The organism is Dermacoccus sp. CCH2-D9, assembly GCF_001556795.1.
Classification (GTDB): domain Bacteria; phylum Actinomycetota; class Actinomycetes; order Actinomycetales; family Dermatophilaceae; genus Dermacoccus; species Dermacoccus nishinomiyaensis.
This window is the reverse complement of record NZ_LSJT01000140.1, coordinates 1-41,071: the sequence shown is the minus strand read 5'-3', so window position 1 is coordinate 41,071 and position 41,071 is coordinate 1. Positions and strand designations below refer to the sequence as shown.

The 41,071-nt window shown below is 70.5% G+C and carries 35 protein-coding genes; 27 read left to right on the top strand and 8 right to left on the bottom strand.

Going from position 1 to position 41,071, the window contains the following annotated elements:
- Positions 1 to 348 precede the first annotated feature (348 nt).
- From mtrA to secA, 7 genes are all read left to right on the top strand, one after another.
- Positions 349 to 1,035, top strand: a complete 687-nt coding sequence (mtrA, locus tag AX669_RS11515) for an MtrAB system response regulator MtrA (protein WP_115297234.1) — start codon at positions 349 to 351, stop codon at positions 1,033 to 1,035.
- Positions 995 to 2,809, top strand: a complete 1,815-nt coding sequence (mtrB, locus tag AX669_RS11510) for an MtrAB system histidine kinase MtrB (protein ID WP_338032952.1) — start codon at positions 995 to 997, stop codon at positions 2,807 to 2,809. Before mtrA ends, mtrB begins: the two co-directional genes overlap by 41 nt.
- Entirely contained in the window at positions 2,806 to 4,629 is a 1,824-nt protein-coding gene (locus AX669_RS11505) for an LpqB family beta-propeller domain-containing protein (RefSeq protein WP_081873695.1), read from the top strand. The genes mtrB and AX669_RS11505 overlap by 4 nt, the downstream gene beginning before the upstream one ends.
- 219 nt (positions 4,630 to 4,848) lie before the next feature.
- A complete protein-coding gene (locus tag AX669_RS11500) occupies positions 4,849 to 5,634 on the top strand; it encodes a ComF family protein (protein ID WP_051806019.1) in 786 nt (261 codons plus the stop codon).
- Between the two features lie 223 nt (positions 5,635 to 5,857).
- Positions 5,858 to 6,499: a ribosome hibernation-promoting factor, HPF/YfiA family gene (hpf, locus tag AX669_RS11495; protein ID WP_062258541.1), complete on the top strand. Its 642-nt coding sequence runs from the start codon at positions 5,858 to 5,860 to the stop codon at positions 6,497 to 6,499.
- A gap of 127 nt (positions 6,500 to 6,626) precedes the next feature.
- Complete coding sequence (locus AX669_RS11490) at positions 6,627 to 7,241, top strand: response regulator transcription factor (protein ID WP_051806017.1); 615 nt, start codon at positions 6,627 to 6,629, stop codon at positions 7,239 to 7,241.
- A gap of 97 nt (positions 7,242 to 7,338) precedes the next feature.
- Positions 7,339 to 10,062 carry a preprotein translocase subunit SecA gene (secA, locus tag AX669_RS11485; protein ID WP_062258538.1) on the top strand — a complete coding sequence of 908 codons (2,724 nt, stop codon included), beginning with the start codon at positions 7,339 to 7,341 and terminating at the stop codon, positions 10,060 to 10,062.
- 13 nt (positions 10,063 to 10,075) lie between these two features.
- Here secA and AX669_RS11480 read toward each other — a convergent pair whose 3' ends face one another.
- Both AX669_RS11480 and AX669_RS11475 read right to left on the bottom strand, forming a co-directional pair.
- A complete protein-coding gene (locus AX669_RS11480) occupies positions 10,076 to 10,627 on the bottom strand; it encodes an Rv3235 family protein (protein WP_038568921.1) in 552 nt (183 codons plus the stop codon).
- The gene (locus AX669_RS11475; RefSeq protein ID WP_167539849.1) at positions 10,624 to 11,736 is read right to left on the bottom strand and encodes a LysM peptidoglycan-binding domain-containing protein; all 1,113 of its coding nucleotides are present in this window, start codon (positions 11,734 to 11,736) and stop codon (positions 10,624 to 10,626) included. Before AX669_RS11475 ends, AX669_RS11480 begins: the two co-directional genes overlap by 4 nt.
- Positions 11,737 to 11,936: 200 nt before the next feature.
- Here AX669_RS11475 and AX669_RS11465 point away from each other — a divergent pair, with 200 nt between their 5' ends.
- Positions 11,937 to 12,500 carry a hypothetical protein gene (locus AX669_RS11465; protein WP_131941312.1) on the top strand — a complete coding sequence of 188 codons (564 nt, stop codon included), beginning with the start codon at positions 11,937 to 11,939 and terminating at the stop codon, positions 12,498 to 12,500.
- Between the two features lie 81 nt (positions 12,501 to 12,581).
- Here the strand turns inward: AX669_RS11465 and AX669_RS11460 are convergent, their stop codons facing one another.
- Positions 12,582 to 12,797, bottom strand: coding sequence for a helix-turn-helix domain-containing protein (locus tag AX669_RS11460; protein WP_006945776.1), 216 nt, complete (start codon positions 12,795 to 12,797; stop codon positions 12,582 to 12,584).
- A gap of 118 nt (positions 12,798 to 12,915) precedes the next feature.
- Here AX669_RS11460 and AX669_RS11455 point away from each other — a divergent pair, with 118 nt between their 5' ends.
- From AX669_RS11455 to AX669_RS11445, 3 genes are read left to right on the top strand one after another with little or no spacing between them, the layout of a single operon-like run.
- Entirely contained in the window at positions 12,916 to 13,596 is a 681-nt protein-coding gene (locus AX669_RS11455; protein WP_131941310.1) for an SAF domain-containing protein, read from the top strand.
- Complete coding sequence (locus tag AX669_RS11450) at positions 13,593 to 14,879, top strand: ParA family protein (protein WP_062258536.1); 1,287 nt, start codon at positions 13,593 to 13,595, stop codon at positions 14,877 to 14,879. Before AX669_RS11455 ends, AX669_RS11450 begins: the two co-directional genes overlap by 4 nt.
- A 37-nt stretch (positions 14,880 to 14,916) precedes the next feature.
- Positions 14,917 to 15,324, top strand: coding sequence for a hypothetical protein (locus AX669_RS11445; RefSeq protein ID WP_006945782.1), 408 nt, complete (start codon positions 14,917 to 14,919; stop codon positions 15,322 to 15,324).
- A 27-nt stretch (positions 15,325 to 15,351) separates the two neighbouring features.
- Here the strand turns inward: AX669_RS11445 and AX669_RS11440 are convergent, their stop codons facing one another.
- Positions 15,352 to 15,933 (bottom strand): hypothetical protein, encoded by a 582-nt coding sequence (locus AX669_RS11440; protein WP_062258533.1) that lies wholly within the window; start codon positions 15,931 to 15,933, stop codon positions 15,352 to 15,354.
- Positions 15,934 to 16,142: 209 nt separating this feature from the next.
- Here AX669_RS11440 and AX669_RS11435 point away from each other — a divergent pair, with 209 nt between their 5' ends.
- Together AX669_RS11435 and AX669_RS13110 are read left to right on the top strand one after the other, a co-directional pair.
- On the top strand, positions 16,143 to 21,053 hold the full coding sequence (locus AX669_RS11435; RefSeq protein ID WP_062258531.1) for an NAD-glutamate dehydrogenase: 4,911 nt from the start codon (positions 16,143 to 16,145) through the stop codon (positions 21,051 to 21,053).
- 5 nt (positions 21,054 to 21,058) lie between these two features.
- Positions 21,059 to 22,738 (top strand): sensor histidine kinase, encoded by a 1,680-nt coding sequence (locus tag AX669_RS13110; protein ID WP_156445005.1) that lies wholly within the window; start codon positions 21,059 to 21,061, stop codon positions 22,736 to 22,738.
- 264 nt (positions 22,739 to 23,002) lie between these two features.
- Here the strand turns inward: AX669_RS13110 and AX669_RS11430 are convergent, their stop codons facing one another.
- Positions 23,003 to 23,251, bottom strand: coding sequence for a WhiB family transcriptional regulator (locus AX669_RS11430; RefSeq protein WP_006943843.1), 249 nt, complete (start codon positions 23,249 to 23,251; stop codon positions 23,003 to 23,005).
- 225 nt (positions 23,252 to 23,476) lie between these two features.
- Between AX669_RS11430 and AX669_RS11420 the strand changes: the two genes are divergently transcribed.
- Positions 23,477 to 23,908 (top strand): hypothetical protein, encoded by a 432-nt coding sequence (locus tag AX669_RS11420; RefSeq protein ID WP_156445004.1) that lies wholly within the window; start codon positions 23,477 to 23,479, stop codon positions 23,906 to 23,908.
- Here the strand turns inward: AX669_RS11420 and AX669_RS11415 are convergent.
- On the bottom strand, positions 23,872 to 24,732 hold the full coding sequence (locus tag AX669_RS11415; RefSeq protein ID WP_062258526.1) for a hypothetical protein: 861 nt from the start codon (positions 24,730 to 24,732) through the stop codon (positions 23,872 to 23,874). The two genes, AX669_RS11420 and AX669_RS11415, sit on opposite strands and share 37 nt — an antisense overlap.
- 12 nt (positions 24,733 to 24,744) lie before the next feature.
- A complete protein-coding gene (locus AX669_RS11410) occupies positions 24,745 to 28,272 on the bottom strand; it encodes an FtsK/SpoIIIE domain-containing protein (RefSeq protein WP_062258524.1) in 3,528 nt (1,175 codons plus the stop codon).
- A gap of 183 nt (positions 28,273 to 28,455) precedes the next feature.
- On the opposite strand from AX669_RS11410, the gene AX669_RS11405 reads away from it, so the two are divergent.
- The 13 genes from AX669_RS11405 (at position 28,456) to AX669_RS11345 (ending at position 39,939) form a co-directional block, all read left to right on the top strand.
- Complete coding sequence (locus AX669_RS11405; protein ID WP_006943851.1) at positions 28,456 to 29,685, top strand: CpaF family protein; 1,230 nt, start codon at positions 28,456 to 28,458, stop codon at positions 29,683 to 29,685.
- Positions 29,682 to 30,554, top strand: a complete 873-nt coding sequence (locus AX669_RS11400) for a type II secretion system F family protein (RefSeq protein WP_006943852.1) — start codon at positions 29,682 to 29,684, stop codon at positions 30,552 to 30,554. Before AX669_RS11405 ends, AX669_RS11400 begins: the two co-directional genes overlap by 4 nt.
- Entirely contained in the window at positions 30,551 to 31,438 is an 888-nt protein-coding gene (locus AX669_RS11395) for a type II secretion system F family protein (RefSeq protein ID WP_006943844.1), read from the top strand. The genes AX669_RS11400 and AX669_RS11395 overlap by 4 nt, the downstream gene beginning before the upstream one ends.
- 60 nt (positions 31,439 to 31,498) lie before the next feature.
- A complete protein-coding gene (locus AX669_RS11390; protein WP_006943854.1) occupies positions 31,499 to 31,720 on the top strand; it encodes a hypothetical protein in 222 nt (73 codons plus the stop codon).
- Positions 31,721 to 31,737: 17 nt separating this feature from the next.
- Positions 31,738 to 32,130: a TadE/TadG family type IV pilus assembly protein gene (locus AX669_RS11385; RefSeq protein ID WP_006943860.1), complete on the top strand. Its 393-nt coding sequence runs from the start codon at positions 31,738 to 31,740 to the stop codon at positions 32,128 to 32,130.
- The gene (locus AX669_RS11380) at positions 32,127 to 32,669 is read left to right on the top strand and encodes a pilus assembly protein (protein ID WP_136788093.1); all 543 of its coding nucleotides are present in this window, start codon (positions 32,127 to 32,129) and stop codon (positions 32,667 to 32,669) included. Before AX669_RS11385 ends, AX669_RS11380 begins: the two co-directional genes overlap by 4 nt.
- A gap of 95 nt (positions 32,670 to 32,764) precedes the next feature.
- Positions 32,765 to 33,208, top strand: a complete 444-nt coding sequence (locus AX669_RS11375; protein ID WP_156445003.1) for a hypothetical protein — start codon at positions 32,765 to 32,767, stop codon at positions 33,206 to 33,208.
- A 53-nt stretch (positions 33,209 to 33,261) separates the two neighbouring features.
- On the top strand, positions 33,262 to 34,374 hold the full coding sequence (prfB, locus tag AX669_RS11370) for a peptide chain release factor 2 (RefSeq protein ID WP_006943864.1): 1,113 nt from the start codon (positions 33,262 to 33,264) through the stop codon (positions 34,372 to 34,374).
- A 56-nt stretch (positions 34,375 to 34,430) separates the two neighbouring features.
- Positions 34,431 to 35,282, top strand: coding sequence for a cell division ATP-binding protein FtsE (ftsE, locus tag AX669_RS11365; RefSeq protein ID WP_062258519.1), 852 nt, complete (start codon positions 34,431 to 34,433; stop codon positions 35,280 to 35,282).
- Complete coding sequence (ftsX, locus tag AX669_RS11360) at positions 35,279 to 36,190, top strand: permease-like cell division protein FtsX (RefSeq protein ID WP_062258517.1); 912 nt, start codon at positions 35,279 to 35,281, stop codon at positions 36,188 to 36,190. Before ftsE ends, ftsX begins: the two co-directional genes overlap by 4 nt.
- A gap of 2 nt (positions 36,191 to 36,192) precedes the next feature.
- Positions 36,193 to 37,425 carry a M23 family metallopeptidase gene (locus AX669_RS11355; RefSeq protein ID WP_006943861.1) on the top strand — a complete coding sequence of 411 codons (1,233 nt, stop codon included), beginning with the start codon at positions 36,193 to 36,195 and terminating at the stop codon, positions 37,423 to 37,425.
- A 94-nt stretch (positions 37,426 to 37,519) separates the two neighbouring features.
- Positions 37,520 to 37,996: an SsrA-binding protein SmpB gene (smpB, locus tag AX669_RS11350; protein WP_006943848.1), complete on the top strand. Its 477-nt coding sequence runs from the start codon at positions 37,520 to 37,522 to the stop codon at positions 37,994 to 37,996.
- Between the two features lie 68 nt (positions 37,997 to 38,064).
- Positions 38,065 to 39,939 carry a DUF2207 domain-containing protein gene (locus tag AX669_RS11345; RefSeq protein WP_082740938.1) on the top strand — a complete coding sequence of 625 codons (1,875 nt, stop codon included), beginning with the start codon at positions 38,065 to 38,067 and terminating at the stop codon, positions 39,937 to 39,939.
- A 129-nt stretch (positions 39,940 to 40,068) separates the two neighbouring features.
- On the opposite strand, the gene AX669_RS11340 is transcribed toward AX669_RS11345, so the two are convergent.
- Positions 40,069 to 41,071, bottom strand: a 1,003-nt coding sequence (locus AX669_RS11340; RefSeq protein WP_304438410.1) for a biotin/lipoyl-containing protein, incomplete at its 5' end; no start/stop codon positions are given.

The window sequence follows — 41,071 nt, the reverse complement described above, 5'->3', positions numbered from 1 at the left end:
CTCTCTGGCGCGTCTTGTGGCCGGGCCCTGGCGGGCCCGTCTCACTGCGACACGCGGGCCGTCCACGTTGCGACGTGGTACGGCCCGCGTGGCTGTCGCCGTTTCAACCGTGGGCGCGGGGTGTGCACACCTGCCATTTACGGTCACATTCGCGAATCTCGCCCACCTGTGCGAATCACGTCCACATTCGGTCAGACAGAACGCACGCGCAGGCAGAGTGGGGACGAACGTCCCGGGGACGGCAGGACGCGCGAAGAGGTCCGGGGTGGGCCCGCAGGCATGTGTGACAATGAGCCGAGGACGGCGCCCCACCGGGCGCACGCGCCGCACGAAGGAAGGGGCCCCCACGTGATGAACCGTGTGCTGATAGTCGACGACGACCCGGCACTCGCCGAGATGCTCGGCATCGTTCTGCGCGGCGAGGGCTACCACGTCACCCACTGCGGCGACGGCACGTCAGCACTCGCCACGTTCCGCGACGCGAAACCCGACCTCGTCCTGCTCGACGTCATGCTGCCCGGCAAGAACGGCGTCGAAGTGTGCCGCGCCATCCGCGCCGAATCCGACGTCCCCATCGTCATGCTGACCGCCCGCACCGACACCCTCGACGTCGTCGCCGGCCTCGAAGCCGGCGCCGACGACTACGTCAACAAGCCCTTCAAACCCGCCGAACTCGTCGCCCGCGTCCGCGCCCGCCTGCGCCGCGGCGACGCCGAACCCGAAACCGTCACCATCGGCGACCTGACGATCGACCTCGCCGCCCACTCCGTCACCCGCGACGGCACCCCGATCTCCCTCACTCCCCTCGAGTTCGACCTCCTGCTCGCCCTCGCCCGCAAGCCATGGCAGGTGTTCAGTCGCGAAGTGTTGCTGGAACAGGTCTGGGGTTACCGCCACGCCGCCGACACGCGCCTCGTCAACGTGCACGTCCAGCGCCTGCGCGCCAAGGTCGAGAAGGACCCGGAGAGGCCCGAGATCGTCGTGACCGTGCGAGGTGTGGGATACAAGGCCGGTGCCAGCACACCCGCCACCTGAGGCACCCCGCAGCGTCCTACGACGCGCCTACGACGCGTCCCGCCGCGCAATCAGGCGCCTCGTCACGTTCTGCGTGCGCAGCTGGCGACGCAGCCTGCACGTGCGCGTCATCAGCCTGACGATGCTCATGGGCCTCACCGTCGTCATCGCCGTCGGATCCCTCATGTACCAGGGCATCGCCGACGGGCTCGTGCGCAGCAAGACCGCGTCCGCGCAACAGATCGCGCTGAGCGAGACCGCTGACGTCCAGAGCGCGTTCGACGCGACCGACAAGACCGACATGACGACGCTCTACAACCTCTCGCGTGACTCCGTGCAACGCATCGCGAGCCCGCTCGACGACTCCGCGCGCCTCGTCATCCTCATGCGCGCCAGCGACAACACGCGCCCCGGCATCCCCCTTGTCGCGACGGCCCGTGCGCGCGGCTTCACCCCACCCGCCGACGTGCGCGGCGCCCTCGCCCGCGACCCCGCGCATCAGCAGACGAAGATCATCTCCCTCGACGCGACCGGCCGCCACATCCCCGCCGTCATGGTCGGCTCACGCGTCAGCATCCCCAACGCCGGCGCGTACGACCTGTACCTCATCTTCCCGATGGACAAGGAAGCCGACTCGCTCAGCATCGTGCGCACCTCGTTCGCCGCCGGCGGCCTCGCGCTCATCCTGCTCCTCGGCGCCTGCGCCTACCTCGCGACGCGCCTCGTCGTGACCCCCGTCCGCTCCGCCGCGCACGTCTCCGAGCGCCTCGCCGCCGGCAACCTCGACGAACGCATGCCGGTGCGCGGAGAGGACGACATCGCGCGCCTCGCGACGAGCTTCAACGCCATGGCCTCGAGCCTGCAACGTCAGATCGGCCAGCTCGAGGACCTGTCGCACCTGCAGCAACGCTTCACCTCCGACGTCTCGCACGAACTGCGCACACCGCTGACGACGATCCGCATGGCCGCCGACATGATCCACGACTCACGCGGCGACTTCGCGGCGCACGTCGCGCGTTCTTCCGAACTGCTGTCGAAGGAGCTCGACCGCTTCGAGTCGCTGCTCGCGGACCTGCTGGAGATCAGCCGATTCGACGCCGGCGGCGCCGTGCTGAGCCGCACACCGACGTCGATGCGCCAGCTGTGCGCCGAGGTGAACGACATGCACGCGCAGCTCGCCGACAAGCTCGGCTGCCGCCTCGTGCTCGACGCGCCGAACGACGTCACGATCGACGTCACGATCGACGTCGACCGCCGCCGCGTCGAGCGCATCCTGCGCAACCTCGTCGCCAACGCCATCGAGCACGGCCAGGGCCAGCCCGTCGTCGTGACGTTGCGCGCCAACTCGACTGCCGTCAGCGTCAGCGTCCGCGACTACGGCATCGGACTCAAGGAGGGCGAGGCGGACAAGGTCTTCGACCGGTTCTGGCGCGCCGACCCCGCCCGCGCCCGCACGACGGGCGGCACGGGCCTCGGATTGTCGATCTCTCTCGAGGACGCCCGCCTGCACGACGGTTTTCTCGAGGCGTGGGGCGCACCCGGCGAGGGCTCCTGCTTCCGGTTGACGCTGCCGCGCGTGCAGGGCGTCGCCATCGCCGCGAGTCCGGGCCCGCTGCAGCCCGGCCTCACCGCGAGGACGAAACAGATCTCGAGCGGCACGATGCGCACCTCCGACGGCGGGGCACGCCTGGCGTCGGGCTACCCGGTCGCGATCGATGCGAAGAAGCGCTCGAACTCACTGCCCCAGGTCATCGACGGTGAGGGCGCCGTCGACGCCGGCGAGGCCCCACGATGAGCCCACGACGCAGGCTGCCGCGCGCCTTGGTGGCCGTGGCCGCCGCGGCGAGCGTGTTCGCGACCGCCGGGTGCGTCGGGTTGCCCTCGACGTCGAGCGTCGCGCCGGGCAAGGCCGTCGACGCGAAGGACGACAGCGAACCGCTCGCCGTCGAGCCGCTGACGGCGTCGGCCTACGACGATCCGCGCCAGATCGCGACTGGTTTCCTACGCGCCCAGATGTCCGCGCACGACGACTACCAGGCTGCCCGCACCTTCCTCACCGGCGACGCGAGCCGTCGCTGGAAACCGGGCAGCGCCGTCACGGTCTTCGCGGGCGACAGCGACATCACGGCCACCCGCCCCGACACGACGACGGTGCGTCTCAGCGTCCCCGTCGTCGCGACGATCGACGCCGATGGCCACCTCGTGCGCCAACCGTCGACGACCCGCCGCGACCTGCGCTTCACGGTGGGTTCCACGGCCGGGGGATGGCGCCTCAGCCAGGTGCCCGACGGGCTGGGCGTGTGGATCAGCAGCACGGACGTCGCGCGCCTGTTCAGCCGCGTCAACGTGTACTACCCGGCCGCCTACGGACGCTCGCTCGTACCCGACCCGCGCCTGCTGCCGCGCCAGGGTCTCGCGACGGCGCTCGCGCGCGCGGCGCTCTCCGCCCCACCGCAGTGGCTGCGCCCCGCCATCGCGACGAGCCTGCCGACGGGGACGGCGCTCGCCGTCGACGCCGTGCCCGTGCGCGACGGCGAGGCGGACGTCGCGCTCTCCAGCCGCGCGAGCGCTGCCGACAACCCCGCGCGCGCCGCGCTGTGGGCGTCGGTGACGGCGACCGTCATGCAGGCGCCGGAGGTGCGCTCGGTCTCAGTGCGCGTCGGCGGGGCGCGCCTGGAGACCGACAACCTGCCTGCGCAGGTGAGCGACCCGAGCCAGGTCGGCTACTCGATCACCGCCGACAGCCTCGACGAGGTCATCTCCCGCAGTGGCGCCTACCTCGCCTGGACGCACGCCCAGGCGAACGACTCCGTCTCGGGCACCGACGCCCGCGCGGCGCAGGGACGCCCCGTGCTGCCCGCGGTGCCGGCCGACTGGTCGTTGCTCGCCGCCGGCCAGGGCGGGCGGCAGATCGCGGCGATCTCGAAGGACCGCACGTCGGTACGACGTTGGCTCAACGGCACCGACGTCACCGTCCCCGATCTCGGAAACCAGCTCGTGCGTCCCGCGTTCGACAGCTCCGGATGGTTGTGGGTGGCAGGCCGCACGTCGTCGGCATCACCGTCGTCGCAGGCGTCCAGGTCGAAGAGGACAGGCGACACCTCGAGCGCCGCGCTGTGGGCGCTCGACACGACGTCGACCTCGCCGACGCGAACACCGACAGCCCTCGACGTCCCGTGGCTCGGCGCGTCCTCCGTCACGTCGCTCAGCGTGTCGCCCGAGGGCTCCCGCGTCGCTCTCACCATCCGTGACCGCGACGACGCCCGCGCCGTCGTCGCAGCCGTCGAACGCGACGAGCGCGGTCGACCTGTCTCCCTCGGCCCGGCGCACGACATCGCGCCGGGCGTGCACGACGTCAAGGACGTCGTGTGGGCGGACGGAACGTCACTTGCCGTCCTCGGCACGAGCGACGGTCTCCTGCAACCGACCCTCGTGCCGCTCGACGACGCCCCGGTGCCCCTCGGCGGCGTCACGGGCGCGAGCAGCCTCGTGTCTACTCTCGACGGGCGAAGCGGCCTGTTCGTGCGAACCGACGCGAACACCGTCTTCACGCGCCAGGGCTCCTCGTGGAGCAGTTTCCTCACCCGGGGCGACCTCATCGCCCCGCGATCCTGACACCCGTCTCCGCTTGGGACGCCGTCGTTCGGCGCGCGCCGAACGTGCTCGTCGCTCTGGATGAGGTGGTCGAAAGCGCGCCGGACAGCGTGGGCCGAGACTCCGTCGTCCACAACCGGTGACGGCTGTGGCCCGGGGGAGCGCTGCGGCGCACCCTCGTCCACAGGGGCGAGCGCGTGTCGGTGGTGACGTCGTCGCGCGGGCGGCATCATCGCGGGTGTGCCCCGCCAGTCTCGCGACGTCGGCGCCCGGCTCACGCCGCCGGTCGCGTGGGTGAGGGGCGCGCTGCGTGACGTCGTCGATCTGGCGTGGCCGTCGAACTGTCTCGGCTGCGGCGCATGGGGCCCGAGCTGGTGCGCGACGTGCGACGCCGGTCTGTGCCGTGAAGCGTTCACGGTGCGAGCCCATCACGCCCCCGAACTCGACGTCGCCGTCGCTGCGGCGTTCGACGGGCCGTTGCGCGAGGCCATCACGGCGTTCAAGGATCGTGGACGCAGCGACGGCCTCGACGTCCTCGTGCGCCTCGCGCGCCGCTCGCTCGCTCGCGCACTCACCGACGCCACACTCGAAGATGCCGCGCTGGGCGCGCGGCCATCGGCCGGCGCCGGGCCACTCGTCCTCGTGCCCATTCCGTCCCGGGCCGCGGCCTACCGTGAGCGGGGACGCTTTCCGTTGGGCGAACTGTGCGACGCCGTGTGTCGGGGCACCAGCCTCGTCAGCGGACGGAGCCTGCTGCGGCACCGCGATCGGGGCGTCGCGGATCAGGCGCGGCTGACTCTCGCCGAGCGACGCCGCAACGTCGAAGGGGCCTTCAGGATCGAGCCGCGGACGGCGGAGCGTCTCGTTCGCGCCGGCGCGCGCGTCGTCCTGTTCGACGACGTCGTGACGAGCGGCGCGACGCTCGCCGCGGCGCACGCGACGCTGGAACGAGCGGGCGTGCGGGTCGTCGCCGTCGCGGCGCTCGCGGCGACGCCGCACGAGCCGAACGCCCGCTCGGCAGGCTGACCGCGGGACGATCACACCCCGCCGGCGCCCGCAGCGGGGGCGGCCGGAATCGACCGTTCCCGAACCCTTCCCCGGGCGTCGATGGGGGGTTAGGTTGGAGGACATCGAACAAGCATCCCCGCAGGAGGTGGTGGCGCGCACGAAGCGGCTCCCGACGCCTGCAGCCGGGCTGACGGGGCCGATTTCTCACCGAAGTTTCTCTCGATCCGAGGAGTCGATTTCCATGGAGATCACCGTGACCGGCCGACACGTCGAGGTTCCTGCCCGCCTCGCGCGACACGTCGAGGACAAGCTGGCCAAGGTTCCGCAGCTCGACCCGCGCGTCATGCGCTGCGACGTCGTCATCACGCACGAGCCGAACCCGCGCCGCGCCAAGGAGGCCTACCGCGTCGAGGTGACGTGCCGCTCGAAGCGGTCCGTCGTGCGCGCGGAGGCGTCGGCGGACGAGGAGTACGCGGCCCTCGACCTCGTCATGGGAAAGCTCGGTGAGCGATTGCGCCGCCAGCACGACCGTCGTCGTATCCAGCGCGGCCAGCACCGCACGATGTCCGTCGCGGAGGCGACGGCGGATCTGCCGGTGCTCGAGATCATGCCCGACACGCGCGACGACGCGCCGGAGGCCGCCCAGCTCGGTGAGGATCCGGACTGCCCGGTGCAGCTGCGCGAGAAGGTGCACGCGAGCGCGCCCATGGACGTCGACGAGGCCCTGCGCGAGATGGAACTCGTCGGCCACGACTTCTACCTCTACCAGGACAAGAGCAGCGGTCGTCCGAGCCTCGTCTACCGCCGCCGTGGGTGGAGCTATGGAGTGATCCACCTCGACCTCGTCGACGAAGCACCGGACACGCTGGAGGAGACAGCCTGAGCAGCGCGCCCGATGACGCCGGGCTGCGGGTGCGTCACGGACCGCCCGCCGCCCGGCGAACGCGCCCTGACGCCTCCATGGGGTCGGGTTCGTGCACGCGAGCGCTCTCGTCCAACAGGCTCGAACGATGAACGTCGCCGGCGCGCCGCGCGACCTTCTCAGGGGTCGCCGACCTGATGCCGGCGTCATCACCGGCGGCCAGGTGCCGTGGCGGTGGTGTGCGCCGCGCAGCGCCGCGGAGCTGCTCGCGCAGCTCGAACACGCCACCCCCGAGCACCTGCTCGTCGTCACCGATGACGACGACATCCTCGCCACCGCCATCCGCTGCGGTGTTCACGGTGTGCTCGCCGAGGTGCCCACGCCACTCGACGAAGCGGCGCTCGCCCGGATGTTGCGTGCCGACGAGCCGTACGTGGCACCCGAGCGAGCGGCTCAGGTGTGGGCGGTGGCATGCGCCCTCGCCCGGGCGCCCCACCCGACGTATGCCCTGTCCGCGCGCGAACGCGAGGTGCTCGACCTTGTGGCTCGTGGCCGCTCGAACCGCAGCATCGCCGCGACGCTCTTCCTGTCGGAGAACACCGTGCGCAACCACCTTGCCCGGATCTATCGCACGCTCGGGGTGTCCTCGCGCGCCGAGGCGCGCGCGCTGCTGCGTCAGGCGCCGGGGGAACAGGCAACCGCAGACGCACCCGACCCAGCGGACTCTGACGGGGCGGCGCCGCCGCTCACCCATTACTCTTAGGGGAACTGTGCCCGCGCGTCGGGCGCCACCTCGCGTGAGGGCCCGTGAGAACGGCCCGTCGCCCGAGGTGATCGATCAACGATTTACGGAGTCTCGCGTGCCCAAAATTGTCGAACGTGTTCTGCGCGCCGGCGAAGGACGAACGCTCAAGAAGCTCGAGGCGATCGCCGCTCAGGTGAACATCGTCGAAGAGGATTTCGAAAAGCTCACCGACGCCGAACTGCGGGAGGAGACCGACCGGTTCCGCAAGCGACTCGCGGACGGGCAGAGCCTTGATCAGATCCTGCCCGAGGCGTTCGCCGCCGTGCGCGAGGCGAGCAAGCGCACGATCGGCAAGCGTCACTTCGACGTGCAGATCATGGGTGGTGCCGCGCTGCACATGGGCAACGTCGCCGAGATGCGCACCGGTGAGGGCAAGACGCTCGTCGCGACACTGCCGAGCTACCTCAACGCGATCGAAGGCAAGGGCGTCCACGTCGTCACCGTCAACGACTACCTCGCCGAGTACCAGTCCGAGCTCATGGGCCGCGTGCACCGCGCGCTCGGGCTCGAGACGGGCTGCATCCTGTCGTCGATGACGCCGGCGCAGCGCCGAGACGAGTACAACAAGGACATCACGTACGGCACGAACAACGAGTTCGGCTTCGACTACCTGCGCGACAACATGGCCTGGTCGACGGACGAGCTCGTGCAGCGCGGCCACAACTTCGCCATCGTCGACGAGGTCGACTCGATCCTCATCGACGAGGCCCGCACGCCGCTCATCATCTCCGGCCCTGCCGACGCGGCGACGAAGTGGTACGTCGAGTTCGCCTCGATCGTCGAGCACCTGACGCGCGCGGAGAAGGGCAAGGACGGCAAGATCACGAAGCCGGGCGACTACGAGATCGACGAGAAGAAGAAGACCGTCGGCCTGCTCGAGCCGGGCATCGAGAAGGTCGAGGACCTGCTCGGCATCGAAAACCTCTACGAGGCGCAGAACTCGCCGCTCATCGGCTACCTCAACAACGCCATCAAGGCGAAGGAACTGTTCAAGCGCGACAAGGACTACGTCGCGATGAACGGCGAGATCCTCATCGTCGACGAGCACACCGGCCGCATGCTCGCCGGACGTCGCTACAACGAGGGTGTGCACCAGGCGATCGAGGCCAAGGAAGGCGTCGAGATCCAGAACGAGAACCAGACGCTCGCGACGGTGACGCTGCAGAACTACTTCCGCATGTACGACAAGCTGTCGGGCATGACGGGTACGGCCCAGACCGAGGCCGCCGAGCTGTACCAGATCTACAAGTTGGGCGTCGTCACGATCCCGACGAACAACCCGCCGCAGCGCGTCGACCAGCCCGACCGCATCTACCGCACCGAGGACGCGAAGTTCCGTGCCGTCACCGACGACATCGCCGAGCGTCACCGCAAGGGCCAGCCAGTCCTCGTCGGTACGACGAGCGTCGAGAAGTCGGAGCGCCTGTCGGAGCTGCTGCGCAAGAAGGGCGTCGCGCACGAGGTGCTCAATGCGAAGCACCACGAGCGTGAGGCCGCCATCGTCGCGCAGGCCGGGCGCAAGGGCGGCGTCACCGTGGCGACCAACATGGCCGGTCGAGGCACCGACATCATGCTCGGTGGCAACCCCGAGTTCATGGCCGTCGCCGCGCTCAAGCAGCGGGGCCTCGACCCGGAGGAGACGCCCGAGGAGTACGAGGCGAGCTGGGACGAGGCCCTCGCGAAGGCGGAGGCCGCGGTCAAGGCCGAGCACGACGAGGTGAAGGAACTCGGCGGCCTGTACGTCCTCGGCACCGAGCGTCACGAGTCGCGCCGCATCGACAACCAGCTCCGCGGACGCTCCGGTCGCCAGGGCGACCCCGGTGAGTCGCGTTTCTACCTGTCGCTGCAGGACGACCTCATGCGCCTGTTCAACGCGGCGCTCGTCGACCGGTTCATGTCGGGCTCCGGCATGGACGACGACCAGCCGATCGAGAACAAGATCGTCTCCCGCTCGATCCAGTCCGCCCAGGGCCAGGTCGAGGGCCAGAACTTCGAGATCCGCAAGAACGTCCTCAAGTACGACGACGTGCTCAACCGTCAGCGTGAGACGATCTACGCCGAACGCAAGCGTGTGCTCGAGGGTGACATCGACGGCCAGATGCGCCACTTCATCAACGACACGATCGACACGTACGTCGCGACGGCGACCGCGGACGGTTTCTCCGAGCACTGGGATCTCGAGCGACTCTGGGGCGCCCTCGAGGAGCTCTACCCGATCACGATCGGTCTCGAGGAGCTCGAGGCGGAGCTCGGCGGGCGCGCCGGCATCACGCCGGAGATCCTCGGCGAGGAACTGCGCTCCGATGCGCAGCACGCGTTCGACGACCGCGTCGCCTTCCTCGGTTCGAGCGTTGCGCGCGAGGTCGAACGACGCGTGGTGCTCACCGTCCTCGACCGCCAGTGGCGCGAGCACCTGTACGAGATGGACTACCTCAAGGAGGGCATCCACCTGCGGCAGATGGCTCAGCGCGACCCGCTCGTCGAGTACCAGCGCGAGGGCTTCCAGATGTTCGAGGCGATGACGGAGTCGATCAAGGAGGAGTCCACGCAGCTGTTCTTCCACGTCGACGTCGACCCCGCCGAGGTCGAGGCATCCACGCCCGCACCCAAGCAGGAGCAGCTGCACTTCACGGCGCCCAACGAGGAGGGCCTCGCTGAGGATCACGTCGTCGCCAAGGACGGGCACGTCATGGACGACGAGGAGCAGATGTCGCGCGAACAGCGTCGCTCCGCAGCGCGCAGCCGCAAGAGCAAGGGCGGCAAGAAGCGCAAGCGCTGAGGCGCGGACACGCTCAGATCAGCTCGAGGACGGTGACCTGCCAGCGCCCGTCGACCCCGTTGAGGCGCAGGGCGATCGGCGTCGCACGGCCGTTGACGCGGGCGACGACGGCCGCTTCGACGACGCCGTCGCACGGCTGGCACACCTGAACGCGCCGCACGCCCGTCGGTCCGGGCGCGGCACCGCGACGCAGTGTCGTGCGGTGGCGTCGCTGGATGCGGGCCAGCACGTCCGGGCTCGTGTGCGGCGTGAGCTGCGTCGGTGAGCGACGCCCCGCCAGAGCCTCGACGAGCGCCAGGGCGAAGCGCTGCGTCCACACCCGTGCGTCCGGCAACGCGGACGTCGCCGTGTGCTGCGGGCCGAAGATCTCGTCGTGCTCGCCGCGGTGCGGCAGGCGCTCGCGGCTGACGTCGACCGCGAGGCGCGCGCTGATGGCCGGCACGTCGGCGACGCGCAGCGAGCCGTCGAGCAACCCGCCGATCTCGTGCAGATCGAGTTCACGCGGCATTTCGTGGGCCGCGCGCGGGGGTGCGACGCTCGCTCGTTCGAGGGTGAGGGTGGTCATCGGTGGGCTCCGAACGCTGAGGTGGTCGAGACGAAGGACGCAGGAAGGGTGAGCTGCTGGCCGACCTCGATCGTGTCCGGATCGAGCCGCAGCAGCGGGTTGGCCTCGAGCCAGCCCGGCAGGGACGCCGCGACGTCTTCCGCCGGTGCGCCCGGGGCGAGGTAGGACGCCGCGATGCTCCACAGCGTGTCGCCGCGCACGACGACGTGCGTCCTGTGTTCCGCGGCCGTGCCTGAACCGCGCGGCGTGCCCAGCACGATGGCGGACAGCTCGTTCGAGGTACTGAACGGATCCGGCGTCCAGCCGGGACGCGGCACCGCTGGCTGGGGCGTGTCGGACGTGGCCGAGTCGGATGTGCGTGCCTCGGACGGGGCCGACACGGACGCTGGGGAACCGAACGCGGGGGAGTCGAGGTCAGGGGCGTCGAGGTCGGGGTTTTCGAAGTCCGGGGCGTCGACGTCGGGGGCCTCGCGGTCGGGCCAGTGCGAGCTGGTTGTGCCAGACGCAGGTGCCGCGCCCGAGGGAGTGGCGGCCGCTGGCGAGACCGCCCCGGAAGGGGCCGCTGCGTCGGTGACAGAGGCCGAGGCGGGCGGCATCACCTCGGCCGAGACGGAGAACGACGGGCGCGGCGCGGGTTCGGCGGCCCCGGCCGACTGCGCGCCGACGGTGATGAGTGCCGCGACGGCGAGGAACAGACTCGCCGTGCGGGTTCTCGACCCCGTCGCGTCCGCCGTTACCGGTGCAGAGCGCGCCACGACAGAGCGCGAATCGCAGACCTGAACTCGGACGAGCGCCGATCGGCCACACTCGAGGTCGCCCGCCACGAGCAGCCGTGCCTCGCACCGCAGGTCGAGGGCAGAGCGAAGACTGAGCCACGCCAGGCGGGCCAGCGCGAGCGTGAGGACGGCGCCCGCGGCGACGCCGATGACGTCCTCGCTCGTCGCGCCGGGCCCGGGCAGCGCCCGTCGGGTCGTGACGGCGACGGCCACGGCTGCTGTCGCGAGCAGCGGTGCGCTGAGGCCCGCCAGGATGCCGGCGCTCCTCAGCTGCTGCGGCGTGACAGGTGTGTTCGAGGGGTTCGACGTGCTCGCCCTGGTCGTCGTGATCATCGCGTTCCGCCTTCGTCGTCGCGTCATGCGCCTCGGCGCGACTCGTGTCGCCGCCGATCAACATCCATGACGAACGATGACGTTCAGTGACGTGTGATGTCGATGAATGCAATGTAACGACACATCGTGTCGAGTGGGGGCGTGGAAGATGAAAAACTTTTTTCGCCCGTCCGAGCTCCTCGCTGCTCTAGCGTCGAGCCATGCGAATGGAGCGATTGCTGGCCGACCTCGAGGCTGCCCAGGAGGCACAGGAACGTGCCGAGGCGCGGGCAGAGGTCGCTGAGAGCGTGCGCGTCGAGCACGCCGGCGTCACGCTGGTCGACCGGCTGCGTGCCGGGATCGGCAGTGTCGTCGCACTGAGCGTCGGCACCGAGACTCTGCGCGGGCACCTCCTCGACGTGGGGGAGGGCTGGCTCGCTCTCGATCGTGACGGCGTGCATGCGGTGCACGGTGTCGACGACCTCGTGCGTGCCGGGCTCCGTCTCGTGCCCGTCAGTGCGATCGCCTGCGTCAGCGGGCTGGGGCGCCCCCACGTCGCGGCCGACGGTTCGTCGATCGGACGCGGATGGAGCAGCGTGCTGCGTGCCATGGCGCGTTCACGTGCCCCTCTCGCCTGGCATCGCCTCGGCGGGCACACGATCGTCGGGACGATCGACGCGGTGAGCGCCGATCACGTCGTCCTCACCCCGGCGCGCGGCGCGGCGAGTCTCGTGCTCCCGCTCGCCCATCTCGCGTGGATCGACGTCAACGCCAGCGGACGCTGAGCCGCTGCCGCGGACTGAGTTCACACCTCACGCCGGCCCCCCGAGCAGGTGATCAGGCGCGCGTGGACGAACGTCGAGCCCTCAGAAGTCCTCGCCCATTCCGCCGGCGGCGACGGCGGATCGCGTTGCGGCGTAGGCGCGTTCGATGTAGCGCTCCACCTCGGCTGCCTCGACGCGCCACTGGTTGTTGATCTTGATCGCCGGCAGCTCACCCGACTTGACGAGTCCGTAGACCTGCCGCGCCGAGACGTTGAGGGTCTCCGCCACGTCGGCGATCTGGACGAAGCGCTGCGCCATGGGGTGCCTTTCGACGGGTGCGGAGATTCTTACCAAAACCTGACGATCATTCTAGGCGTCGGGCCCGCTCGCCCGCGTGACGATGGATCTCGGCTGTGGACGAACGAGGAGGAACATCGTGGGTGAGCGTGGGGTACGCAGGTTGAAGGACGTCTCGCCGGGGGCGCAGGCGGCGCGGCGGTTCGTGCCGACCGGCATGAAGGACGTGCGCTGGGTCGTAGGCATCGTGCTGCTCGCCCTCGGCGTGCTCGGCACGTTGCGTGTCATCGGCTCGTTCGACGATTCGGTGCAGGTGTGGAGTGCGAAGAGCGCCCTCGTGCCTGGTCAGCGCCTCACCTCGTCCGACCTCGTGCCGACGAGGGTTCGTCTCGACGATCGCGGCGGGCAGTACCTGTCGAGCGCGACCCAGCCGGGCGGCGTCGTCCAGCGCGCCGTCGGGGCCGGGGAGCTCGTGCCGAAGAACGCCGTCGGGGACGCCTCCGGTGTGACGGTTCGCGCCCTGTCGGTCAACGTCGAGCGCGGGCAGGCCGACGTCATCCGCTCCGGCGGGGACGTCGAGGTCTGGGTTTCGGACAAGAAGGAGGGCGCCGGCTCGACCGGCTTCGACAAGCCGCACCAGAGCGTCGAGCGGGCCCTGGTGTCGCACGTCGGTTCGCGCAGCGGCGGTGTCGTCGCCGTCGCCGACGGCTCGCCCGTCGAGATCCTCGTCCCGCGCGAGTCGTTGCCGGCAATGATCGATGCCGTCAACTCGGGCGCGCGCATCACGCTGGTGCCGCTCGACTCGGCGGCCCGCTCGTGACGACGATGACGGTGTGCACCGTCGCGACCGCGATCTCGGCGCGTCTCGAGGCGCGGTTCGCCGAGGAGCTCGCCTCCGTCGAGGACGCGACCCTCGTGCGGCGCTGCGCCGATGTCACCGAACTACTCAGCGCCGCCGAGTCGGGCGCCGTCACCGTCGCCGCGATCAGCCCTGATTTCCCGGGCATGAACGGCAGCGTCGTCGCGGAACTGACCGTGCGGGGTGCGTCGGTGCTCGGTGTCGTCTCAGCCACATCCGCTCTGGACGCTCGCCAGTGCGAGGCGTGGTCCCTGCGACGGACCCACGTCGTCGGATCGGGCGAGCTGGAGCAGGCCTTCGAGACCCTCGCGCACACCGGCCCCGCCGAGCACGAGCTCTCGGCCGCCGCAGAACAGGCCGAGACGAGCCTGGCCACCGACGGGCCCGATGACGGCGCAGCGGCCGCGTCATCGCCGACGAGCACCACCGTCGTCGTGTGGGGCCCGCCCGGCGCTCCGGGGCGCACGACGTGCGCCACCCATCTCGCGCAGGCCCTGAGCGAGAGCGGGCCGACGCTGCTCGTCGACGCCGACACAGTCGCGCCGTCCTGCTCGGCGCATCTCGGGCTGCTCGACGAGGCACCCGGCGTGCTCGCGGCCGCGCGTCTCGTCGATGCGGGCACCCTCAACCTGCACCAGTTACGTTCCATCGCCGCGCACGTCACGCCCGGCTTCGACGTGCTCACCGGCATAGGGCATTCCGGGCGCTGGCACGAGCTGACCCGATTTCACCTCGGCCGCGTCCTCGATCTCGCCGCCCAGCACTACCGCTGGGTCGTCATCGACGTGGCGGCCGAGGTCGAGGCCGACGAGAGCCTGCTGTTCGACACCGTCGCTCCCTCCCGGGTCGGGGTCTCGAGTGAGGCGTTCGCGCGCGCCGACCACGTCGTCGCGCTCGCCGGCTGCGACCCTGTCTCGCTGCAACGGTTCGTGCAACACGCGCCGGCGATCATCGACCTGCACGACGACGTCCGCGTCGTCGTGTCGAAGGCCCGCGAACGAGCGGTCGGCGGGAGCGCCTCGTCGGTCGTCGCGGACGCGTTGGAACGCTTCCTCGGTGTGCGACCCGTGGCGGTGCTGCCCGACGTGCGCGATGCGCTGGACGCCGCGGTGCTGCGCGGAACCCTGCTCGAGGGCGCTGATGGCGCACCGTACCTCGCCGCCGTGCGCGATCTCGCGAGCGAGCTGGGCGCCGACGTGGCACCGCATGCGACGCGTCGTCGTCGCGCATGGCGGCGCCGCTAGGCTCGAGGCGTCGCCCCACCGCTCGAAAGGCTTTCCGATGACTCGCCTGTACTGCCCCGTGACCGCTGACGGTGTCGCGGCGCTCGCCACCTCGGCTCTGACGGTGGAGGCGGCGTTCGCCGTCACCGACGACGTGCGCGCGCTCGCCCCGCACGGCGACGAGGAACTGCACGAGCACATCGCGACGCAACTCGCAGCCGCAGGCTGTGCCGGGCGCCGCGTCGTCGTCGTGGTCGTCGACGTGCCGGACGCTCGAGTGAGGCCCGCGGCCTCCACCGGTGGCGGCGCACTCCCCGGCCGCGTCGTCGTGGACGGCGACGTGACGCTGCGCGATGTCGCGTGCTTCCTCGTCGGCGACGAGGGTGAGCAGGTGAGCGACGACGCCGACCTCGAACTCAGTTGGTACGACGCGAGCGAGATCGACGCGGTACGCGCACTGCTCTGAGCGGCCCCCGGCGGAGCGTGCCCGCGCTCAGCGCAGGGCCCGCGTGTCACCGCAGCGATCGAGGCAGCGCACGAGCGCTCGTTCGGTGCGGGCCGCCGCGTCGGCGGCCGCCTCACGAGAGCAGCCGGGCCGTGCGAGCGCGGCAGCCACCCGCGCGTAGCCGTGGGCGTAGGTGGAGACGACGCGCGCGAGGCGCCCCACCGCGTCCGCGCAGGGCAGCGCTGCCGTGGACGCGAGCTGTGGGTGCGTGCTCACGAGGTCGCGGATCGAGCGTTCGACGTCGAGCAGATCGTCACGGCTCGTGGTCAAGGAGCGGCCGCTGCCGGGCAGCGTGCCCTCCTCGACGGCGCGCCGCAACGTCACCCCCGCGCGACGCGTCGTCGCCCCGGCGATATGAGGCAGCTCGGGCGCGCGGAACGGTGGCAGGGGAGCGGTGGCCAGCAGCGCCGTCGCGGTGTCGCTCAACTGATCGCTCAACGCCTCGACGACGAGATCGAAGCGTTCACCGCTGCACACCGCCGCAGGCTCGAACGTGACGTCGAGCAGTCGCAGCGCAGCCCGGGTGAGCTGCGGGGCGACGTCCGTGGGTGCGGCGGTGAGTGATTCCATGAACCCCACCGTAGGCGCCGGCACCGACAACGTGCCGAGCCCGAGCCCCCAGCTTGTGGACGACGACGCGAGGCGTCCTGGCGCGTCGGTGAAGTCTGCGACACCGAAGGCCGTCGACGTCGCCGAAGGCCGTCGACGTCGCCGGGGCGCGTTAGAGTCGACGGCAGCGGTACAGCGTCGTACCGCCCGTCGCTCTGCCAGGAGAGGTCATGTCTGCCGAGGCTCCAACGCCTGCTCTGTCCGACGTCGAGGCCCGCACCGGGGTCGCGCTCGAGATCGTCCAGGGGGTGTTGGGCGACATCCCTCCGGCCGAGCTGGCCGGCAAGTCGCTCGACCACCTGGCCTGGGTGGTCGAGGGCCAGATGCAGGCCGCGCAGCGCCGCGCCGGTGCGCACTCGATCGTCGAGGTCGAGGGGGATCTGCCCGCCTCCCTCATCGACGACGCCGTCGAGCACGGGGGCGTCAACCGTCTCACTGCGGGCGCCGTCATCCGCGTCGTCACGGACGACATGCCGTTCGTCGTCGATTCGATCGTCGCCGCCGTCACCTCGCGTGGCGCCGGCATCGGCGACCTGCTGCACCCGCAGATGGCGGTGCGGCGCGACGCCTCGGGGCAGCTGTGCTTCGCGCGCCGCAGCGGTAAGCGTCCCGGCGCGGTGCGCCTGCCCGGCCAGACCGACACGGTGCCGGAGGGCCAGCGCGAGAGCGAGGAGTCGTGGGTCTACCTGCACATCTCGCCGCTGGGCGACTTCACGGGCGCCGACGAGATCGAGCGCACGATCAGCGACGTCATCGACGACGTGCGCGCCGCCGCGAACGACTGGCAGCGCATGCGCGACCAGGCGCTCGCCATCGTCGACGACCTCGGAGCCAACCCGCCCGTGTCGGTGCCGGAGTTCGCGACGGCCGACGTGCGCCGCTTCCTCACCTGGCTCTCCGAGGACAACTTCACCTTCCTCGGCTATCGCGAGTACGCCCTCGACGTCGTCGACGGCGAGGACGTGCTGCGTCCCGTCGACGGCAGCGCCCTCGGCATCCTGCGCTCGGCCTCCGACGCGCCGCGCGGGTTCGAGCGGATGACGCCGCAGAGTCGCGCCGCGGCGCGTTCGCCGCAGCTGCTCACGCTGACGAAGGCCAACTCGCGTTCGCGCGTGCATCGTGACGCCTACCTCGACTACGTCGGCGTGAAGACATTCGACGAGGCGGGCAACGTCACCGGCGAGCGTCGCTTCCTCGGCCTGCACACCGCCCGCACCTACGCGGCGTCGCCGTCGAGCATCCCGATCGTCGCCGAGCGCGTCGCCAAGGTGATCCGCCGGGCGGGCTACTCGCCCGACTCGCACTCGGGCCGCGACCTGCTCCACGTGCTCGAGAGCTACCCGCGCGACGAGCTGTTCCAGACCTCCTCGGAGCGCCTCTACGAGATCGCCACGGAGGTCGTGCGCCTGCAGGCGCGCCGTCACGTCGGCGTCTTCCTGCGCAATGACGACTACGGCCGCTTCGTCGCCGTCCTCGTCTACCTGCCGCGCGATCGCTACAACACCCGCGTGCGCGAGGCCATTGCACAGCACCTCGCCCAGGCGTACGGCTCGGAGACGGTCGACTACACCGCCCGCGTCACCTCCGAGGCGCTCGCACGCATCTACTACACGGTGCGCCTGCCGCGTGGGACGGCGATCCCGGACGTCAGTGCGGACGACATCCGCGCCGCCGTCCTCGAGGTGACGCGCACGTGGAGCGAGCGCGTCACGCAGGCCGCGCACGCGGAGGAGGGGCTCGCGGACGTCGATGCCCGCCAGCTCGTCTCGACCTTCGCAGACGGGTTCCCGGCCGGTTACTCCGACGACTTCACCCCCCGTCAGGCCGTCGCCGACATGCGCCGGCTCGAACGCCTCGGTGACGACGACGCGGCGCTCACGCTGTACGGCACCGACAAGGTCGACTCGCGCGAGCGACGCCTCAAGATCTTCCGCAACGAGCCGCTCATGCTCACCGAGGTATTCCCGATCTTCACGAACCTCGGCGTGCAGGTCTCGGACGAGCGTCCGTACACGCTGACGCGCGCCGACGGCTCCACCTGCCACGTCTACGACTTCGGCCTCGTCGCCGACCGCACGGCGATGTGGGGCAACACGCCGCAGGAGAGCGCGCGTCGGCGCACGAACGTCATGGAGACGGTGCTCGCCGCCTGGCGCGGGCAGGCCGAGAACGACGCGCTCAACCAGCTCGTCCTCGCGGCCGGGTTGTCGTGGCGTCAGATCAACCATCTGCGGGCGCTCGCGCGCTACATGCGTCAGATCGGGTTCTCGCTCAGCTACGAGTACGTCGTCGCGGCGCTGCTCGCGAACACGGATCTGACGTCGCTGCTCGTGCGCCTGTTCGAGGCGCGCTTCGACCCCTCCCTCGACGCCGACGAGCGAGAGGCGCAGACGCAGGCCGTCCGCCAGCGCTTCGCCGACGGTCTCGCGGATGTCACGAGCCTCGACCACGACCGCATCCTGCGCACACTCGAGGGCGTCATCATGGCGATCGTGCGCACGAACGCGTACACGCCGAAGTTGCTCTCCGGTGAGTGTGCGGAGCTCGTGTTCAAGATCCGCTGCGCCGACGTTCCCGGCATCCCCGCGCCCGTGCCGATGTTCGAGATCTGGGTCTACGGCCCGAAGGTCGAGGGTGTGCACCTGCGCTTCGGGCTCGTCGCGCGCGGCGGGCTGCGCTGGAGCGACCGTTTCGAGGACTTCCGCACCGAGATCCTCGGCCTCGTCAAGGCGCAGATGGTCAAGAATGCCGTCATCGTGCCGACCGGGTCGAAGGGCGGTTTCGTCGCGAAGCAGCTACCCGACCCGGCGGATCGCGAGGCATGGCTCGCCGCGGGCGTCGAGGCCTACGAGGCCTTCATCGGCGGTCTGCTCAGCGTCACCGACAACCGTGACGGCGACACGATCATCGCGCCGCAGGACGTCGTGCGCCACGACGACGACGACCCCTACCTCGTCGTCGCCGCCGACAAGGGCACCGCGACGTTCTCCGACAAGGCCAACGCCGTAGCTCGTCGCGAGGGCTTCTGGCTCGACGATGCCTTCGCCTCGGGCGGTTCGAACGGCTACGACCACAAGGCGATGGGCATCACCGCCCGCGGCGCGTGGGAGTCGGTCAAGCGCCACTTCCGCGAGCTGGGCCACGACACGCAGAGCGACGACTTCACCGTCGTCGGCGTCGGCGACATGAGTGGTGACGTGTTCGGCAACGGCATGCTGCTGTCGGAGCACATCCGACTCGTGGCCGCCTTCGACCACCGTGACATCTTCATCGACCCCAACCCGGACGCTGCCGCGTCGTATGCCGAGCGGCGCCGCCTGTTCGAGCTGCCGCGCTCGTCGTGGTCGGACTACTCGCGCGACCTCATCTCCGAGGGCGGCGGCGTCTTCTCCCGCTCGGCCAAGCAGATCAAGCTGACACCGCAGATCCGCGAGGCGCTCGGCATCGACGACGGCGTCGAGACGATGACGCCGAACGAACTGATGCGCGCGGTGCTGCTCGCCCCCGTCGACCTGTTCTGGAACGGTGGCATCGGCACGTACATCAAGGCCTCCGACGAGACGAACGCCGAGATCGGCGACCGTGCCAACGACGCCGTGCGCGTCGACGGTCGCGACCTGCGCGTGCGCGTCATCGGTGAGGGCGGCAACCTGGGCGTCAGCCAGCGCGGGCGCATCGAGGCGGCACAGCACGGCGTCAGCGTCAACACCGACGCCATCGACAACTCGGCCGGCGTCGACACGAGCGACCACGAGGTCAACATCAAGATCCTGCTCGCCGACGCCGTGCGCGACGGTGCGCTCGCGCTCGAGGAGCGCAACGAGCTGCTCGCCTCGATGACGGACGAGGTCGGCTCGAAGGTGCTGCGTCACAACACGGACCAGAACACGCTGCTCGGCAACGCTCGCGTGCAGGGCCCGCAGATGCTGCACGTGCACCGCCGGCTCATCGCCGACCTCGAGTCGGACGGCTTCCTCGACCGCGAGCTCGAGTTCCTGCCCGACGAGGCCGAGATCGATCGGCGCCTCGAGGCCGGCGAGGGGCTGACGTCGCCGGAGTTCAGCGTGCTGCTCGCGTACTCGAAGCTACGGCTGAAGAACGAGGTCGGCGCGAGCGAGCTCGTCGACGACCCGTGGCTCGTGCGTGAGCTGCTCGGCTACTTCCCCGAGGCGCTGCGCGAGCCGTACGCCACGACGATGGAGAACCACCCGCTGCGGCGCGAGATCATCACGAACTCGCTCGTCAACGGCCTCGTCAACCGCGGCGGCATCACCTTCGTCCACCGCGCGGTCGAGGAGACGGGCGCCCGGGCCGAGGAGATCGTCAAGGCCTTCGTGGTCGCGCGTGAGGTGTTCGACGCGCAGAGCTTCATCGACGACGTCGAGGCGCTCGACCACGTCATCAGCACGCAGGTGCAGTCAAGGCTGCTGCTGCGTCTGCGCCGCCTGCTCGACCGCGCGACGCGCTGGTTCGTCCACCACGAGGTGGAGCACACGCCGATCGAGACGCTCGTCGAGCGCTACCGCGAGCCCGTGCAGCAGCTGTCGCCGAAGGTGCCCGACCTCGTCGTCGGCGTCGGGCGCGAGAAGTTCGAAGCCGAGGTCGACCAGCTCGTCGGCGAGGGCGTCCCGACGGCGCTCGCGCGACGTGCGGCGGCCCTGCTCGACGACTTCGTCCTGCTCGACATCGTCGAGCTCGCGCGTGACCTCGGTGAGGACGTCGAGGACGTCGCCGCGGCGTACTACTACGGCGGCGCCCAGATCGGCCTCGGCCGCATGCTCGACGCCATCGCCGAGCTGCCGCGTGACGACCGCTGGGACGCGCTGGCGCGCGGCGCCGTGCGCGACGACGCGTACGCGGTGCTCGCCGACCTCACACGGGATGTGCTCGCCGAGTCGGAGGCATCGCAGACGACGCAGGAGCGCTGGCAGCAGTGGGCGCAGCGCCACTCGCTCGCCGTCGAGCGTGCCCGCGCCGCCGTGACGGGCGTGCAGAACTCGGCGGCCCGCCTGGCCCCGATGTCGGTGGCGCTGCGCACGATGCGCTCACTGACGCGCGCTGCGGCAGGGGAGCGCGACTGAGCGCGGTGAACGCGACGATGCAGGACGTCCTCGGGTCGGCCTCGTCACTCGACGAGGCCGACCACGAGTGGCTGCACCTGCTCGTCGGCGACTGGCAGCTGCTCGCCGACCTCGCCTTCGGCGACCTCATGATGTGGGTGCGCGGCGACGCCGGGTGGCAGGTCGCGGCGCACGTACGCCCGACGACGGGCGTCAGCCTGTTCGCCGACGACCTCGTCGGCGCCAGGCCGCAGGAACTCGACTCGTCGCAGACACAGGACGATGCCGATCGTGGTGGCGTCGCTGAGGTTGCTGCTCGCGCAGGCACCTCTGTCGAGCGGGGGCTGCGTGAGGGTGAAGCCCGCGCGGACGCCTCCGACGTGAGTGACGGCGTTGAGGACGCCGCCCGTTCGAACGATCTGCAGGTGGGCCTCGATCGCGCTCGCCTCCAGGGTGCGGAGACGCGCGTGGACATCGTGGTCGAAGGCGAGCCGGTCTCACGGCGCCTCGTGCCCGTGCGGCGCGGCGGACGCGTCATCGCGGTTCTCGGGTGCCACATGCGCCTGGGCAACGTGCGTCGCCGCGGCCGCCTGGAGACGCGCTACGTGGCGCTCGCGGAGGCGCTGTTCCGCATGATCGCCGAGGGCACCTTTCCCGACGGCGGCGGCGTCATGGGCGGTCGCGGGGGTGCGCCGCGCGTCGGCGACGGTGTCGTCGAGCTCGACGCCAGCGGTCGCGTCACCTACGCGAGCCCCAACGCGGTCTCGGCGCTCCGCAGGCTCGGGGTGGAGAGCAACATCCCCGGCCTGCGCCTCGCCACCGCGCTCGACGAACGCGGCGTCAAGGCGAGCGACGGGCCGGAGGAGGCCACCGTCGTGCTCGCGGGCCGCGCCCCCTGGCAGGCGGAGTTCCGGCGCGGCTCGGCCGCCGTCATGGTGCGTGCCGTGCCGCTCGTGGCCGGCGGACGCCGCCTCGGCGCGGCGCTGCTGCTGCGCGACATCACCGAGCTGCGCCGTCGCGACCGCGAACTGCTGACGAAGGACGCGACGATCCGCGAGATCCATCACCGCGTCAAGAACAACCTGCAGACGGTGGCCGCGGTGCTGCGCCTGCAGGCGCGCCGGCTGCCCGACGAGGAGGCCCGTCAGGCCCTCGCCGACGCGGGGCGCCGTGTCGGCGTCATCGCCGCGGTTCACGAGTCGCTCAGCGAGGGCTTCGGTGGCACGGTCGACTTCGACGACGTCGCTGCCCGCGGCCTCGCCTCGAGCATCGACGTGGCCCGCCGCTCGGACGCCTCGGTGGCCTCCCACCTCGACGGCTCCTTCGGTGTGCTCTCGAGCGAGGACGCGACGTCCCTCGCGATGGTCCTCGGCGAGCTCGTGCAGAACGCCGTCGAGCACGGCCTCGGGGACGCCGGCGGCAACGTCACCGTACGGGCACGTCGCGACGGCGACCGGCTCGACGTCCACGTGATCGACGACGGCCGCGGCTACGAGCGCGGAGGTGCGCCCGGCGGCGAGCGTGGCGGTACCGGCCCGGACGCGCCGACAGGTGCGTCAGCACGCGTGCGCAGCGGGCTCGGGACGCAGATCGTCACGACGTTCGTCGAGGATCTGCACGGCGAGATCGCCTGGCATCGCCTCGAGGGCGGCGGCACCGACGCGCACTTCAGCGCCCGTCTGCGTCCAGTCCCTGCGTCGAACTGACCTACGTCAGCCGCGCCCCAAGTCCTCGATTCTCAACCATTACCCGGTGTGCGAATCCCGTCCCCATCGGCGATTTTCGTCTACCTTCGCGAATCCCGTCCCCATCGGCGATGTTCGTGCCCATGTGCGATCATCGGTCACAGTCGCTCATCGCCGTGTTCACCCGCCGGCGCGCAGATCCCAGCACCAGCAGCCGGGCCCGGACATGACAGAACTGGCGGTCACACCCAGGGTGTGCCGCCAGTCGTCGACGCGGGGCTCAGGTCAGCTGGCGCGGCGGGCGCGGGCGTTGCGGCGCTTGAGAGCGCGACGCTCGTCTTCCGAGAGGCCGCCCCAGACGCCTGCATCCTGACCGGATTCGAGAGCCCACTTCAGGCAGGTGTCGATCACTTCGCAGCGTCGGCACACAGCCTTGGCGTCTTCGATCTGCTGCAGGGCAGGGCCGGTGTTGCCGATCGGGAAGAAAAGCTCCGGGTCCTCGTCCAGGCACGCAGCGCGATTGCGCCAATCCATGTGGCTTGCTCCTTGATGTCTCCGCTGAAACCGGCGGGGTCGGTTCGAACGCTGCCGGGGTGCCGGCGTGTCCACAGTGCGACGCTGGGACGCGCTGCGGAGGTGTTCCGTTATAGGTTCACACCTGGCGCGGGCGAGCACAAGGGGTTTGCCCGAACTTTTTGTGTGCTTATGTGAGCTTTTGCTCACACGATGTTCGTAAATGTCGCGGCGTAAAGTGGAAGCGTGGACACCACCCGCTCGACGTCATCGATCCCCGCTCCCACCTGGAAGGGCTCGCGCGCCCATTGGCTCGCCGCCGCTACGGGCACGGCGATCTCGGCGGCCGCCATCCTCGTCATGGCCGTCATGTCGGTCGTGAGCGCCGTCACCGGATCGGCCAGCACGACGACGCGCGCCCTCACGGAGGCGGCCATGCTCGTCGTCCTCGGGGGAGCGGTGCTGGCCCTCGTCGTCGGCCTGGTGCGTGCCAAGTCACTGGTCAAGACCCCGACGCTGCTGTGGAACGCCATGCTCGTGCCGATCGGCTTCAGCCTCATGGACGGCGGTGCCGCCGCACTCGGCATCGCGACCGTCATCGTTGCTGTGGCGACGTTCGTCGTCGCGCTGCCGCTACCGCGTTACGACGCGGACGTCGAGGACGGCGCGGCGCTCTGAGAGCCGGCGGGTGACGTCGAGGGACTCGCCGAGCCGCCGGACGTCGCAGAACTCGTCGCGCTCGACGACGCACCCGCATCCTTCGTCGACTCACCGGTTCGCAGCTTCGCGCCGAGCAGGTCGAGGAGCGCGGGCACGGTCTTCGTCGTGTACGCGCGGCGCGAATCGGCGTGCGAGGCGGCCAGCGTCGAGAAACCGATGCCGGAGAAACGGACGACCGCCGCAGCATCCCCCGTGCGCACGAGCGCATAGGCCGTCGTCCCGTCGGTGAAGGAATCACTGACGCCCTGCGCGCCCTCGCCGTAGAACGTGTAGAGACCGCGGTTGGCCTGGGCGCGCTTCTCGTGCAGGGCCTTGTCACGCTTCCAGGCGGCCTCGACGTCCTTCCACTCACCGGTGTGCGGCAGCGCGATGACGAAGTGGCTGCGGTCGTCAGAGGGTTCACCGGCGATGTTCAACTCGAGCGTGTCGTCGCTGCCGCTCACCCCGTCGAGGTGCGGGATGATCGGCGCGAGCTCGCCGCGGGTGAACAGTGACGTCGCGTCGGGCACGGAGGACGGGTCGACCGTCTTGCCGTCGAGGCGTAGCTGCAGCGGTTTGTCGACGTGCGTCGACCCAGCGGCGGCCGACGAGGAGGCAGATCCCGACGACGAGGCGCTGGGCGACGCGCCCGTGGTCGCGGACGACGGCGTCGCAGCGGACGTGCTCGTCGCCGCGGTGGGGGAGGAGGCCGGCGACGTCTCGGCCGAACCGGTCGTCGCGACGACGACGGGCAGGGCGGCGACGACGAGGCCGGCGACGGCGATCTTGGCGCGGGTTGACATGCCTCAAGCCTGTCACATCGTGGCCCGCCCGTTCGGCTGAGGTTCGTGCCGCAGGTGAACCTGGTGGCCGTGGGGCAGGACGAGCGCGCGCCCGGGCGGCATCGACGCCGGGATCTGAGCGGGACGCAGTCCTGCGAGTGAGTACTCCGTCGCGTCGTTCTGGCGCAGCACCAGCCTGACGTCGAGCAGCGCGCTGAGCTTCGAGGCGAGCACCTGCCGACCACCCGTGACGATGAACGTGTGTCCGTGACGGTGGCCTTCGCTGATGCGTTTCAGCAGGTCTTCGGCGGCCAGGCCGTGGTTGATACGCAGCAGCGTCGCGTGCAGGTCCTCCCATCCATCTATGACGACGACGCTCGACGGCCCCGCGGGATGCGCCTCGGCGAGGTGCGTGAGCAGGCGGATGACGGCGTCCGCGTCGTCGGATGCGACGTGGACGTCGGCCGCGATCGGGTCGGTGGGGCCGACCCACCACGTCGATGCTGTGCGAGTCGTCGCGCCCGCGGCCGTGCCGCACACCGCCGCCCGGGCGAGCGCCGCGGCGGCGTTCGTCCGTCCGCTGCGAGGGGCTCCCGCGAGGCCGACGTGCACCCCGGCCGGCACGGTGACGGCGGGTTGGCTCTGCGCACCGGGCAGGTCGGCGATGCCGACGACGTGCGCCAGGCCGTCGTCCGTCGCAAACGCGTCGGCTGCTTCCGCGCGATCATGCCCGTCGCTCGAAGACGATGCGCCGAAAAGGGATTCGCTCCTGTCGCACACCGCCGTGTTCGAGTGAGGCGCCGGCGTCGGTCGCTCACCCGTCAGTGCGTCGAGACCGACGACGATCTTCGTCTCGGCGAGAAGTTCGTCGACATTCTCGGGCAGCGGCGGCAGCACGGGTCGGTGGATCGGTGGGAGCTGGTGTGCGGCGGCGAGGGCCTCGTCGACGAACATCCCGAGGTCGCTGCGGGCGCTCGTCCGTCCGGGGCGGCAGGCATCACATCCGTCGCGCAGTTCGTCCAGCCCCGAGGCAGTCACGACCGTGGGGTGGACGTGCACTGCCGCGGTGGTGCCGAGCTCGCGCGGCGCACCGCTGTAGGCGCTCTGGAACTCGACGGGAGCCTCACCGGCCGTCGCGAGGTACCCGCGCCCGGGGGTGCGCGCGGAGATGCGGGAGGCCAGGGGCGAGTCGATGACGTCGATGCTGTCGGAGCGTTCACGCACCCGCAGCGCGACGCGGACGTCGAGGTTGGCGCGCATGTCGGCGCTGACGGCGCCGCCGGGGCGTTGCGTCGCGAGGATGACGTGCATGCCGAGCGACCGTCCCACGGCCGCCAGACGCACCAAACCGGCGACGAAATCGGGCAGTTCGTCTGCCAGCACGCGGAATTCGTCGACGACGACGAAGAACCGCGGCAACGCTAGGTGGGCAGGCGCGGCGGCGAGATAGTCACGGTAGGAGGTCAGCCCGTGACGCCCGAGCAGATGCTCGCGGCGCCCGATCTCGGCGCGCAACGCCGTCAGAGCACGGGTCGCGAGACCATGGTCGAGGTCGGTGACGACGCCGACGACGTGCGGGGCCCGCGCGAGCGGGCCGAACGTCGCACCTCCCTTGTAGTCGATGAGCAGCGCGTTCACGTGCTCGGGGGAGTTGAGCGTGAACAGCCCGCGCAGGTACGTGAGCAGAAACTCGGACTTGCCCGATCCCGTCGTGCCCGCGACGAGGGCGTGTGGCCCGGTGCGGGCGAGGTCGAGCGTCATGATGCCGTCGTGATCGTGGCCGATCGGCACGTTCGTGCTCGGGGTGCGCCACGCGCCGGCCACGTCGGACGGCAGCAGGGCAGCGCTCGTCGAGGCGCGCAGCGGCGCGCTATTGCCACCGGTGGCGCCCGCAGCCCAGCGGCGGTGCAGCCGCATGACAGCGGGAAACCACGTCTCACCCGGGCTGTCGAGGGTGAACGTGTGCCCGCCCGGCAGGCGGGCGGCGCGGTGTCCCGCGGCGCACGTGACGCGGACCGTCGCGGCCAATGTCGTCACGCCCGTCTCGATGCTGGGTGGCTGCGCAGCCCCCACCCAGACGACGGCCGCGCCGGCGATGACGAGGCGTCGCGCGAGGCGCGTAGCGTCGGCGCTGCCGGCTTCGAGCACGACGAGGGGGAGGTCGTCACTGCCGGGGCGACGCACCCCGTCGTCGAGTCGTGCGAGGAGGGTCTCCGGCACGCTCGTGTGGACGTGAACACGCGCCGAATCGAGCGCCCAGGCCCAGCGTCGCGACGCCGCTTGCCGGGTGACGACGACGGGCGGGGCGTCAGTCGGATCGTGCAGGACGGCGAGTTGCGCGACGACGAGTTCGAGGACTTGCGGTGTCGTAGCCGCATCGGCGTCGAGATGGACGAGGCCGCCCGGCGCCACGACGAGGGTGACGGGTGCCTCGCTGAGCCCGAGCGGGCGTGCCGAGCCGTTGCGGGCGAGACGGTGCGCGGATGGCGCGTCACCGTACCCGAGACGCAGCAGACGTGCGCTCGGCCCGCGTCGCAGGCCGAGCCCGTCGCGGGAGCCGGCGGCGACGGCGAGCAATTGGTCGGGGCTCGGCGCCAGACGCGCGAGAGTGACGACTTCCGCGTCGAGCGCATCAGCGACGCGGCGGCCGACGTCCTGCACTTCGCGCGCATGGTCGCGGGCTGCGCTGCGCCCACCTCGACGTCCGCGACGGCGGTCGTCGAGGTGCGTGGCCACCATGACCAGCGGGCCCACGAGCATGAAGCACAACATGTAGGCCGCGTGCATGACGATCGCGAGAACCAGTGCGACGGGCACCGGGGCGAGCACCGCGATCCAGCGCAGCGGCACCCGACGTGGGGGTGTCGGGGCCGCGGGCCACTCGAACGTCCGCGGTTCGGGCAGACAGTTCGACGTCCCGGCGCGCAGGGCTGAGCCGGCGTTTGCAGGGGCGGCACTCATGGGGTCGGTTTCCGCAGGTTTGATGCCGGAGAGATCGGACCCCGCAAGGTCAGGAGGTGCTGGCTCAGCACTCGCCAGGTCGAGACGCAGCACGCTGGCGCCGAGACGCACTGATTCGCCCACACGCCAGGGGTGGCCCACGTGCGGTTGGAGGCGCGCCCCGCGGCTCGTCACGCCGTTGCTGCTGCCGAGGTCGGTGATCGTCACCTGCCCGCGCGCGACGCTGACGAGGGCGTGTCGACGTGAAGCGAGGGAATCGTCGCCGAGCAGGTGATGGTGGCGTCCGAGGGTGACGTGGCCGGCGGCGAGGGGGAGCGCACAGCCCTGATGCGGGCCGCTCGCGCTGACGAGCGTCAGGATGGCCGCGTGCTCTTCCTCGTCCGGGCGGCGGGGTGGTTCGAGCAGCGCGCCGTCGACGAGCGGTGCTCGGCCGAGGACGTCGTCGTCACGGATCGCTCGACCGGCGTGCGTCGGCGCGTAGGGAAGGTCGAGTGCGGGGCGGATCGCGGCGAAGGGTGTGCCGTCGGGGGCATCGACGACGATCGGGTCGCTGGGGGAGCCGTCAGCGGTGACGACGGCCAGGCGGATGCTGGTGCTCACCTGTCCAGCCTGCGGCCTGCGACATCGCGCCGTCGGAACTGATCTGCACCTGTGGACAACGCTCGTGCCGGAGCCAGAACGGGTGCTTTGGTAAGACTTTGGTAAGAGTTTTTCCGAAACCCCCTTCGGCCCCGCGCGGCCTCTTTGATGGCTCCTGAGAGCAGGCATCGAAGAGGAGAGACGATGACGATCACGCTCATCGAGGACGAGGTGCGGGAGCAGTTGCGCGCCAAGGCCATCGACCCAGGAGCCGACCCCGAGGCGGTGCGTGGCGTCATCGCCGACGTCGTCGCCGCGACGGAGGTCGCCCGCGCCCGGGCGGGTCTGCCGGCGTCGTCGCGTTCGACGAGCGAGGCGAAGGCCGTGTTCGACGCCGTCGCGGGCTACGGGCCGCTGCAGGAGTACCTCGACGACCCCAGCGTCGAGGAAATTTGGTTGAACGAACCCGCGCGGGTCTTCGTCGCGCGCTCCGGGGTCTCCGAACTGACGCCGACGATCCTGACTCATGACCAGATCCGCGTTCTCGTCGAACGAATGCTGCGCACGTCGGGGCGGCGTCTCGACCTCAGCTCGCCCTTCGTCGATGCCTCGCTCCCGGACGGCTCGCGCCTTCACGTCGCGATTCCGGACGTGACCCGCGAGTACTGGGCGATCAACATTCGAAAATTCGTCGCGACGAGTCATTCGATGGACGAGCTCGTCAACCGCGGGTCACTGTCGCCGGGGTTGGCGGCCATCCTCGCGGCGTGCGTCAAGGCAGGGCTCAACGTCCTCGTCTCCGGTCAGACGCAGGCCGGAAAAACGACGATGTTGAACTGCCTCGCGAGTGCCATTCCGCAGACCGAGCGCGTCATCACGTGCGAGGAGGTCTTCGAGGTGCAGCTCGCGGCGCGTGACTGGGTCGCGCTCCAGTGCCGTCAGCCCAACCTCGAGGGTTCGGGCGAGGTGACGCTGCGCATGCTCGTCAAAGAGGCGCTGCGCATGCGGCCGTCGCGACTCGTCGTGGGGGAGGTTCGTCAGGCCGAGTCGCTCGACCTGTTGCTCGCACTCAACTCGGGTCTGCCGGGTCTCGCGACGCTGCACGCCAACTCGGCCCGCGAGGCGCTCACGAAACTCTGCACGTTACCGCTGCTCGCGGGCCCCAACATCTCGCCCTCGTTCGTCGTCCCGACGGTCGCGTCGGCGATCGACGTCGTCGTCCACCTCGGCCTCGATCGGCACGGGCGACGCTCCGTGCGCGAGGTCGTGCGCGTCACCGGACGAGTCGAGGGCGACACCGTCGAGACGATCCCGCTGTTCACCGAGGGCCAGGTCGGTTTCCCGCGCCTGTTGCCCGCGCTCGACGGAGAGGTTCGCTTCGCTCGCGCCGGCATCGACGTCGCCGCTCTCGCCGCCGAGGTGAACGCCGCGTGACGCGCCTGCTCAGCGCCGCCGCCGTCGGCACCGCCCTACTGCTCATGTGGCGGGCGATGACGTCCCCGGCTCCGCCGCGCCCCCTTCATGGTCTGCGCCGCAGCCGCCGGTACGCCGCGGTGCGTGAACTGCTCGACCAGTCCGGGCTCGTCACCTGGCGCGTGCGCACTCTCGTCGCCGCGTGCCTGGGCGCGGCGACCGTGGCCTTCTGCCTCGGCTTCGTCATCACCGGCGTGCCAGCCCTCGCCGTGGTCCTCGCGTGCGTCGGTGGTTGGGCACCTGCAGCATTCGTCCGGGGCCGGGCGACGAGCCTGCGCCGCCGCCGGCGTGAGGCCTGGCCCGATGCCGTCGACCATGTCGCCTCCGCCGTCCGCGCCGGCCTGTCGATCCCCGAAGCGCTGCGCCAACTGTCGTTGCACGGCCCGGAGGTGCTGCGTGAGGACTTCGCCGCCTTCGCCCGTCACGACGCGGCGCACGGCCGGTTCGACGACTCGCTCGACGTCCTCAAGGCCCGCCTTGCCGACCCGGCCGCCGATCGGCTCATCGAGTCGCTGCGCCTCGCCCGCAACGTCGGCGGCAGCGACGTCGGTCGCCTGCTTCGCACCCTCAGCTCCTTCCTGCGTGAGGACGCCTCGACGCGCGCCGAACTCGCCGCCAAGCAGAGCTGGACGGTGAGCGCGGCACGGTTGGCGCTCGCCGCACCGTGGCTCGCGTTGTGCGTCGTCGGTTTCCGCGGTGAGGGGCTGGCGGCCTACCGCACACCGCAGGGGGTGCTCGTGCTCGTCGCCGGGGCGCTCGTGTCGTGGATCGCGTACGTCGCGATGAAGGCCATCGGGCGTCTGCCTCACGAGGAACGGGTCATGCGATGACGACGCCAGCCGCGCTGTCGGCCGCCGCCATCGGGCTGGGGCTCGCACTGGTCGGCATCTGGGTGGCGCGCCCGCGCGTCAGCGTGCTCGAGCAGCGTCTCGAGGCAATGCTCGCCGTAGACTCACCCGCCGCCGCGCCGCGTCGCGGTCTCGACGCCGTCGCGGCGGCCCTGGCGCGCCTGCTCGGGCGGGTCCTGGGCGGCGCCGATCACGTGCGCTCCCGGATGGAGCGCGCGGGCCTCGTCCCGGACGTCGACACGTTCCGCACGAGCCAGGCCCTGTGGGCGATGACGGGCTTCGCCGGCGCGGCGTGCATCGTCCTCGTCACGGGCAACTCGACGCGCGGACCGCTGTCTGCCTCGGCGCTCGTGCTGCTCGCTGCCGGGTTCGGTGTCGTGCTGCGCGATCAGCAGCTCACCCGGCTCGCCGAGAGGCGCGAGGCCCGCATGATCGTCGAGTTCCCCGCGATCGCCGACATGCTCGCCCTCGCCGTCGCCGCCGGCCAGGGCCCGCTCGGCGCGCTCGAACACGTCACGACTCTGTGCCGCGGCCCCCTCGCCGAGGAACTGCGCACCGCCCTCGAGCAGGCGCGCGCCGGTACTCCGTTGTCCGACGCGCTGGCCGGCGTCGCGCGGCGTACGAGCGTCGTCAGCGTGGCGCGCTTCGTCGAGGGCGTCATCGTCGCACTCGAGCGTGGCACGCCACTCGCCGACGTCCTGCGCGCGCAGGCCCAGGACGCGCGCGAGAGCGTGCGCACCGAGCTCGTCGAGAAAGCCGGCCGCAAGGAGGTCGTCATGATGGCGCCCGTCGTCTTCCTCGTCCTGCCCGTCACGGTGCTGTTCGCCGTGTACCCCGGGCTCGCAGCTCTCGATCTGACGCTGTGATGCCTCCCCACGACTCCCGCGAACGCTCGCGGGCCACACCCCGACGAAAGGTCACCTCCCATGAACCGCATCCTCAGTGCCCGCTCTGCTCTGCGACGACGCGTCGCGCTCACCCTCCGACCGGTGAACGGGACGGACAGCGACGGCGAGCGCGGCGACGTGCCGGGCTGGGTGCTCGTCACGCTCATGACGGCGGGCCTCGTCACGCTGTTGTGGCAGACGGCCGGGCCGCTGCTGCAGACGATGTTCACGAGCGCCATGAGCAAGGTCTCCGGCGGCTGAACCGCATCACGGCCGCGATGCGCTTCCGGGTCGCGTGGCGGGACGAGCGCGGATCCGCGGTCGCCGAGAACGCGATGACGAGCGTCGTCATCGTCGCCGTCTTCCTGCTCGTGTGCCAGTTCGCCTACGCCGCGCACGTGCGGTCGTCGCTGACGATGGCGGCGGCCGAAGCGGCCCGCGCGGGCGCTCGCGTCGATGGAGGCGTCGACGCCGCTCAGGCGAAGGCACGCGACCTGCTCGCCGAGGGTGGCGGCCGGCACGCACGCGTGAGCGCCGGGTCGACGAGCGAGGCGGGCGTCGCGGTCATGCGCGTCGACATCACCGCCCAGGTGCCCGTGCTCGGCCCGTTCGGCGTCGGACTCGACCTGCACACCAGCGGGCGAGCCGTCATCGAGGACCGCGGCCCATGAGGGCCCGTCGAGACGTGGCCGCCGCGGCCCAAGGTGCGGGCCGCCTGGGACGAAGCCCCGGTGGTCCTGACCAGCGTGGCGCAGAAGGCGGCGTAGCGGACACGAGAGGTCATGGCCTCGATGCGGACGAAGGGTCGGCGCTCGTCGAGGCGATCGTCGTCATCGCGGTGTTGTTGTTGCCGCTGCTGTGGGTCGCGACGTCTCTCGTCCGTGTCGAGGCGGCGTCGTTCGCGGTGCGCTCGGCGGCCCGTGAGGCGGCGCGCACATACGTGACGGCGCCCTCTTCGGGCGCGGGCAGCGTGCGCGCGAATGTCGCGGCGCGTCTCGCGTTCGAGGATCAGCGCAGCCCCGTCGGCACGGCGACGATCACCTGCACGGCGAGCCCGTGCCTGACGCCCGGCGCTCAGGTCAGTGCGACGGCGCGCACGAGCGTCGGCCTGCCGTTCGTGCCGCGATGGCTCAGCGGCCCCGCGGGGCTCGAGATCCACCTGAGCTCTCGGCACGTCGAGAAGGTCGAACAGTACGGAGGGCAACGGTGACTCCCGCACCTGACGCGTGCGCCACGAGGCGTGACGCCCTCAGCGGACCCCTGCGCCACATGCCGGCGAGGCTCAGACAGCTCGCCTCGTCCCTCGTGAACCGAACGCGCGCCGACGACGGCGGGATCGCCCTTCTCGGCATCGGGCTGTGTACGTGCGTCGTCATGCTGCTGCTCGGCGGTATCTGCGTGCACACCGCGCAGGTGGCGCGCGTCGACGTCCTCGACGCCGCCGACCATGCGGGCGCCGCAGCCGCCGACCGCATCTCGGTCGCGCATGCCTACGCTCACGGCGTCGAGGCGCCGCAGCTCGACGCGGCATCGGTGCGCGCCGAGGCGCAGGCGGCGCTGTCCGCTACCGAGCGCCCGGCGCACGTCACGTCGTGGAGCCTGACGTCGGCGAGCGTCGACGGCAAGGATCTCGTGCTCGCCGTCGCGGCCGTCGTCGACCCGCCGGCGGTCGGGGGAGCGCTGTCTGCGCTCGGTGCACCGATCACCGTTCACGTCACCACGCGGGCCGAAGCGCACTTCGAACGATGAGTGTTCACTCGCCGGTTGGGGCGCGGCCCGTCACAGGCGATACTCTGGAAGGCGTGGCTGTCGACTTTCCCAACGAAATCAAGAACCTGCGCACGACGATGGCGTCGGTGCGCGAGGTGCTCGACCTCGAGAAGCTGAAGAAGCAGATCGTCGACCTCGAGGAGCAGTCCGCGGCCCCCGATCTGTGGGACGACCCGGATGCGGCGCAGAAGATCACCTCCGCGCTGTCGCGCGCGAACGCCGAGAACGACCGCGTCGAGAACATGGACGCGGCGATCGACGACCTCGAGGTGCTCGTCGAGATGGGCACCGAGGAGAACGACGCCGACACCCTCGCCGAGGCCGAGCGCGAACTGAAGAAGCTGCAGAAGGCCGTCGGCGAACTCGAGGTGCGCACCCTGCTCAACGGCGAGTTCGACGAGCGCGAGGCCGTCGTCACGATCCGCGCCGGCGCCGGTGGCGTCGACGCCGCCGACTTCGCCGAGATGCTCATGCGCATGTACCTGCGCTGGGCCGAGCGTCACGGCTACCCGACGAAGGTCATGGACACCTCCTACGCCGAAGAGGCGGGCCTCAAGTCCGTCACGTTCGAGGTCAACGTGCCCTACGCGTTCGGCAACCTGTCGGTCGAGGCCGGCACGCACCGTCTCGTGCGCATCTCGCCGTTCGACAACCAGGGCCGACGTCAGACGTCGTTCGCCGCCGTCGAGGTCGTGCCGCTCATCGAGACGACCGACACGATCGAGATCCCCGAGAACGAGCTGAAGATCGACGTGTTCCGCTCCTCGGGCCCCGGTGGCCAGAGCGTCAACACGACCGACTCGGCTGTTCGCATGACGCACATCCCGACCGGCACCGTCGTGTCGATGCAGAACGAGAAGAGCCAGATCCAGAACCGCGCCGCCGCGCTGCGCGTCATGCAGTCCCGCCTGCTGCTGCTCAAGAAGCAGGAGGAGGACGCGCAGAAGAAGGAACTCGCCGGCGACATCAAGGCGAGTTGGGGCGACCAGATGCGCTCCTACGTCCTGCACCCCTACCAGATGGTCAAGGATCTGCGCACCGAGTACGAGGTCGGCAACACCTCCGGCGTGTTCGACGGGGACATCGACGGGTTCATCGAGGCCGGCATCCGCTGGAAGCGCGCCGCCGCCCGCGACGCCGAGTGACACCGGCTCACACGCGGGGTAGGTAGCGAGCACGCATCGAGCACGGCGGGGGAGCCATGATTCGTTTCGACCATGTGAGTCTGACGTACGGCAGAAAGCTGGCGCCTGCGCTCGACGACGTCAGCTTCGACATCGAGCGCGGAGAGTTCGTCTTCCTCGTCGGCCAGTCCGGCTCGGGCAAGAGCTCGCTCATGCGTCTCATGACGCACGAGGTGACGGCGACGTCCGGCCAGATCCACATCGCCGGGCGAGACCTCATGACGATGCCGCGCCGCAAGGTGCCGTCGCTGCGCCGCGACATCGGCGTCGTTTTCCAGGATTTCCGGCTGCTCGAGAACAAGACGGTCGCCGAGAACGTCGCGTTCGTCCTCGAGATCCTCGGCTGGCGTCGGGGCGCGGTGCGCGCGGCCGTGCCCGAGGCGCTCGAACTCGTCGGCCTCGCCGAGAAGTCGCGCCGCTTCCCGCACGAACTCTCCGGCGGTGAGCAGCAGCGCGTCGCCATCGCGCGCGCCGTCGTCAAGCAGCCCGCCATCCTGCTCGCAGACGAACCGACCGGCAACCTCGACCCCGAGAACTCCGAAGAGGTCGTCGGCGTGCTCGACCGCGTCAACCGCACGAGCACGACGCTCGTCATGGCAACGCACGACAACTCGCTCGTCGACCGCCTGCAGCGGCGCGTCATCGAGATGAGCGACGGCCGTCTCGTGCGCGACTCGACCGGCGGCTACCGCTCCGAGGCCACCTCACGACGCTCCGGCGCGCGCCGCCTCGACGCCGTCGCAGAACAGGACGGCCACGACAGTCACGACGCCCACGACGATCCGTCAGCTCTCGACGGCACGACCACCGCAATCCCGGGCGCCCGCGCCACGCGCCGGGGGCGCGACATCACGGGAGCTGCGTCGTGAACCTGCGTTTCCTCGCCTCCGAGGTCGCTCAGGGGGTGCGTCGCAACACCTCGATGATCGCCTCGGTCGTACTCGTGTCGATGGTGTCGATGATCTTCGTCGGTGCCGGGCTGCTCGCGCAGCGTCAGGTCGACGCCGCCAAGGGCGATTGGTACGACAAGGTCCACGCGTTCGTGTTCCTGTGCACCGACTCCGACACGGGCGTCGCCTCGTGCGCCGGCGGCAAGGCGAGCGCAGCGCAGACCGAGACGGTGCGCATCAACCTGACGAACCTCGCGCCGCTCGTCACGAAGGTCGACTACAGGACGAGCGAGCAGGCCGTCGCGATGTTCCGCGAGCAGTACCACGACTCGCCGTACGTCAGCAGCGTCGACGCGTCGTCGATGCCCGCATTCTTCGAGGTGCGCCTCGACGACCCACGGCGTTTCGACGAGATAGCGAGCGGATTCACCGGCATGCCGGGCGTCGCGCACGTGAGCAACCTGCACGAGGTGCTCGCACCGTTCTTCTCGTTCCTCACGATGCTCGGCGTCGGCTCGGCCATCATCGCGACGCTCATGGTCGTGTGCTGCGTGCTGCTCATGGTGACGACGATCCGGCAGGTGGCGTTCACGCGGCGCCGGCAGGTCGGCATCATGCGCCTCGTCGGTGCCTCGAGCGCGACGATCTACCTGCCGTTCGTGGCCGAGGTGCTGCTCGCCTCGCTCGTCGGCGCGACCCTTGCCTCGGCCATGCTGTGGGCGATGGTCCACTTCGGCGTGAGCAGCCTCGCCGGCTCCGGGGGCGGCTTCGTCAACCTCGTCGGGGACGACGACGTCCTCGCCGTCGTGCCGTGGCTGTACCTCGGCGCGCTCCTGCTCGCGATCGTCACGTCGTGGCTCACGCTGCGTCGCTACCTCAAGGTGTGACGGTGGCGCCCACCAAATCCCGTCGCCGACTCTGCGCCGCAGCCCTCGCCGGGACCTGCGCGCTCGGTGTCGCGTCCGGGTCGAGCCACGCCGTCGGTGACGACGTCGACGACAAGATCAAGAACAGCAAGTCCGAGATCGACGACATCTCGAAGTCGCTCGCCGACGCCGACGCGACGCTGACGAAGACGAACAAGGCCGTCGCGGCCGCCGACAAGAAGGCAAAGGACGCGAAGAGCGCCCTGACGAAGGCCCAGCAGAAGCAGCGTGACGCCGCGTCCGACTACGACGTCGCCAAGGCCGACGAGGACGCCTCGCGCACCGCCCTCGCGACGAACCGCGCCGACCAGGCGAAGGCACGCACCGAGGTCGGTGGCCTCGCGCGCAACGCGTTCGAGACGGGCGGGCTCGGCGACCTCACGTTCACCATCGAGGTGCTCACCTCGAACTCGGGTGTCTCCGGGTCGATGGCGCTCGCCGACATCGTCATGCGCCGCCAGCAGGGCGTCATCACGAATCTCAAGAGCTCGGCCGCAGCCGGGCAGAGCGAGGCGACACGTCTCGCGGAGATCCGGCGTCGTGCGAGCCTGGCGAAGACGAAGCAGGACGCCGCCGTCACCGCCGCGAGCACGGCGAAGACTGACGCCGACACCGCCGAGGCGAGTCTCGTGGCGTTGCAGAAGACGCAGAAGGACGACAAGAAGAAGCTCGAGGCCGAGAAGAAGAAGGAGGAGGCGAAGCTCGCGGCGTTGCAGGCTGAGAGCACGCGCCTGAAGAACGTCACGACGACGAGCAAGGATGTCGACACCAGCGTCCACGACGTGCCGCAGGGCACCGGTTTCCTCGCCTCCCCGGGCCCGATCTCGAGCATCGTGTCGGGCTACGGCTACCGCTTCCACCCCGTCCTCAAGATCGACAAGCTGCACGAGGGCGACGACTTCCCGTTCGCGTGCGGCACGCCCGTCTATGCCGCGGGTGACGGCACCGTCATCGAGGCGAACTACAACGACGTCTCCGGCAATCACGTCTACATCAGCCACGGAACCGTCAACGGTGCGCAGCTGACGAGCGCCTACATGCACTTCACGTCCCTGTCGGTCAGCGTCGGGCAGAAGGTCAAGAAGGGCCAGCAGATCGGGGTCTCCGGGATGACGGGGCGCGTCACCGGCTGCCACCTGCACTTCGAGACCCGCGAGAATGGTGTGGCCGTCAACCCGCTGAAGTGGATAAAGTGACAGCTTCGGAAATGCCCGGCATGCCTGCGATGTTGTCTTCACCGACGTCGACCACGCCGAACGCGACCGCATCGAAGCAGAAGGGGGTGAGCCCATGCCGAAGGAACACGGCACGAAGGTGATCGCCAACAACAAGAAGGCGCGCCACGACTACCACATCGAGGAAACGCTCGAGGCCGGGCTGTCCCTCATGGGCACCGAGGTGAAGAGCCTGCGCATGGGGCGCGCGTCCCTCGTCGACGGTTACGTGCTCGAGCGCGACGGTGAGATGTGGCTCGAGAACGTCCACATCCCCGAGTACCTCCAGGGCACGTGGACGAACCACTCCGCGCGTCGGCGACGCAAGCTGCTGCTGCACAAGGCCGAGATCCTCAAGCTCGCGAACAAGGCGCAGTCGAAGGGGTACACCATCGTGCCGCTGTCGCTGTATTTCAAGGACGGGCGCGCGAAGGTCGAGATCGCCCTCGCGCGAGGCAAGCAACTGCACGACAAGCGCCAGACGCTGCGCGAGCGTCAGGACAACCTCGAGGCGCAGCGCGAGATGCAGGTACGCCTCAAGCGCGGCGGCTGAGAACCGAGCGAGCGCGCCGGTTGACCCGCCGGCACGCCCCCGCCTCGCCCACGTGGCAAGGTAGGGGCATGAGTCGTCTCAGGGGAGCACCTACACCGTCGGCCCGCACCGCACTCGGCGCCGCCGCCGTCGCGCTCGTCGCCATGAGCGCAGCGCCCGCTCAGGCCGCGAGCAACGACAACATCCGCATCACGAACTACGACATCCGCTACGACGTGGGCGCCGACGGTGGCGTCGACGTCACGGAGAATCTCGACGTCCGCTTCAGCGACAGCAGTCATCACGGGCTCGATCGCATCGTCATCACCGGCCAGGGCGTGAGCGACACCCAGCACCGTGAGTACCCGATGACGAACGTCTCCGTCACCTCCTCGACGGGAGCGCCGACGCAGCTGCAGCGCTCCCGTGACGGCGGCGCTGAGCGGTTGCGCATCGGCAGCCCGAACCGCACCGTGTACGGCACGCAGCACTACACGCTCAAGTACCACCTCGCCGGTGTTGTCAACAAGCAGTCGAACTCGTCGACCGAGTTCTTGATCAACGCGACGGGCAACGACTGGAAGATCCCGATCGACACCGCGCGTGTCACCGTCAAGGGCCCGGGCGCCGTCTCTCGGGCCAAGTGCTGGTACGGCGAGAAGAACTCGAAGCAGGAGTGCAGGGCGACGCCGGGGACGGAGGCGTCGTTCTCGGCGAACAACGTCGGCAACGGGCGCGGCATGACGATCGACGCCGACCTGCCGACGTCGGTGTTCACGAACACCGCCCCCATCCTCAAGGACGGCTCGGCCGAGGACGCGTCCGGCGTCAACGGGCCGCTGACGTCTTCGCAGCGCCAGGCCGTCAACATCGGCGGCGGGGCTCTGGCGGCGGCACTCGCCGGGCTCGGCGGGCTGTGGTTCGTCCGCGACCGTCGGCGCAACGCCGACGAGCGCTACAGCGGAATCGCACCCGGTCAGCTCCCCGCGCCCGGCCAGGAGGTACCGGTCGAGCGGACCGGTGACCCGGAGGTCGCCGTGCGCTTCGAGCCGCCCAACGACGCCACCGCGGGCCTTGCGGGCCTCGTCATCGACCGTCGCGCCGACAACCGTGACGTCGCGGGCACCATCGTCGACCTCGCGGTGCGCGGGTACCTGCGCATGGAACAGGTCGACAAGAGCGACTGGCTGCTCATCTCGAACCCGCAGCCCCCTGCCGGTGATCTGCTGGCCTACGAGGCGGACCTACTCAACGCGCTGTTCTCCGACGGCTCGCAGGTGTACCTGTCCGATCTGAAGAACCACTTCGCGGGCCACCTGGCGAACGCGAAGGAGGGCATCGAGGACGAGGCCGTCGCGCGCGGCTGGTTCAAGCAGCGCCCCAGCACGAGTGAGGCCGGGGCCAAGGGCCTCGCGAGCCTGTTCGCAGTGCTCGCCGTCGTCTCGTTCTTCGTCGCGAACCACTTCCACCTCAACGGCTTCCTGTTCGGTGCGGGTTTCGCGATCGTCGCCGTCCTCGCGCTCGTGCGTTCGAAGAACGCTGCCGCGCGCACGCCCGTCGGCTCGGCGGTGTACGACCAGACGCGCGGGTTCGAGCTGTATCTCAAGACGGCTGAGGCGAAGCAGATCAAGTTCGAGGAAGCCGAGCAGATCTTCAGCCGCTACATGCCGTACGCGGTCGTGCTCGGTCTCGCCGACCGCTGGGCGAAGGTCTTCGGCCAGGTCGCCGCTGCCGCGCAGGCGCAGGGCTACCCGATGGTCATGCCCTACTGGTACGTGCCGTACGGCGGCTTCGGCGGCGGTTTCGGGGGCTTCGACAACTTCGGCGCCTCGATGGAGGCCTTCAGCGACGCGGCGTCGTCCGCGTTGTCGTCCACGCCCGGTTCGAGCGGCGGTAGCGGCTTCTCCGGCGGGGGAGGCTTCTCCGGCGGCGGCATCAGCGGTGGTGGTGGCGGGGGCTGGTGAGCCGGCCCGCCTGAACGACGCCGAAAGGGGCGCCCGTCTCGACTCGAGACGGGCGCCCCTTTCGCATGCGCCGCACGACCTGACGGGCCCGAGCGGAGGCCGCGAGCCGTCAGGTCACGGCGGCGGACATCACTCGATGACGATGACGAGGTCGCCGCCCTCGACCTGCGTCTCGTGCGTCAGAGCCACGCGCTTGACGGTGCCCGCGACGGGCGTCGTGATGGAGGCCTCCATCTTCATCGCTTCGATCGTCGCGACCGTGTCGCCTGCCGCGACCTCGTCACCCTCGGCGACGCTGACGGACACCATGCCCGCGAACGGCGCGGCGACGTGGCCGACGTTCTTCGGGTCGGCCTTCTCGACGGCGGCGACGTCGACCTTGACGGCGTGGTCGCGCACCTGGACGGGGCGCAGCTGGCCGTTGAGCGTCGCGAGCACGGTGCGCATGCCGCGCTCGTCGGGCTCGGAGACGGACGCGACAGACATCAGGATCTTCTTGCCCGGCTCGAGGTCGACCTCGTGCTCCTGCCCGGGCGCGAGGCCGTGGAGGAACTCCTTCGTCGACAGCACCGACAGGTCGCTGTAGAGCTCGCGGGCGCGCGCGTAGTCCTGCGTCGGGCCGGGAAACAGCAGGCGGTTGAGCGTGCCGCGCGGGTCGCGTGCGAGGTCGGCCTCGTCATCGGCGCTCAGCTCCTCGACGCGCGGGCGCACCGTGCGTCCGGCGAGGGCCTTCGTGCGGAACGGCTCGGGCCAGCCACCGGGCGGGTCGCCGAGCTCGCCGCCGAGGAAGCCGATGACGGAGTCCGGGATGTCGTAGTTCTGCGGGTTGGCCTCGAAGTCCTTCGGGTCGGCGTTCGCGCTGACGAGCGCGAGCGCGAGGTCGCCGACGACCTTCGAGCTCGGCGTCACCTTGACGACGTTGCCGAGGATGTCGTTGGCCGCGGCGTACATGTCCTCGATCGCCTCGAAGCGGTCGCCGAGGCCGAGCGCGATCGCCTGCTGGCGCAGGTTCGACAGCTGCCCACCCGGGATCTCGTGACGGTACACGCGACCCGTCGGCGCGGCGAGGCCCGACTCGAACGGCTTGTAGAGGGTGCGCACGGCCTCCCAGTACGGCTCGAGGTCGCACACG

Excerpts from the sequence above, each read along its gene's own strand:
- AX669_RS11480 (WP_038568921.1), bottom strand. The coding sequence starts at position 10,627 with ATGACCACCCTCACCCTCGAACGAGCGAGCGTCGCACCCCCGCGCGCG.
- hpf (WP_062258541.1), top strand. The coding sequence starts at position 5,858 with ATGGAGATCACCGTGACCGGCCGACACGTCGAGGTTCCTGCCCGCCTC.
- smpB (WP_006943848.1), top strand. The coding sequence starts at position 37,520 with ATGCCGAAGGAACACGGCACGAAGGTGATCGCCAACAACAAGAAGGCG.
- AX669_RS11430 (WP_006943843.1), bottom strand. The coding sequence starts at position 23,251 with ATGGATTGGCGCAATCGCGCTGCGTGCCTGGACGAGGACCCGGAGCTT.
- AX669_RS11385 (WP_006943860.1), top strand. The coding sequence starts at position 31,738 with ATGCGCTTCCGGGTCGCGTGGCGGGACGAGCGCGGATCCGCGGTCGCC.
- AX669_RS11440 (WP_062258533.1), bottom strand. The coding sequence starts at position 15,933 with ATGGAATCACTCACCGCCGCACCCACGGACGTCGCCCCGCAGCTCACC.
- AX669_RS11345 (WP_082740938.1), top strand. The coding sequence starts at position 38,065 with ATGAGTCGTCTCAGGGGAGCACCTACACCGTCGGCCCGCACCGCACTC.
- AX669_RS11435 (WP_062258531.1), top strand. The coding sequence starts at position 16,143 with ATGTCTGCCGAGGCTCCAACGCCTGCTCTGTCCGACGTCGAGGCCCGC.
- AX669_RS11395 (WP_006943844.1), top strand. The coding sequence starts at position 30,551 with ATGACGACGCCAGCCGCGCTGTCGGCCGCCGCCATCGGGCTGGGGCTC.
- AX669_RS11405 (WP_006943851.1), top strand. The coding sequence starts at position 28,456 with ATGACGATCACGCTCATCGAGGACGAGGTGCGGGAGCAGTTGCGCGCC.
- AX669_RS11475 (WP_167539849.1), bottom strand. The coding sequence starts at position 11,736 with ATGATCACGACGACCAGGGCGAGCACGTCGAACCCCTCGAACACACCT.
- AX669_RS11390 (WP_006943854.1), top strand. The coding sequence starts at position 31,499 with ATGAACCGCATCCTCAGTGCCCGCTCTGCTCTGCGACGACGCGTCGCG.
- AX669_RS11460 (WP_006945776.1), bottom strand. The coding sequence starts at position 12,797 with ATGGCGCAGCGCTTCGTCCAGATCGCCGACGTGGCGGAGACCCTCAAC.
- AX669_RS11490 (WP_051806017.1), top strand. The coding sequence starts at position 6,627 with ATGAACGTCGCCGGCGCGCCGCGCGACCTTCTCAGGGGTCGCCGACCT.
- AX669_RS11445 (WP_006945782.1), top strand. The coding sequence starts at position 14,917 with ATGACTCGCCTGTACTGCCCCGTGACCGCTGACGGTGTCGCGGCGCTC.
- ftsE (WP_062258519.1), top strand. The coding sequence starts at position 34,431 with ATGATTCGTTTCGACCATGTGAGTCTGACGTACGGCAGAAAGCTGGCG.
- AX669_RS11415 (WP_062258526.1), bottom strand. The coding sequence starts at position 24,732 with ATGTCAACCCGCGCCAAGATCGCCGTCGCCGGCCTCGTCGTCGCCGCC.
- AX669_RS11380 (WP_136788093.1), top strand. The coding sequence starts at position 32,127 with ATGAGGGCCCGTCGAGACGTGGCCGCCGCGGCCCAAGGTGCGGGCCGC.
- AX669_RS11465 (WP_131941312.1), top strand. The coding sequence starts at position 11,937 with ATGCGAATGGAGCGATTGCTGGCCGACCTCGAGGCTGCCCAGGAGGCA.
- AX669_RS11505 (WP_081873695.1), top strand. The coding sequence starts at position 2,806 with ATGAGCCCACGACGCAGGCTGCCGCGCGCCTTGGTGGCCGTGGCCGCC.